Origin of the sequence: Pseudomonas sp. ok266 (assembly GCF_900110195.1) — a bacterium.
GTDB classification, from domain to species: domain Bacteria; phylum Pseudomonadota; class Gammaproteobacteria; order Pseudomonadales; family Pseudomonadaceae; genus Aquipseudomonas; species Aquipseudomonas neuropathica.
In genome coordinates this window covers 1-57,671 of record NZ_FOCU01000021.1, presented here as the reverse complement: position 1 = coordinate 57,671, position 57,671 = coordinate 1, and the positions used below count along the sequence as shown (strand labels likewise).

The following is a 57,671-nucleotide window of genomic DNA, read 5'->3' as shown; positions in this document are numbered from 1 at the left end:
GATCCGGTGATGCCGGGCTGCCTGGGTCTGGATGCCATGTGGCAACTGGTCGGTTTCTTCCTGGGCTGGCAAGGCCTGCCGGGCCGTGGCCGTGCGCTGGGTTCAGGCGAAGTGAAGTTCTTCGGTCAGGTGCTGCCGACCGCCAAGAAAGTCACCTACAACATTCATATCAAACGCGTCCTCAAGGGCAAGCTGAACCTGGCCATCGCCGATGGTTCGGTGACTGTCGACGGTCGCGAAATCTACACCGCCGAAGGCCTTCGCGTCGGCGTGTTCACCTCCACTGACAACTTCTAAGGGTTATTCGCATGCGCCGCGTCGTTATCACTGGTCTGGGCATCGTTTCGTGCCTGGGCAATGACAAAGAGACCGTCTCCGCTAACCTGCGTGCAAGCCGCCCTGGCATCCGGTTCAACCCGGAATATGCTGAAATGGGTCTGCGTAGCCAGGTTTCCGGCTCCATCGACCTCAACCTTGAAGAACTGATCGATCGCAAGATCTATCGCTTCGTCGGCCACGCAGCCGCGTACGCCTACCTGGCCATGAAAGACGCCATCACTGACTCTGGCCTGACCGAAGAGCAAGTGTCCAACCCGCGTACCGGCCTGATCGCTGGTTCCGGTGGTGCTTCCACGCTGAACCAGATGGAAGCGCTGGACATCCTGCGCGAGAAAGGCGTCAAGCGCGTTGGCCCGTACCGTGTAACGCGGACCATGAGCAGCACCGTTTCCGCTTGCCTGGCCACGCCATTCAAGATCAAAGGCCTGAACTACTCCATCGCATCTGCCTGCGCCACCAGTGCTCACTGCATCGGTACCGCCATGGAACAGATCCAGATGGGCAAGCAGGACATCGTTTTCGCCGGTGGCGGTGAAGAAGAGCACTGGAGCCAGTCGTTCCTGTTCGACGCGATGGGCGCTCTGTCCAGCAAGCGTAACGACACCCCAGAACAAGCTTCCCGTGCCTACGACGCCGACCGTGACGGTTTCGTCATCGCTGGCGGTGGCGGGATGGTCGTGGTTGAAGAGCTGGAACACGCTCTGGCCCGTGGCGCGAAAATCTACGCCGAAATCGTTGGCTACGGCGCAACGTCCGACGGCTACGACATGGTTGCCCCAAGTGGCGAAGGCGCGATCCGCTGCATGCAGATGGCGATGTCCACCGTTGATACGCCGATCGACTACCTGAACACCCACGGCACCTCGACTCCGGTCGGCGACGTCGCGGAAATGAAAGGTGTGCGTGAAGTGTTCGGCGACAAGGCACCAGCGATCAGCTCGACCAAGAGCCTGTCCGGTCACTCCCTGGGCGCCGCCGGCGTTCACGAAGCGATCTACTGCATGCTGATGATGGAAGGCAACTTCATTGCCGGTTCCGCCAACATCGACGAGCTGGACCCTGAAGTGGCCGACCTGCCGGTGCTGACCAAGACCCGCGAAAACGCCACCATCAACACTGTGATGAGCAACAGCTTCGGCTTCGGCGGCACCAACGCCACGCTGGTACTGAAGCGCTGGGAAGGCAAGTAATTCCCCCCGCTTGAGCCACACATGAAAACGCCCCGACTGGTTCGGGGCGTTTTTTTTGCCCGAAGAAAATAGCAGGTACACCGCAAAACCCTGTGGGAGCGAGCCTGCTCGCGAATGCGATATTCCAGTCATCCTATCGTCGTCTGCCCCACTGAATTTGCGAGCAGGCTCGCTCCCACAATGGATTTCGGCGCTTCTGAAAATGAAACTTCTGTCATGAAACTTTGCCCCCTGCGACCGAATGTCGCGGATTACGCGGGCTGCAGCACTGTTGCAAAAAACGCAATAACACCTTGCGCAAATCAAGCGTTTACTTAGCAAGCTAACAAATCATATAAAAGAGTCCTGCACACGCCTTGCTGCAGATAACTTGAGATTTGGAGCTAGCAGATGACTGTAAAAGTAACTGAACGCGACGATTCACACATGTCCCACGAAGGCGTAGCCGCCGGTATCCGCATCTGGGACGTGCATCAACAAGACTTGCTGGTCGGCATGTTCCACAACGAGATCGATGCCCACAACTACAAGGCCGAACTCGAAGTGCAAGAGCAACAACGCGAAACCCGCTCCTCCTGATTCAACCACAGCATTGAAAACGACAAACCCCGCCATGAGCGGGGTTTGTCGTTGTTACAGCTTTATCGATTTACCACATCAGGTCATCAGGGATCTGATACGCCGCGTACGGATCGTCCTCGGTGCTGACCTCTTCGGTCTGCACGTTGAGCTGGACGATGCGCTGTGGATCGCGCTCCTGGATCTTCAGGGCCGCTTCACGCGGGATCACTTCGTAGCCGCCGGCATGGTGCACGATCGCCAGCGAACCGCTGCTGAGCTTGTTGCGCATCAGTGTGTTGACCGAGATACGCTTGACCTTCTTGTCATCGACGAAGTTGTAGTAGTCCTCGGTGGTCAGCTTCGGCAGACGCGAGACTTCGATCAATTGCTTGACCTGTGCTGCACGCGCCTTGGCTTCGGCTTTCTCTTTCTGCTGACGGTTCAGCTCCTGGTCACGCTTGACCTTCTCGGCCATGGCTTCCTGGGCGGCACGCTGCTGCGAGTCATCCAGTTCGATCTGACCTTTGTGCGCCAGACGTTGCTGCTTTTGCTTGTCCTTGCTGACCTGCTTGGCCTGCTTTTGGTTGACCAGGCCTGCTTTGAGCAACTGGTCGCGAAGGGAAATACTCATGGTGCTTACTCACTTGGGCAGTGGCTCAGCCGCAGCCGGGCAAATTCTTTTCCTGACGTTTGGCTTCACCCCACAGGGCGTCCAACTCTTCGAGGGTGCAATCTTCTATGGGACGGTGGGTGTCGCGCAATGCCTGTTCGATAAATCGGAAACGTCTTTCGAACTTGCCGTTGGCGCCACGCAGCGCAGTTTCCGGGTCGACCTTCAGATGCCGGGCCAGGTTGACCACGGAAAACAGCAGATCGCCGATCTCGTCCGCTACGGCGACGGCATCGTTTTCCGACATGGCTTCGAGGACTTCATCAAGTTCTTCGCGCACCTTGTCGAGCACCGGCAAGGCGTCCGGCCAGTCGAAACCGACCTGGCCTGCGCGCTTCTGCAACTTGGCCGAACGCGACAATGCCGGCAACGTTGCCGGCACGTCATCGAGCAGTGACAGTTGCTCGGGCGCGGCAGATTTCTCCGCGCGCTCTTCAGCCTTGATCTCTTCCCAGCGCTGCTTGACCTGTTCTTCGCTCAAGCGCGGCACATCCAGCGGCGCGTAGAGATCACCGGTGGGAAACACGTGCGGGTGACGACGGATCAGCTTGCGGGTGATGCTGTCGATCACCCCGGCAAATTCAAAGCGCCCTTCTTCCTTGGCCAACTGGCTGTAATAGACGACCTGAAACAGCAGATCGCCGAGCTCACCCTGCAAATGATCGAAGTCGCCACGCTCGATGGCGTCGGCCACTTCGTAGGCTTCTTCGAGGGTGTGCGGAACGATGGTCGCGTAGGTTTGCTTGATATCCCACGGGCAACCGTACTGCGGATCGCGCAGCCGGCTCATGAGGTGGAGCAGGTCTTCAAGGCTGTACATCATTTCACTCACTACATAGATCCCTGTGGGAGCGAGCTTGCTCGCGAAGGCGGACTTTCAATCACATCAATGCTGGATGCGATACCGTCTTCGCGAGCAAGCTCGCTCCCACATTGGATCGGCGTTCACATTCGAAATCGTCGATGTTCAAGGCGTACGGTTACGCCGCGTTTCGATGATGTTCGGCAACTGCGAAATCCGCCCGAGCAACCGCCCCAGCGCATCCAGCCCCGGGATCTCGATCGTCAGGGACATCAGCGCGGTGTTGTCTTCCTTGTTCGAGCGGGTGTTGACCGCCAGCACGTTGATGCGCTCGTTGAGCAATACCTGCGAGACGTCACGCAGCAGACCGGAACGGTCGTAGGCGCGGATAACGATGTCCACCGGATAGGTGAGCACCGGCACAGGGCCCCAACTGACCTGGATGATCCGCTCCGGCTCGCGCCCACCCAGTTGCAGCACCGAGGCGCAGTCCTGACGGTGAATGCTCACGCCACGACCCTGGGTGATGTAACCGACGATCGCATCGCCCGGCAGCGGCTGGCAGCAACCGGCCATCTGCGTCATCAGGTTGCCGACGCCCTGAATCTGAATGTCGCCGCGCTTGCCCGGTTTGTAACCGGTGGCTTTGCGTGGAATCAGTTCCAGCTGCTCGTTGCCGCGCTCCGGTTCGACCAGTTGCTGCGCTAGGTTGACCAGTTGCGCCAGACGCAGGTCGCCGGCACCGAGGGCGGCAAACATGTCTTCGGCGGTTTTCATGTTGGCCTTGTCGGCCAGCTTGTCGAAGTCCACCGCAGGCAGACCGAGGCGCGTCAGTTCGCGCTCGATCAGGGTTTTACCGGCGGCAACGTTCTGATCGCGCGCCTGCAATTTGAACCAGTGAACGATCTTCGCCCGCGCCCGCGAGGTGGTGACGTAACCGAGGTTCGAGTTCAGCCAGTCGCGGCTCGGCGTACCGTGCTTGCTGGTGATGATCTCGACCTGCTCACCGGTCTGCAGGCTGTAGTTGAGCGGCACGATGCGCCCGTTGATCTTCGCGCCACGGCAGTTGTGGCCGATCTCGGTGTGCACGCGATAAGCGAAGTCCAGCGGCGTCGCGCCTTTCGGCAAGTCGATGGCGTGGCCATCGGGAGTGAAGATGTAGACCCGATCCGGCTCGATATCGACGCGCAGTTGTTCGGCCAGACCACCGATATCGCCCAGCTCTTCGTGCCACTCGAGGACCTGTCGCAGCCAGGAGATTTTCTCTTCGTAGTGGTTCGAGCCGGATTTGACGTCGGTGCCCTTGTAGCGCCAGTGCGCGCAGACACCGAGCTCAGCCTCTTCATGCATCGAGTGCGTACGGATCTGCACCTCGAGCACTTTACCCTCAGGGCCGATCACCGCCGTGTGCAGCGAGCGGTAGCCGTTCTCTTTCGGGTTGGCGATGTAGTCGTCGAATTCTTTCGGGATGTGCCGCCACAAGGTGTGGACGATACCCAGCGCGGTGTAGCAGTCGCGCATTTCCGGGACCAGCACGCGCACCGCACGCACGTCGTAGATCTGGCTGAATTCCAGACCCTTGCGCTGCATTTTGCGCCAGATCGAATAGATGTGTTTGGCCCGGCCGCTGATGTCGGCATCGACGCCGGTGGCCTGCAATTCATCCTTGAGCTGGGTCATCACATCGGCGATGAAACGCTCACGGTCCAGCCGTCGCTCGTGGAGCAACTTGGCAATCTGCTTGTATTGATCCGGCTCGAGATAACGGAAGGACAAATCCTCCAGTTCCCATTTGATATGACCGATGCCGAGGCGGTGCGCGAGCGGCGCATAAATGTCGAAGACTTCGCGGGCGACGCGGTTACGCTTTTCGTCGTCGGCGGTTTTCACCGCACGAATGGCGCAGGTGCGTTCGGCGAGTTTGATCAGGGCAACGCGAACGTCATCGACCATCGCCACCAGCATCTTGCGCAGGTTTTCCACCTGCCCTTGCGTGCCCATGACCATCGACTGACGCGGGCTGAGGCTGGCACTGATGGCGGCCATGCGCTGCACGCCGTCGATCAGCTTGGCCACCACCGGACCGAAGCGCTGGCCGACAGCCGCGAGTTCGATCTGGCCTTCGCGCACGCCGCGATACAAAACCGCTGCGACCAGCGAATCCTGATCGAGCTTGAGGTCGGCGAGAATCTCGGCGATTTCCAGGCCCGTACTGAAACTGCCGGAGCCTTCGGCCCACAGATTCTTCCTGGCATTGGACTGTTGTTCGGCCTCGCGAGCGAACTCGCAGGCTTCTTTCAAGGCTTCGCGATCCAGTGCCAGATCGACACTGACCGCGTGATCGAGCCAAGCCTCGAGATTGATACTGCCGTCAGTGTTGATCGGCTGGTGTGCTCTCACCTGTACCATCTTGCTTTACCTTCCCTACGACGCAGATTCAATGCGTCAAATCGCTGACCCTTGTTGCCCGTTTGCGCTCGCGGGGCTAAAGCGAGCGCTGCACGGACAGATCAGGCGGATTCAGACGAGCCATCCTGGCTCGCTTCAAATAACGCCATGGCCTCGACATGTGCCGTCTGAGGAAACATATCGAGAATCCCGGCACGTTTTAACCGGTAGCCCTGCTTGATCAATTCGACCGTATCGCGCGCCAGAGTTGCAGGGTTGCACGACACATACACCAACCGTTTGGCACCCAGGGTCGCAAGCTTGCGAACCACCTCGAAAGCACCGTCACGCGGTGGGTCCAAGAGTACCGCAGAAAAGCCGTTTCCGATCCACTGGGCATCGGTCAAAGGCTGGGATAAATCGGCTTGAAAAAACTTTGTGTTATGCAAATTGTTACTAGCGGCGTTGGCTTCAGCGCGATCAACCATGGTCTGCACGCCTTCGACCGCCACCACTTCCCGAACGGTTTTGGCCAGCGGCAAGGCAAAGTTGCCCAGGCCGCAGAACAGATCCAGCACGCGCTCGTCGCTACCGGGTTTCAGCCAGTCCAGCGCTTGCGCAACCATGGCTTCGTTGACACCGGCGTTGACCTGGATGAAGTCACCCGGGCGGTACGCCAGATCCAGATCCCACTGTTCCAGGCGATAGCCCAGCGCCTGGGTCGCATCGACCGGTTGCGGCTCGCCTTCGCCATGCAGCCATAATTGCGCTTCATGGAACTGGCAAAATTCCTTGAGAATGGTCAGATCCGCTTCCGACAACGGCGCCATGTGCCGCAGCAGCACCGCCAGTGACGAGCCACTGAACAACTCGACATGGCCCAATGCTTGCGGTTTGCTCAAACGACGGAGCATCTCCGGCAAACGGGTCATGATCGGTTGCAAGGGCTGTACCAGCACCGGGCATTCGTTGATCGCGACGATGTCCTGGCTGCCGGCGGCACGGAAACCGACTTCGAGTTTCTTCGCCTTCATGTCCCAACGCACCGCGATGCGGGCACGACGGCGATAGCCAAATTCGGGACCGGTCAGCGGCGCTGCCCACGCGTCAGGTTCGACACCGGCGACACGCGACAATTGCTCGGCGAGCATGCGCTGTTTCAGGGCAAGCTGTTCGCTGTGGGGCAAGTGCTGGACGCTGCAACCGCCGCAACGACCGGCGTGCTGACACGGTGCCGGGCGACGCAGTTCGCTGGCCTTGAACACGCGCTCGGTGCGCGCCTCGACCACTTTGCCGTGGGCGCCGAGCACCCGCGCTTCGACCTCTTCGCCGGCGAGGGCGCCGAGGACGAACCAGGTTTTACCTTCGAAAAACGCAATACCGCGACCATCATTGGCCAGGCGCTCAATGGTCAAGCGCTGCTTTTTGCCGGTCGGAATTTGCGCGGCCTTGCTCCCGCCCGTGGGCTGGAAGCGCAGGCCTCTCTCGTGCTTGGCCATCAGTTAGGCGCGTCGAAAATGCCGGTCGACAGGTAACGGTCGCCACGGTCGCAGATGATCGCGACGATCACCGCGTTTTCAACTTCTTGGGACAGGCGCAGCATCGCTGCCACCGCACCGCCCGAGGACACACCGCAGAAGATACCTTCTTCGCGGGCCAGACGACGGGTGACGTCCTCGGCCTCGCTTTGCGCCATGTCGACGATACGGTCGACGCGGTCGGCCTGGTAAATCTTCGGCAGGTATTCCTGCGGCCAGCGGCGGATGCCGGGAATGGCCGAGCCTTCCATCGGTTGCAGACCGACGATCTGCACGCTGTCGCTCTGCTCTTTCAAGTAGCGCGACACGCCCATGATGGTGCCGGTGGTGCCCATCGAACTGACGAAATGGGTAATGGTGCCCTGGGTCTGACGCCAGATTTCCGGACCTGTGGTGGTGTAGTGCGCCTCAGGATTGTCGCCATTGGCGAACTGATCGAGCACCTTGCCACGGCCTTCGGCTTCCATCCGCTGGGCGAGGTCGCGGGCGCCTTCCATGCCTTCTTCCTGGCTGACCAGAATCAGCTCGGCACCGTACGCGGTCATCGCCGCTTTACGCTCGGCGCTGGAGTTGTCCGGCATGATCAGGATCATCTTGTAACCCTTGATCGCAGCGGCCATGGCCAGCGCGATCCCGGTGTTACCCGAGGTCGCTTCGATCAGCGTATCGCCGGCGTGGATCTGCCCGCGCAATTCGGCGCGAGTGATCATCGACAACGCCGGACGGTCCTTGACCGAACCTGCCGGGTTATTCCCTTCGAGCTTGAGCAATAGGGTGTTGCTGGTAGCACCGGGCAGGCGCTGCAAACGCACCAGCGGCGTGTTGCCGACGCAATCGGCGATGGTTGGGTACTGCAAGGTCATGGCGTATTCGCAATCCAGACGTGCGGGGGCGCCTATCATACCGGCAAACCCGCGCAGGCCATATCACGCAAAGTGCGGTGCTTATGGTTTATGGGAATAAGGGATTGAAAGTCGCACCAGTGGTGCGACTTTTGCGGTGGGTCATCTTAATTGGCGGTGATGCGTATGGCCTCTTCGCGAGCAGGCTCGCTCCCACAGGGAGTAGTGTCAGCAGTGATGACACTATTAACTGTTGATCACACAATCTGCGGCGAACCGAGTTCCAATGTGGGAGCGAGCCTGCTCGCGAAGGCGTCAGTCGGCGCAACACCGTCATCCGCCAGCAACCGCAAATTCAACCGCAACCCTGCCACGCTATTTTCCGCCCAAATACTCCCGCCCTGACGCTGCACGGCATTGCGCGCGATGCTCAGCCCCAAGCCAAAACCACCGTCCCCGGGCCGCGAGCCATCCAGTCGGGTGAACGGTGAGAAGATCCGTTCCAGATCCCCTTCCGCTACGCCGCCGCCCTGATCTTCCAGCCACAGGTGCCAGAAATCGCCATCGCGCCGTCCATCCAGTCGCACGATCCCACCCGGCGGCGAATGCCGAATGGCGTTGCGCAAAATGTTCTCCAAAGCCTGCGCCAGCGTATTCAGGTTGCCACGCACCCAGCACGACGCTTCGACCGAACACTGCAGCTGCAGACTCGGCCAGCCGCTTTCATAACAGGCGTTGTCCGTGAGCATTTCCCACAGGGCCTGAATTTGAATGGCTTCATCCGGCAGCGGCGTGCGGTCGGTATCGAGCCAAGCCAGTTGCAAGGTGTCTTCGACCAGTCTTTGCATACCGTCAACTTCACGACCGATGCGCTCGCGCAGTTGCATCAGTCCCTGTTCGCTTTCACTCGCGACACGCAAACGGCTCAGCGGCGTGCGCAACTCGTGGGACAGATCACGCAGCAATTGCTGTTGCAGAGCGACGGTGGATTGCAGGCGCTCGGACATCGAGTCGAACGCTCGCGCCAGCTCGCCGAGTTCATCTGGGCGCTGGGTGATACCGCTCGACAGCCGCACATTCAATTGATCGGCGCGCCAGGCGTTGGCCTGTTCGCGCAGGTTGTTCAGGGGCACGACCAGCAAGCGGTACAGACCGACACACAGCAATAACGTGAACAACCCGGGAATCACGCCGTTGGTGATGACGCGCCAGAACACCCGGTACTTGCCCGGAACAAATCGTTCGGGCAATTCGATCACCAGGCTGCCGGCAGACGGCTCTTTGGGGAAAGGAATGCGCAACCACGGCCGGCCTTTCTTGTGGATCGGCCAGTCGAGCCCGCGCAAGAAGGTCAGGTGCTGAACTTCCTGATCATTCAGCGGATCATTGCTCAGCGACTGTAAGTTGCCACCGATCACACCGACCCAACTGGCTTCACGCAACTCCATGCTCTGCAACCAGTCATCGACCCCGCTGCGGCCGCCGTGCTGCCAAGCCTGTTCCGCTTGCGCGGCGTAACGCGTCAGAGTGCCGCGCGCGTCGTCGGAGAGGAACTGGTTGCGCTCCTCCATATAACGTCCCCACGACCAGCTCAGCCAGATCATCAGCAGACAAAATGCGACCAGCAGAAACGCCAGTTTCCAGAACAGCGAATGCCGCCCCGGCAGTTCAGAGCGTTTCATCGGCGGCGCTCAGAACGTAACCCTTGCCCCAGACCGTACGCACTTCCCGCTCGGTGTAACCGATGGCTTTGAGCTTGCGGCGGATCTGGCTGATGTGCATGTCGAGGCTGCGATCGTGGGCCGCGTAGCCGCGCTGCAAAACGTGCTGATAAAGGAAGGCTTTGCTCAGTACTTCCTCTTCGTTGCGATTGAGGGTTTCGAGCAAACGGAATTCGCTGCGCGTCAGCCCGGCGGGTTGTTCGCGGAAAAACACATCGCACTGTTGGTCATCGAATCGCAGCGTACCGACCGCCACTGGCGCCGCCAGCGCTGCCGGGCGCCGATCCAGCGCGACCCGGCGCAGGATCGCTTCGATGCGCACATGCAACTCGGCCATGCTGAACGGCTTGGGCAAATAGTCATCGGCGCCCAGACGGAAACCGCTGATGCGATCCGCCTCGGCGCCGAGGGCCGACATCAGCAGTACCGGTGTCGAATGGCTCTGGCGCAATTGCGTTAACACCTGCAAACCGTCCAGGCCCGGCAAGAGGATATCCATCAGCACCACGTCGAACGGCTGGCGCGTGGCGATGTTCAGGCCTTCCTGACCGTTCTGGCACCACGTCACCTGAAAGCCGCTGCGGCCCAGATGTTCGTGAACATAGGCGCCGAGTACCGGATCGTCTTCGATGGAGAGAATGCGTGGCTGGCCAGCGGAAACAGGAGTCATGAGTATCTGCAAGTAATTCTCAGTTGAGACTGATTATTCAAGATTGCCGGGCATCGGGCAACTCAAGGTTGACCGAGCTGACCAACGAGCAGCGATGTCCTGCCCCGACGCGCGCGCATTTTTCCGGAGATTGCCCGCGAGCAAATCGCTACACTGCGCCAATGTCGCGTGCCGGATGCACGCATGAGTCAACAGATCAGCGGGATGCAGGAGATAGGCGTGCTCAAGAAACTGGGAATCAAAGGTCGCGTGTTATTGCTGACCTTGTTGCCGACCAGCCTGATGGCGCTGGTGCTGGGTGGTTATTTCACCTGGACGCAGCAGGCCGACTTGCAGACCCAATTGATGCAGCGCGGCGAAATGATTGCCGAGCAACTGGCGCCGCTGGTGGCACCCGCCATGGGCCATGGCAACAGCGAATTGCTGGAGCGCATCGCCACGCAATCCCTTGAACAGCCGGACGTGCGCGCGGTGACCTTCCTCGCCCCGGACCGCTCGCCGCTTGCCCATGCCGGCCCGACCATGCTCAATCAGGCACCCAGCGGCGACAGCGCGCATTTGCAACGGCGCAGCGGCAATGACGCGACGCGTTACCTGATGCCGGTGTTCGGCAAACATCGCAACCTCGCCGGCGAACTGATCCCGGAAGAATCCGAGCGACTGCTTGGCTGGGTCGAATTGGAGCTGTCGCACAACGGTATGTTGCTGCGCGGTTATCGCAGCCTGTTTGCCAGCCTGCTGCTGATTGCCGCGGGTCTGGCGGGCGCCGCCCTGCTGGCGTTGCGCATGGGCCGCACCATCAACCGGCCGCTGAGCCAGATCAAACAAGCCGTCGCGCAACTCAAGGACGGCCATCTGGAAACGCGTTTGCCACCGCTCGGCAGTCAGGAGCTGGATGAACTGGCCTCCGGGATCAACCGCATGGCCGGCACCCTGCAGAACGCCCGCGAAGAACTGCAACACAGTGTCGATCAGGCCACCGAAGACGTGCGCCAGAACCTTGAAACCATCGAGATCCAGAACATCGAACTGGACCTGGCGCGCAAAGAAGCGCTGGAGGCGAGCCGGATCAAATCCGAATTCCTCGCCAACATGAGCCACGAAATCCGCACGCCGCTCAACGGCATTCTCGGCTTCACGCATCTGTTGCAGAAAAGCGAACTGACCCCGCGCCAGCTCGATTATCTGGGCACCATCGAAAAGTCTGCCGACAGCCTGCTGGGGATCATCAACGAGATCCTCGACTTCTCGAAAATCGAGGCGGGCAAACTGGTGCTCGACCATATTCCGTTCAACCTGCGCGACCTGTTGCAGGACACCCTGACCATCCTCGCCCCCGCCGCACACGCCAAGCAATTGGAGCTGGTCAGTCTGGTCTACCGCGACACGCCGCTGTCGCTGGTCGGTGACCCGTTACGCCTGAAGCAGATCCTCACCAACCTGGTCAGCAACGCGATCAAGTTCACCCGCGAAGGCACCATCGTTGCCCGCGCGATGCTTGAAGATGAGCACGAGGACAGCGTGCAGTTGCGCATCAGCATTCAGGACACCGGCATCGGCCTGTCGAATCAGGACGTGCGCGCGTTGTTCCAGGCCTTCAGTCAGGCCGACAACTCGCTGTCGCGGCAACCGGGCGGCACCGGCCTGGGGCTGGTGATTTCCAAGCGTCTGATTGAGCAGATGGGTGGTGAAATCGGCGTCGACAGCACACCGGGCGAAGGCTCGGAATTCTGGATCAGCCTGAGCCTGCCGAAAACCCGTGACGACGCCGAAGACTTGCCGGCCGCGCCGCTACTCGGGCGCCGCGTGGCGGTACTGGAAAGTCATGAACTGGCGCGTCAGGCCTTGCAACATCAACTGGAAGATTGCGGCCTCGATGTCACGCCGTTCAATACATTGGAAACCTTGACCAATGGCGTCACCGGCGCGCACCAGACCGATCAGGCGATTGATCTGGCGGTCATTGGCATCACCAGCAACGACATGCTGCCCGAGCGTTTGAATCAGCACATCTGGGACCTCGAACATCTGGGCTGCAAAGTGCTGGTGCTGTGCCCGACCACCGAACAGACGCTGTTCCATCTGTCGGTGCCGAACCCGCACAGTCAGTTGCAAGCCAAGCCGGCCTGCACGCGCAAACTGCGTCGCGCGCTGGCCGATCTGGTCAACCCGCGCCAGCCGCGCAATGAGCCGGGGGAACCGCTGTCGAGCCGCGCGCCGAAAGTGCTCTGTGTCGACGACAACCCGGCCAACCTGCTGCTGGTGCAAACCCTGCTCGAAGACATGGGCGCCAAGGTGCTCGCGGTGGAAAGCGGCTACGCGGCGGTCAAAGCCGTACAAAGCGAGTCCTTCGATCTGGTGTTGATGGACGTGCAGATGCCGGGCATGGACGGCCGTCAGAGCACCGAAACCATTCGCCAGTGGGAAAGCGAGCGGCACTGCACGCCGCTGCCGATCGTCGCCCTCACCGCCCACGCCATGGCCAACGAAAAACGCGCGTTGCTGCAAAGCGGCATGGATGACTACCTGACCAAACCGATCAGTGAGCGGCAACTGGCGCAGGTGGTGCTGAAGTGGACCGGCCTGGCCTTACGCAATCAAGGGCCGGAGCGGATCAGCGACAGCGCGGCGGGCAATAATGAACTGCCGGTGCTCGATCACGAGGAAGGTTTGCGCCTGGCCGCCGGCAAGGCTGATCTGGCGGCAGACATGCTGGCCATGTTGCTCGCCTCACTGGAAGCCGACCGCGAGGCCATCCGCGCGGCGTGCGAAAACCGCGACCAGAATGCATTGATCGAACGCGTCCATCGCCTGCACGGTGCCACCCGTTATTGCGGCGTACCGCAATTGCGCGCGGCCTGCCAGCGCAGCGAAACCCTGCTCAAGCAGGACGACCCCAAGGCCGTGGCAGCGCTGGAAGAACTGGAGCGCGCGATCAACCGGCTCGCGGCACAAGCGAAGATCAGCGCCTGATCCACGGCAATGCCGGCCAACACCGGCAGCGCTAAAGTGGGTTCGGGTGATTCAATCCGTGTCGATGTTCCAGGAGGATTTCATGCGCACGCTCGTTTTCAGTAGCCAGACCTATGACCGCGACAGCTTTCTCGCCGCCGCTTGCCCGACAGGTATCGAGCTGCATTTTCAAGCGGCCCGGCTCAGCCTCGATACGGCAGCGCTGGCCGATAAACATGAAGTGGTCTGTGCGTTCATCAATGATGATCTCAGCGCTCCCGTGCTGGAGCGCCTGGCTGCGGGCGGCACGCGTCTGATTGCCCTGCGCTCGGCGGGCTACAACCATGTCGATCTGGGCGCAGCGAAACGTCTCGGACTGGCCGTGGTGCGCGTGCCGGCCTACTCGCCGCATGCGGTGGCCGAACACGCCGTGGCGCTGATCCTGGCCCTCAACCGTCGCCTGCACCGTGCCTATAACCGCACCCGTGAAGGCGATTTCAGCCTGCATGGCCTGACCGGTTTCGACCTGGTCGGCAAAACCGTGGGGATTGTCGGCACCGGACAGATCGGCGCCACATTCGCGAAAATCATGCACGGCTTCGGCTGTGAGTTGCTGGCCTACGATCCATTCCCGAATGCGGATGTGCTGGCGTTGGGCGCACGCTATCTGAGCCTGCCGGAACTGCTCGCGCAGTCGCGGATCATCAGCCTGCACTGCCCGCTCAACGAGCAAAGCAAACACCTGATCAACCGCGACTCACTGGCGCACATGCAGGCGGGCGCCATGCTGATCAATACCGGCCGTGGTGGGCTGGTCGACACACCGGCACTGATCGATGCCTTGAAGGACGGCCAACTCGGCTATCTGGGGCTGGATGTCTATGAGGAAGAGGCACAACTGTTTTTCGAGGATCGCTCCGACCTGCCTTTGCAGGACGATGTGCTGGCGCGATTGCTGACCTTTCCCAACGTGATCATCACCGCGCATCAGGCCTTTCTGACCCGCGAAGCACTGGGCGCCATTGCCGCAACCACCCTGCACAACATCGCGACCTGGGCGGCGGGAACGCCACAGAACCAGGTCGAGGGCTGAGATTTTTTGCGCTTATTTCGGTGAAAGCGAAGACGCCAGAATCAGCAGCGCCAGCCAGCCGAAACCAAAAAAGCGCTGTTTCATCGAGTGGCCGTAGCGCAGCAGGAACCAGACGAAAACCATCGGCAGCAGGAAGATCATGATTTTCAGCCAGCCTTCCACTGGACGACTGCCATCGGCATTGGCCTGCTCAGTGGCCGGTTGCTCGGTTGGCTGCTGGCGCCGACGCCGCGCGGCGGCCGGCATGACTTTCGGTAAAGGTTGCGGTTCAGGCGCTGGAGCAGTGACTTCGGGCACAGCCTTGTTACGCGGCAGACTGCCAAAAGAAATCGTCGAAGGCTGAGCCGGGGCCGCAGCTGCCTGCGCCTGGGCGTGAGCGGTTTGCTCCGCTATCGGAGCTCCACAATGAATGCAGGCCGAGGCTTCGGAGCTGATGCTCTTTTTGCATTCATAACATTCGATCAGCGCCATGTTCCGTTCCTTCAGATTCGAGGCCGGCAGTTTGCCATGAGTGTCGCTGTATTTGAACCGGATCGAAGGTCGCACGCGCGCATCATTCTGCAATCAACCCCGTGCTAGCATGTCGCGCATATTTGGAGGACCCATGGTCGAACACGATTTCCGCTACACCCTGATGAACCCGCAACACACCCTCACCGAATGTCGCGCCCTCGTTCCGGGCCGCTATCAGGTCACCGGCAATGGTGGCTCGATTCGCATCGGTGACGCGCTGTTGGTCACCCTCAAAGGCAGCAAGGACTTGTCCATGCGCCTGACCGTTGAAACCGTCCGCCATCTGATCAACCCGCCGGGCCAATGGACCGCGATGACCACTGGCCCGGTGTTCGGCGAACTGGCGATCCACACCTGGCAGGTCAATTGCGACAGCTGCGCCAAAGAGCTGAGCTTCGAATTTGCCGTGGACGCCAAACTCGGTAAGGCCGCCGAGAAACCGGCGGCCACCGCGCGCATCGCCGAGCTGGGCTGGAAAGCCGTTGGCGACAAGCACCTGTGCCCGAAATGCCAGGAGCCTGCGTGATGAAACGGCTTGCCCTGACCGCTATGGTCGGTGTGGGTCTGGTGGGTTGCGCGGCAGAGCCTGTGCAACTGCAACAGAACCGCAGCTACATTCTGGAGTGGATCGGCGAGCGCCCGCTGATGGATTACAGCCATCTGACCGTGACCCTGGGCGATGATGGCCGCGCCTACGGCAACGGCGGCTGCAACCATTGGTTTGCGCCGTATACGCTGGACGGCGACAAGCTGACCTTCGGCAAGATCGGCAAGACCCGCAAACTCTGTGCACCGGCGTTGATGGAGCAGGAACAACGCTTCCTGCAGGCGCTGGAACACGTCGAGCGCTGGGACATCTCGCCGATTGAGCAGATGCGCTTCTGGCCGGCTGAAGGTAAGCCTTTGCGTTGGTGGCTGGAAGAAGGCTAAAAAGCCCTCACCCTAGCCCTCTCCCAGGGGGAGAGGGGACTGATTGGGGGATATTGGAGAGCTACGCCGACCTGAAAGGCCTATGCCGAATCCATAATCGACCGGATTTTGCTTTGGCGACCCCATAATCGACCTGATCTTGCCTTGGCGAATCTACAATCGACTCGATCTCTCAGGTCGATGTACCTGGCCAGACACCTCGGTCGGCTCCCTCTCCCTCTGGGAGAGGGCTGGGGTGAGGGTTGCTCTTTAGCGGCAACTCACTTGGTTGCCTGCAACGCCTCCAGCTTCGCCATCACCCCCGCCGCCGTCTGCTCGCCCATCAACTGCTCACGCACCTTGCCTTTGTTGTCGATGATGTACGTCACCGGCAGCGCCTCACTGCGCGGCAACTCAAACAACTCCGCCGGATCCTGCGCCAGCACGGTGAACTTGATGCCCAGTTTTTCACTGGCGTCTTTCAGCTCCACACCTTGCACATTGTCAAAGTTGACCCCGAACACGCCGACGTTCTTGCTCTTCAGCTCGTCAGCCAGATGGTTGAGCTCCGGGATCTCGGTGCGGCACGGGCCGCACCATTCGGCCCAGTAGTTGAGCACCACCCATTGCTTGTCGAGACGTTCGGACGCGACCTTCTGACCGTTCTGGTCGATCCCGTAATCATTACCGCAGCCCCCCAGCATCAACGCCCCGATTATCGTCAATGCCGCTGCCAATCGCCGTGTCATGTCGTGTTCCTTGTGAAAATTTGAAGGCGCCTGCGACCCATTGCCTCCGAAGGTTCTGGATTGCGCGCTGCACAGTTAGAATAGCCGCCACTTTACGCCAGAAGCGACCCGCCATGACCGATCTGACGCTTTATCACAATCCGCGCTGCTCGAAATCCCGCGGCGCGCTGGAACTTCTTGAAGCCCGCGGCCTGACCCCGAACGTCGTGCGGTACCTCGAAACCCCGCTGAATGCAGCGCAAATCAAGGCCCTGCTCGGCAAGCTCGGGATCAGCGCACGTCAGTTGCTGCGCACCGGGGAAGATGAATACAAAATGCTTCAACTGGCTGACGAAAGCCTCAGCGAAGCGCAATTGATCGACGCTATTGCCCAGCATCCAAAACTGATGGAGCGACCGATTCTCGAGGTTGGCGACAAAGCGGTGATCGGTCGCCCACCCGAGAATATCCTGGAGTTGCTGCCGTGAGCGCGCCGTACATTCTGGTGCTGTATTACAGCCGCAACGGCTCGACCAACGAGATGGCCCGGCAGATTGCCCGCGGCGTCGAGCAGGCTGGCCTCGAAGCGCGCCTGCGCACCGTGCCGGCAATCTCCACCGAGTGCGAAGCCGTGGCCCCGGCCATCCCGGACGAAGGCGCGCTGTACGCAACGCTGGATGATTTGAAGAACTGCGCCGGTCTCGCCCTCGGTAGCCCGACGCGTTTCGGCAACATGGCTGCGCCACTGAAGTACTTCCTCGACGGCACCAGCAACCTGTGGCTGACCGGCGCCCTCGTCGGCAAACCGGCTGGCGTGTTCACCTCCACCGCCAGCCTGCACGGCGGTCAGGAAACCACCCTGCTGTCGATGATGTTGCCGCTGCTGCACCACGGCATGCTCATCACCGGCTTGCCGTACAGCGAGTCGGCGCTGCTGGAAACCCAGGGTGGCGGCACGCCTTACGGTGCCAGTCATCACGCCGGAGCGGACGGCAAAAAAGGCCTTGATCAACACGAAGTGGCGCTGTGCCGTGCGTTGGGTCTGCGGCTGGCCAAAACCGCTCAGAAACTGGTGGGCTGAGATGGCGAAGAAGCCGAAGATTCTGCCGAGTGTCGAGTGGCTTGAGCCACGGGTGAAGGCAATGCGGGTGCTCAGCCTGCTGAGCTTTTTCGCCCTCGCCGGTCTGCTCGCGGCCTACTATCTGCTGTTCGCCGACCTGCACGGCGCGCGGCCATGGGTGATTCTGCTGGTCGAGCTGATCCCGTGGATCGTCCTCGCCCCGGCGATGATCATGGGCAGCGCCCGTGGGCATTCGTGGATGTGCTTCGTGGTGAATCTGTATTTCATCAAAGGCGCACTGGCGGCGTATGACCCGAGCCGACATTGGTTTGGGGTGCTGGAGATGATCGCGAGCCTGGCGGTGTTCTGCTCGGCGCTGTTGTATGTGCGGTGGCGGTATCAGTTGAATCGTAAACTGGCTGGCGAGGGCGAGATCAGCGTCGCCTGACGAATAGCTATCGCGAGCAGGCTCACTCCTACAGGGGATCTGTGGCGTTCACAAATCCCTGTAGGAGTGAGCCTGTTCGCGAATGGGGCGACGCGGTCTTAATGGTTGACGGTGTACGCGAGCATCATCGAAATCTGGCTCATGGCCCGCCCGCCACTCTGTTCGTGCCACTGGTTGAACACATCCTGCACGATCGCCAGATCGCGCAGACTGGTCGGCACCTTGTCGACGATCTTCTGTGCATTCAGCGCCGCAACCACGTCGTAGCTCGGCACGAACGTATCCTTGCCGACCATGCGCAAAAAGCGTGGCGCCGACAGCCCGCCCAATTGATGGCCGTGCTTTTTCAGGTACGTCCACAGGCCGACGATATCGGTCACCGGCCAGTCGGCAATCAACGCGCCAAAACTGCCCTTGTCTTTCTCGACATCGAGAATGAACTGCGCATTGCGCGGCACGCTCTTGAGTTTGCCCAGGTGACGGATAATCCGCGCATCCTGCATCAGGCGTTCAAGGTGTTCGGCGCTCATCAGCACGACTTTTTCCGGGTCGAACTTGAAGAACACTTCTTCGAAGGCCGGCCACTTGGCGTCGACCAGACTGTGCTTGAGGCCGGCACGGAACACGCGCAGGGCCATGGTCGAGAGGTAACGGTCGTCGCTGATCTTGCGCAATTGCGCAGGGGTCTTGGGAACGGGCAGATGGGCTTCCAGTTCAGCCGCCGAACCGAAGCGGTTCAGACAGTATTCGTGCAGCCACTTGTAATCGCGCATGCCCTCTCCTGGGAATTGAAAATGAAATTCTACCTTTGAACACAAAACACTGTGGGAGCGAGCTTGCTCGCGAAAGCGGCATGTCATTCAACATTGATGCCGGCTGACACGACGCCTTCGCGAGCAAGCTCGCTCCCACAGGGAATGGGTTTACAGGTTAACGACGTTGACGAAGCGCGAAGCCGCGGTCTCGTCGATCTTCAGGCTGGTGAAGTCGAACAGGTTGCGGTCGGCCAGTTGCGACGGAATCACGTTCTGCAGGCTGCGGAAGATGCTTTCGGTACGGCCCGGGGTCTTGCGTTCCCAGTCCTGAAGCATTTCCTTGACTACCTGACGCTGCAGGTTTTCCTGCGAACCGCAGAGGTTGCACGGGATGATCGGGAATTCCTTGAAGTCCGAGTACGCCTGAATGTCTTTCTCGTTGCAGTAGGCCAGCGGACGAATCACCACGTTGCGGCCGTCATCGGCGCGCAGCTTCGGCGGCATGGCCTTGAGGCTGCCGTTGAAGAACATGTTGAGGAAGAACGTCTCGACGATGTCGTCACGGTGGTGACCGAGAGCCATTTTCGTCGCGCCGATCTCATCGGCAAAGGTGTACAGCGTGCCGCGACGCAGGCGCGAGCACAGCGAGCAAGTGGTCTTGCCTTCCGGGATCAGTTCCTTGACCACCGAGTAGGTGTCTTTCTCGACGATGTGGTACTCGACGCCCAGCTCTTTCAGATAGGCCGGCAGCACATGCTCGGGGAAGCCCGGCTGCTTCTGGTCCATGTTCACCGCAACGATCTCGAACTTGATCGGGGCAACCTTTTGCAGGTGCAGCAGCACGTCGAGCATGGTGTAGCTGTCTTTGCCGCCGGACAGGCAGACCATGACCTTGTCGCCATCTTCAATCATGTTGAAATCGGCGACCGCTTCGCCGGCCAGACGGCGCAGGCGCTTTTGCAGTTTGTTCTGGTTGACCGTAAGAGTGCCCATGACGCGAAATCCGTGAGGTGTGACGAAAGGCCGGCATTTTACGCAAAAACCCCGGGGTTGTGGGCACAGGTTGTCGCGGCCAGCCGACGGCGCGTTAACAGACCCCGAGGCGATTACCCGCCCTGTTTACAGCGCGATTTGCTCTAAGCCCCTAATACCTGTGCGGGTAAGACCTTTCTATACTGCGACATAAGGTCGCACACATCTGAAGACCTGAATTTGCTCGGCCACCTTGGCCCGTAGGCGCTCCGTTGGGGGGCGATGGCAATAACAAGAGGAGTGACTGGCATGATCCATCACGTAGTGGGACTTTTTACCCACCCCGATCAGGAATGGAAGGAAATCCGTGGCGACCAAGAGGAAAGCATCAGCCACATGTACCTCACTCACACGCTGATTCTGGCGGCGATCCCCGCTGTCTCGGCGTTTATCGGTACTACACAAGTCGGCTGGGTGATCGGCAACCGCGCGCCGGTGATGCTCACCGTCGAAAGCGCGATCTGGATGACGGTCATGTCGTATCTGGCCATGCTCGGTGGGGTCGCGGTCATGGGTGCTTTTGTGCACTGGATGGCCCGCACCTATGACGCCAATCCGAGCCTGGCCCGTTGCGTGGCATTTGCCACCTACACCGCAACACCGTTGTTTGTCGGCGGGCTGGCGGCGCTGTATCCGCATATGTGGCTGGGGATGATCGTCGGCACGGCGGCCATCTGCTACACGGTTTACCTGTTGTATGTGGGGCTGCCGACGTTCATGAACATTCCGTCGGACGAAGGTTTTCTGTTCTCGAGCTCGGTGCTGGCGGTGGGTCTGGTGGTACTGGTCGCCATCATGGCGTTTACCGTGATTGTCTGGGGGCTGGGCGTTGGTCCCGTCTATACGAACTGACTCGATAAGCCAATCGGAGGCCGCCGCAAGGCGGCCTTGTCGTTTGCGCGATGACCATTCGGCAGCTTGGCGATTCGCAAGTGCACAGGGTTGCGGCATACTCGACGCCTCTGGAGATCCATCAAGCATGCCCGAGCAACTCAATACCCGCGTCGAAGACTGTTACCAACTCGCTGAATCCTTTTTCAAACGCTCTTTCCCACGCCCTGTCGTCAGCCTCAAGCTGCGCGGGCAAAAAGCCGGTGTCGCGCATCTGCACGAGAACCTGCTGCGCTTCAATCCTCAGCTGTACCGGGAAAACACCGAACATTTCCTCAAGCAGACCGTGGCCCACGAAGTCGCGCACCTGATCGCCCATCAGTTGTTTGGCGAGCGTATCCAGCCGCATGGCGAGGAATGGCAACTGATCATGCGCGGCGTTTACGAACTGCCGCCGGATCGCTGCCACACCTATGCAATCAAGCGCCGCAGCGTGACCCGCTATATCTACAAATGCCCGTGCGCAGAAAGCGATTTTCCGTTTTCGGCACAGCGCCATAGTCTGGTGCGGCAGGGGCGGCGATATTTGTGTCGCCGATGCCGCAACACCTTGGTGTTCAGTGGTGAGATGCGCGTCGAATAGTCAGTTTTTTATTGCCTGTTCTGGCCTCTTCGCGAGCAAGCTCGCTCCCACCGTGGAATGCATTCTCCTGTGGGAGCGAGCTTGCTCGCGAAAGGGTCGGTACAGGCACTAAAGAATCACTTTGGATGAACGCAATTCGGCAATCCGCTCAGCACTAAACCCCAACTCGCCCAACACCTGATCCGTATGCTGCCCCAACGCCGCGCCAACATGCCGCGGCGCCGGCAACGCCTCGGAAAATTTCAACGGGCAGGCCATCTGCGCCTGCGTCGAGCCATCCCCACGCGGCACCTGCGTCACCAGTTTCCGCGCCTGCAATTGTGGGTGGCGCACCGCCTCACCCAGACTCAACACCGGCTCGACACACGCATCGATCCCGGCAAACATCTCGCACAACTCGGCAAAGTCATGTTTTTCAAACTCGACCGTCAGCGCGTATTTCAACGCCCGCTGTTGTTCAGGCTTGGGCGACAGGCCCTGCGCGGCCAACTCCGGCCGCCCCAGCGCCGCACACAATTGCTGCATGAACCCCGGTTCCAGACTGCCCACCGACATCCAGCGTCCATCGCGAGAACGGTAATAATCGTAGAAGCTGCCGCCGTTGAGCATCTGCTCTTCCCACTCGGGCTCTTCGCCGCAAGCCAGATAGCCGGCACCGGCCATGGCATTCAGGCTGAACGCGCAGTCAGTCATGCTCACATCCAGGTGCGTGCCCTGCCCCGATTGCTGACGGGCAATCACTGCCGCGAGCAAGCCGATCACCCCGTGCAGCGAACCACCCGCCACGTCCGCCACTTGCATGCCCAGCGGCAACGGCCCGCTATCGGCACGGCCGGTGTAACTGGCAAGGCCGGCCAGCGCCAGGTAGTTAATGTCATGCCCGGCGCGATCCTTGTACGGCCCGGTCTGGCCGTAACCGGTGATCGACACGTAAATCAGCTTCGGGTTGATCGCCTTCAGCGCCTCATAACCCAGGCCCAGGCGCTCCATCACACCGGGGCGAAACTGCTCAAGGACGATGTCGTAATCGCTCAGCAGCTGCTTGATCACTTCCAGCGCCTCGGGTTGTTTCAGATCCAGGGCCAGGCTGCGCTTGTTGCGATTGAGGTAGGCGTGACTGGCCGATACTCCGCCATCATGCGGCGGCAATACCCGCAGCAGATCCAGGCGCGTCGGCGACTCGATGCGCAGCACTTCAGCGCCCATGTCCGCCAGCAACAGCGAGGCGAACGGCCCCGGCAGCAATGTCGAGAAATCGAGGATCTTCAGTGAGGCCAGCGGTGCGGACATGGGCGAACTCCTTGAGCGATGCACTCAGCCTAGGCAGCGATGCCGTGTACGGCAATCACCGGAAATGTCAGCGGGTGTGACCGTTACGCTCAAACAGCAGGCAAGAAAAAACCCGCCGAAGCGGGTTTTTCCAGGCAAGCAGTGCTTATTTCACATTGCTTGGGGTTGGGCCTTCAGCCACACCCAGGTCATCTTCAGGACGGGTATCAGCGATACCACGACCGCCCGAGGCCAACTCGGTTTGCAGCGTGTCGGTGTCCAGCTCTTTCACCCACTTGGCAACCACGATGGTCGCAACAGCGTTACCCACCAGGTTGGTCAATGCGCGAGCTTCGGACATGAAGCGGTCGATACCGAGGATCAGCGCCAGACCGGCTACCGGCAGGTGACCGACCGCCGACAGGGTGGCAGCCAGCACGATGAAGCCCGAACCGGTCACGCCAGCCGCACCTTTGGAGGACAGCAGCAACACCACCAGCAGGGTGATCTGATGGGTGATGTCCATGTGCGTGTCGGTGGCCTGGGCAATGAACACGGCAGCCATGGTCAGGTAGATCGCGGTGCCGTCGAGGTTGAACGAGTAACCGGTCGGGATCACCAGACCCACTACCGATTTCTTCGCGCCCAGACGCTCCATCTTGATCAGCATGCGTGGCAGTACCGATTCCGACGAGGAAGTGCCGAGGACGATCAGCAGCTCTTCACGGATGTAACGAATCATCTTCAGCACGCTGAAACCGTGCATGCGGGCGATACCGCCGAGGACGATGAGGATGAACGCCAGGCAGGTGATGTAGAAGCAGATCATCAGTTGACCCAGCTGCACCAGCGAGCCGACACCGTAGGCACCGATGGTGAAGGCCATCGCACCGAAGGCACCAATCGGCGCAAGCTTCATGATCATGTTGATGATGTTGAACATCACGTGGGCGAAGCGATCGATGAAGTCGAGGATCGGCTTGCCGTAGGCACCCAGGCGATGCAGGGCGAAACCGAAGATCACCGAGAACATCAGCACTTGCAGGATGTCACCGGTGGCGAACGCGCCGACGATGGTGGTCGGGATCACGTTGAGCAGGAAGCCGACAACGCTTTGGTCAGCACCTTGGGCTACGTAGGTGGCGACTTTCGAAGCGTCGAGGGTGGCGACGTCAATGTGCATGCCGGCGCCCGGTTGCACGACGTTGACCACGACCAGACCAACCAGCAAAGCGATGGTCGAAACGATTTCGAAGTACAGGAGTGCGTAACCGCCGGTCTTGCCGACCGATTTCATGTTCTGCATGCCAGCGATACCGCTGACCACGGTGCAGAAGATGATCGGGGCGATGATCATTTTGATCAGCTTGATGAACCCGTCACCCAGCGGCTTTACCGCGACACCGAACTGCGGGTAGTAGTGACCGAGCGCAATACCGATGATGATTGCGATGATCACCTGGAAATACAGGGATTTGTACAGTGGCTGACGAGTCGTCATTGCAAGTGTCCTCAAGCGTCCCGCGTGGCAACATCCATCTGTTGGCCGCGAAACCTGAATTGCGAACCCTCCTGCACTGGAGGGATTTGTTGTTCGAGCGGCGCCTCTCCGGGCGGGATAGATGCACGCTTCTGTCGCTGTTATCGCAAACCTCGTGCCACTTTGGTGCAATTGCCTGCAAGCCTTTTGATATCAGGTATTACAGGTGCATGGATGTCACCGTCCCGTTACTCAAGTGTGGCGGATTTCCGCCAACTCGCCGCTTCTCGTCCTACAATTTGGCGGAAATCCGCCTTGTAGGCGCGCCCAGCCGCCGGCTACCATCCGGCGCCTGAGAAAGGATCTGCCGCTTATGCGCGAACGCACCATCGCCAGCCATTTCGCCCGTGCCGCCCTCGGTGGCGCGCGTCGCCAGGGGTTCGATTACTTGGGCCTGCTGCTGCAACTGGGCATCAGCCCGGAACTGCTCGACGAGCCGCGCGCGCGCATCGCTCCGGAACAATTCACCCGGTTGATTCAGGGCCTGTGGCTGGCGCTGGACGACGAATACCTGGGTTTCGGCAATGCGCCGAGCAAACCCGGCAGTTTCGCCATGATGTGCCACGCCTCGATCCACTGCCGCAATCTGGAGAAAGCGCTGCAACGGGGTTTATTGTTTTATAGCCTATTCCCCGAAGCCCCGCGCCTGAGCCTGACGCGCGAAGACGAATGGGTACGTTTGAGCCTCGATGATTCGCAAATGTGGGACCCGGATCACTTTCTCACCGAGAGTTTGCTGGTGATCTGGCATCGTCTGGGCAGTTGGCTGATTGGCCAGCGGATTCGCCTCGAACAGGCGACTTTCAGCTATCCCCGGCCCGAACACGGCGCTGAATATGACTTGTTGTTCCCCTGCCCGCTGACTTTCGGCACCGAGCAAAGCAGCCTTTTATTCCACAGCCGTTATCTGTCTATGCCGCTGTTGCAGGACGAACGCACGCTCAAACATTTTCTCGAACGCTCCCCCGCCGACCTGCTCTCACGCCCGGACGACGGCGACAGCCTGAGTAGCCGTCTGCGCCGTTTGCTCAGTCGCGACACGGCACGCTGGCCGGATCTTGAGGCAGTGGCGGCGCATCTGCACATCAGCCCGCAGACGCTACGCCGGCACTTGCGCGAGGAAGGCAGCAGTTTTCAGGAGTTGAAGGATCAGTTGCGGCGGGATATCGCCATTTATCATTTGGGCCGTGCGGATCTGTCGTTGCAGCAGATTGCCGAGCAGTTGGGGTTTTCCGAACCGTCGGCGTTTCATCGGGCGTTCAAGAAGTGGACCGGGCTGACGCCGGGGGCTTATCGGGCGCAGGAGCAGTGAGGCACAAAAATCAAAAGCCCCTCACCCTAACCCTCCCGAAACGTCGGACCGCCCGGAGGGAGAGGGGACTGATTGGGGGATGCTCAAGAAGTACGCCGACCTGAAACTTCGCGTTTGAATCCATAATCGACTGGCTATTTCAGGTCGATGTATAACGCCAGACACCTCGGTCGGCCCCCTCTCCCTCTGGGCGGTCCGACGTTTCGGGAGGGCTGGGGTGAGGGCAACTCCCGATCACACCGCCGGAAAATGAATCCTGAACGCCGCCCCACCCATCGGCGAATCCCCCAGGGCCAATTTGGCGTTGTAGCTTTCGATGATGTCCTTGACCACCGCCAACCCGATCCCCTGCCCCGGATGCTGAGCATCCAGTCGTTCACCACGCTCGAGAATCCGCGCGCGCTGATCGGGCGGCACACCGGGGCCGTCGTCTTCCACACACAACTCCACCCCGGCCAGCGTCTCGCGCACACTGATCCGCACCTCGCCCAGACACAGGCGATAAGCGTTTTCCAGCAAGTTGCCCATCATCTCCAGCAAGGCACCCTGCTCGATCGGCACATAGCAATGCTCGGGTAAATCAAACGCCACCCGCACGTGCTTATCGCGGTAAACCTTGTCCAGCGTGTCGCAGAGGCTTTTGAGCACCGGTTGCAGGCGCACCTGGTGCCGCACCAGTCCGCTTTTGCGCAAACTGGCCCGTTGCAGTTGATAGCTGATCTGCTGGCTCATGCGTTCGATCTGGCTTTGCAGCACCCAGGCCTGATCGCGTTCTTCGGGACGTTGAGCCATGTCCTCGCTAACGCCCTGCAACACTGCCAACGGGGTTTTCAGGCTGTGCGCCAAGTCATCGAGAGAGTCGCGATAACGACTGCGCTGTTGGCGTTCACTGTGCAGCAAACGGTTGAGCGAGCCGGTCAGGCGCAGCAATTCGCGCGGATGTTGTTCAGTGAGACTTTCCCGGGTGCCGCCTTCGATTTCGTCGAGTTCCTGGCTGAGCCGGCGCAAGGCTTTGAGGCCCCAGGTCAAGCCGATCCACAACAGCGCCAGCAACACGAGTAACGCAGCGCCGAAGCCCAGATAGAGATTTTCACGCAGGCCTTCAAGGGTGGTTTCGTACTCGCGCACCGGTTGCAGGGCGACGATGCTGAACGCCGCGCTTTTGCCGCCGAGCAATTTCACTTCAACGTCGTAGACGAAGAATTCCTGGCCGTTGGTTTCACGAATCCGCGCGAACTCGTTACCGAGGCCGTCGTAACGCGGTTTGTAGTTGATCTGCTCTTCCTGGGTGGCTTTCGAGCGCCACACCAGATGCCCTTCGCGGTCGTAGATGTAGCCGAGCAAACGGAAGTCGGTGAGATTGAAGCGCTCATCCGGCAGTTGCGTCGGCATCACTAGCCGACCGTTTTCAATGCGCGCGGCCGAGATCAGCGTGGTCACGTCCGAAGCCAGCCGCTGCTCAATGGAATCCTGCAAGGCGAGGCTGAACGCGCCTTGCATCGCCGGCAGCAAGGCAAGCATGAACAATACCGCCAACGTGGTGGCGGCGAGCATCAAGCGAACGCGAAGGGAACGAATCAAGTGCAGCGCTCATTGAACAGGTAGCCGAGGCCGCGCACGGTGTCGATCGGCTTGAACCCGGCCGGGCCTTCGAGTTTGCGCCGCAGACGACCGACCAGCACTTCGATGACATTCGGATCGCGCTCGTCGTCGTCCGGGTAGAGCTGCTCCATCAAGCGATCCTTGGGCACCACTTGCTGGTGATGGCGCATGAGGTATTCGAGGATGCGGTACTCGTAGGCGGTCAGCGCCAGCGGTTGCTCGTCGAGGCTCGCCTGTTTGCGATTGAGGTCGAGCAGCAGCGGCCCGGCGACGATGGTCGACTGGGTGAAACCGCTGGAGCGGCGCAGCAAGGCGTTCAGGCGCGCGTCGAGTTCTTCGAACTGGAACGGCTTGACCACGTAATCGTCGGCGCCGGCGGCGAGGCCTTCGACCTTGTCCTGCCAGTTGCCGCGCGCGGTGAGGATCAGGATCGGGAAGGTCTTGCCCGCCGCGCGCAATTGGCGAATCAGGTCGAGACCGCCCATACCCGGCAAGCCGAGATCGATCACCGCCAGGTCAAAGTTGAACTGTCCGGTCTGGTACAGCGCCTCTTCGGCATTGGCCACGGACTCGACCACGTGACCACTTTCTGTCAGGCGGGTTTGCAGGTGATGGCGCAACAGCGCTTCATCTTCGACGACCAACAGTTTCATGCCCTTCTCCTAATCACTTGAAATCTCCACAACCACCTGTGGGAGCGAGCTTGCTTGCGAAGGCGGTTATTCAGTCAACGATGATGTTGAATGAAACATCGCTTTCGCGAGCAAGCTCGCTCCCACAGGGTTCCAAGGCGATTCGCTCCTTAGAAATTGTAGTTAGCCGACAGGTAAGTCTGCGCGCTGCTGGTCAAATCCAGCGAACCTTGCTTGCTGCCACCGCGTTCGCTCATCTCGGTGCTGGCATTGCTGCGCAGGTAACGGTAACCGAGTTCGACCGAAGTGTTTTGCGATACTTGTTGCAACACACCGAGCTGACCGCCCACGGCGTAACCGATATCACTGTCGCGGCTAAAGCCTGGCGATTCCTGAGTCAGCTTGGTCAAACCCGCCGTCGCGCCACCGAACAACTGGGTGCTGCCGCCTACCGGGTAGAACAGATCGTAGCTGCCCAGCAGGTTTTCCTGACGCAGTTTAATGCCATTGTGCGAGCCCGACACGTTGTCGTAGGTGGCGTAGTAGCGACCCTGGCTGTTTTGCTGACCGAGGCGTACGCCGTAGGTGTTGTTACCGTCGATGGCGCCGGTGGCGTTCGGGTGGTCGAGGTTGTTGTTCAGTGCGTGGGACTTGTCAATCTTGTCGCTGGTCTGGCCAAAGGACAGGCCGGCGAAGTTCGAAGTGGTGTCAGCCTGGGCCGCGATACTGGCGCTCATTACGGTCAATGCCAGCAACAGTTTGTTAAAAGTCATGGGTATTTCCTCTTTCACAGTGCTGTTTGGGTATGGCGCAAGGTTACTGACCGCCCCCTGTACCGCCCCTGAACCGTCTCTGAACCTGACCTGAACCAAATGAACTAGGCTGTTTTGACCCTTTATTGTCAGGAGACCCGACCATGCGCCTGTTCCTCGCCCTTACTTTGCTGGCTGTCAGCAGCCTCACTCACGCTGCGATCAAGACTGAAGAAATTCCCTATCAGAGCGCCGACGGCACGAAACTGATCGGCTACTACGCCTACGACGACGCCATCAAAGGCAAACGCCCGGGTGTCGTCGTGGTGCACGAATGGTGGGGCCTGAACGATTACGCCAAACGCCGCGCACGCGATCTCGCCGCACTTGGCTACAGCGCGTTGGCGATCGACATGTACGGCGAAGGCAAGAACACCGAGCACCCGAAAGACGCGATGGCGTTCATGCAGGCGGCGACTCAGGATGCGGCGGCTTCCAGCAAGCGCTTTGAGGCCGGGCTGAATTTGCTGAAGAAGCAGCCGCAGACCGACGTCAACAAAATCGCCGCCATCGGTTACTGCTTCGGCGGCGGCGTGGTGCTCAACGCCGCGCGACAAGGAGAGCCGCTGGCAGGGGTGGTGAGTTTCCACGGTGCGCTGGCGACCAAGACCCCGGCGACACCCGGCAGTGTGAAGGCGAAGATTCTGGTCGAACACGGTGCGCTGGATAGCATGGTCACTGCCGACAACGTCACTGCCTTCAAGTCAGAAATGGACAATGCCGGGGCTGACTACAAGTTTGTCAGCCTGAAGGGTGCCAAGCATGGTTTCACCAATCCGGATGCCGATCGCCTGAGCCATGGCGAGCACGGTGGCCCGGACATCGGGTACAACAAAGCAGCAGACGAAATATCCTGGGCGGACATGAAAGCGTTCTTGCAGAAAATCTTCAGCTGATCAAAGACACCGCGCCGCGGCCTTCGCGAGCAGGCTCGCTCCCACACCGGATCTATGCCGCCCAGAAGATCCCCTGTGGGAGCGAGCCTGCTCGCGATAGCTTCACCGCTATCTCGACCTCGGCCCGACTAACCGGCAAAATGCCCGCCATGAATCTCACCCCCGCCCTCCCCGCCTGCTGCACCGCGCTCAACAGCCACTGGCCGTTGCCGACGGTGTTGCCTGATACCGTGCTGCTCAGCACCCATTTCGATCCGGCACAACTGCTCGGCGATGATTTCCAGCGCAGCGCCGTCGTTGCACCGCCAAGCATTCAACGTTCAGTGGCCAAACGTCAGGCGGAATTTCTCGCCGGACGGATTTGCGCCCGCGCGGCGTTGCAGCAATTGGAAGGCAGCAGCGTTGTGCCTGCGATTGGCGAGGATCGCGCACCGGTGTGGCCGGCACATATCTGCGGCTCGATCACCCACAGCACCGGTCGTGCCGCGGCGATAGTCGCCAACAAACAGCACTGGCGCGGTTTGGGCATGGACCTGGAAAACCTGCTCGACACCGAACGTGCCGAGCGGCTGGCTGGGGAGATTCTGACGCCACCTGAAATGCAGCGCATGACGGCCGCCTCGCGGGATCAGTTGGCGCTGTGGGTGACGCTGACGTTTTCGGTGAAAGAAAGCCTGTTCAAAGCGCTGTACCCGATTGTGCAGAAGCGCTTTTATTTCGAGCATGCAGAAGTGCTGGAATGGACGGAGGCGGGTCAGGTGCATTTGCGCTTGTTGACAGACTTGTCTGCTGAATGGCGCAACGGTACTGAACTGGAGGCGCAGTTCGGGGTGCAGGATGGGCAGTTGCTGAGTCTGGTCAGCATCAAGGCCTGAAATCTTTCGGTGCCTGCAAGGGCCTCTTCGCGAGCAAGCTCGCTCCCACAGGAAACCGCATTTCAAATGTGGGAGCGAGCTTGCTCGCGAAGGCGGCATCGCGGCCACCACAAGAATTACCGGCGTTCCTGATTGCGCGGCCAACTCAGGCTAAAGCAAGCCCCACCCAGACTCTTGCTCTTGCCAATAATCGCCCGGCCGTCATGCCAGTGAATGATCCGTCGCACAATCGACAAGCCCAGGCCATGCCCGCCCGACGCCCGCGTACGGCTGTCATCCAGGCGTAGAAACGGCGTGAAAATCCGCTCCCACGCTACTTCCGGCACGCCCGGGCCGTCATCTTCGACATCCACGCGACAGCGCAATTGCCCGACCTGATAACTCACCGTCACCTTCGAGCGTGCATGGCGCATGGCGTTGCTCACCAGGTTCTGTAGCGCCCGATGCAGATAACGCGGCTCGGCTTCGACCCAGGCATCATCGTTATCCGCCGCAGACAGGCACAAACCACGTTGCACCGTGACCTCGGCACGCAGCGGCGCCAGCTCCTCAATCACCTGATTGACCAGCGCATCCAGATCGATGCGCTGGAACGTCAGCGCTGGCGAACCCTGCTCCAGTCGCGCATAGGTGAGCATTTCATCGACCAGTTTATCGAGGTCTTCGATGTCGTGATCCATGCCTTCGCGGTATTTCTCCAGCGCTTGCGGGGTGGTCGCCGAGCCGATCATTTCCAGACCGAAACGCAGACGCGCCACCGGCGTGCGAAGTTCATGAGAGACCGCACGCACCAGTTCGCGCTGGATTGCCAGTAGCTGCTGCAAGTGCTCGGCCATGCCGTTGAACGCCGCCGCCAGACGCCCGACCGAGTCGGCACCGCGCGCCGGCACACGGGTTTCCAGGCTGCCCTTGGCAATCCGCGTGGCCGCTGCTTCGAGGCCGCGTAAACGGCGTTCGAGCTGGCGCACCAACAGATAAACAATGAGGCCGATCAGGCTCAGGCCGAGTGCCGCAATCAGCACCAGCCATTCCGGCGGATACGGGTTCATCTGATACAGCGGCCCGATTTCCAGCACCCACGGCGTGCCGACCATGCCGGCAAACACGCGGATCGAATCGCCGCCCTTGCCCAGCGCCATCACCGTGTCGCCTTCGGCCACGCGGCGGCTCTGGTCTTCGTCCATGTCGGCGTCATTCACCGTGACCAGGCGCAGATCGAAACCGAAGCCCTTCTCGTCCTTTATCTGTGCGAGGCGCTTGGGTTGCTCGGCGACCGGCACGCGCACCAGTTCATCGGCCAGCAGGTAAATGGTTGCGCGGGCCAGTTGCTCGCTGATCTGCTGAACTTCACCCACCAGTACGAGCTGTTCCTTGTCGCTGACCATCCGGTAAACCTTCGCCGCGTGCGGACCGGTCTGCTCGACCAACGCCTGCCCCCGTTGCACGCGGGTGCGCTGGGTCAGATCGAGATCGGTCTCGGCGAACTTCTTGAGCGCCAGCGGGATCCCCAGCAAACGCTCCCACACCAGCAACGCGCGATGGCGCTCGGTTTCATTCATCGGTTGCAGGTTGTCGGCCATCAGCGAGAACGTACCGTGGGCCAGCCGCTCGCGATACTGCTCGCTGCGCACCTGATTGAGCAGATTCAGCGCCAGCACGCCGAGCACCGCCACCAGAATCAGCGCTGCGCACATGCCGCCGTAGATGCGCAGGAAAATCGAGTTCACAGCGGCAGGTCTACGCAGGCTTCAGGAACGAACAGATAACCTTTGCTGCGAATGGTCTTGATCAGGCGTGGATGGTCGGGGTCGTCGCCGATTTTCGGGCGGATGCGCGAGATGCGCACATCAATCGAACGGTCCTGACCGTCATAGCCGATGCCGCGCAGTGCGGTGAAGATTTCTTCGCGGGACAGAATCCGCCCGGCGTTGGACACCAACAGCCAGAGCAGATCGAACTCGGCGCTGGTCAGCTCGATGCCGCTGTCGCTCAGCCACGCTTCACGCAAGGCGTTATCGACCACCAGCGGGCCGAATTGCAGACGGCGGGATTTTTCGGCGAGCGGTTCAGGTGTGTCGCTACGGCGCAGCAACGCCTGGATTCGTGCCAGCAACAGACGTGGGCGCACCGGTTTGCACACGTAATCGTCGGCACCGAGATCGAGCCCGTGGATCTGATCGGCATCGTCGGTGCGCGCGGTGAGCATCAGAATTGGCCCGTCATACTGATTGCGCACCTTGCGACAGATGCTCAGGCCATCCTCGCCCGGCAGCATCAGATCAAGGATCACCAGATCCGGCTGCTCCTGGATGATCCGCGCAGCCGCCAGCGCCCCGTTGCCTTCGATATCCACGCGCAGTCCATTGGCTTGCAGGTAGTCGCGCGTCAATTCGGCCAGCCGCTGGTCATCCTCGACGATCAATACCTCAAAGGCTTGTTGCTCCACCGCTGACCTCTGCTTTCTATTGTTATTAATAAAGGAGGAACGTCTGCCTCAACACAATTCCCTGTGGGAGCGAGCCTGCTCGCGAAGGCGTCGTATCAGCCAACATCTGAGTCAGCTGACATAGCGCATTCGCGAGCAGGCTCGCTCCCACAGCTTCAGATCCTCCCGACCTTTTGTCATGTTTAAGGAGGATAAGAATGCCTGCGCATGGGCCGATTGTATAAACGGCGTACAGCCAGAACACAAGTCGGTAAATGCGTTCGGACAAGGCCGTTTTTTGTGATAGGGTTCGCGCCCTTAAAAATCCGCTGAAGCGTTTTTCCCGGTGAAAAAACAGTGACAGACGGTCTAGCTCAGCAGGTTCGCGGCCTACACGCGAATTCCGGATTTCTTACACAATTTACGCACAGGTTTATCCACAGTTAGTACGTTGCAAGCACCCGTGAAACGCATTATCTTGTAGCACGGCGCAGGGAGAGACCCTACATATAGGGTTTTCCGCTTAAACGCCCAACCACATTTCAGACCTGAAACTCAAGCGATTTATTGCCTGTTTCCGGTTGAACCAAGCAAGTTTTTCAAAGCCCAAACCGCACTTGCGGATGGCACCGTTTTTTAGCTCGCAGCGGCGAGAACGGTACGGGTGTTGCAGTCATTACTGTCACCCGGGAAGGAATCCGGCTCGAGCCCTGGCTCGTAGCCAAAAACTTCGGCAAGGATGCGGCTTCATCAGCCTTTTTTCCTACTGTCCCGAAGTTGTTATACCCGACGCCCGTCGGCTGTAGTGCTTCTGGACAGAACGGTGGGCACCATGATGGTGCCCAAACAAACATAGAGAATGTGGAGACCACCCCCCATGCAAACCGACACAACTCGCGAGAACCCGCAGGGCACCTTGCCGCAGGCCGCTGATTCGAATTCGGATCTGGCAGCCACCGCGCCTGGTCAACTGCGCGTGATCAAGCGCAATGGCACTGTCGTTCCTTACACCGATGACAAGATCACCGTCGCTATCACCAAAGCGTTCCTCGCAGTTGAAGGCGGCACCGCTGCCGCTTCGTCGCGAATCCATGACACCGTTGCCCGTCTGACCGAACAGGTCACCGCGACCTTCAAGCGTCGCATGCCGTCGGGTGGCACCATCCACATCGAAGAAATCCAGGACCAGGTCGAACTGGCCCTGATGCGTGCCGGTGAGCAGAAAGTCGCTCGCGACTACGTGATCTACCGTGACGGTCGTTCGAAAGAACGCGCTGCCCACGCGCCGGCCGAAGAAGCGGTCAACGCTCACCCGTCGATCCGCATCACCCGTACCGACGGCAGCCTGGCGCCGCTCGACATGGGCCGCCTGAACACCATCGTCACCGAGGCCTGCGAAGGTCTGGAAGAAGTCGACGGCGACCTGATCCAGCGCGAAACCCTGAAAAACCTGTACGACGGCGTGGCCCTGACCGACGTCAACACCGCCCTGGTGATGACCGCCCGTACCCTGGTCGAGCGTGAGCCGAACTACTCGTTCGTGACCGCCCGCCTGCTGATGGACACCCTGCGTGCCGAAGGTCTGGGTTTCCTCGGTGTGGCCGAAAGCGCCACTCACCACGAAATGGCCGACCTGTACGCCAAGGCACTGCCGGCTTACATCGCCAAAGGTATCGAGTTCGAACTGCTGAACCCTGTGCTGGCTTCCTTCGACCTGGAAAAACTGGGCAAGGCGATCAACCACGAGCGTGATCAGCAATTCACCTACCTGGGCCTGCAGACCCTGTACGACCGTTACTTCATCCACAAGGATGGCGTGCGTTTCGAACTGCCGCAGATCTTCTTCATGCGCGTGGCCATGGGCCTGGCGATCGAAGAGAAGCAGAAAGAAGACCGTGCGATCGAGTTCTACAACCTGCTGTCGTCCTTCGACTACATGTCGTCGACCCCGACCCTGTTCAACGCCGGTACCCTGCGTCCACAGCTGTCGAGCTGCTACCTGACCACCGTGCCGGATGACCTGTCGGGCATCTACCACGCGATCCACGACAACGCCATGTTGTCGAAATTCGCCGGCGGCCTGGGCAACGACTGGACGCCTGTTCGCGCTCTGGGTTCGTACATCAAGGGCACCAACGGCAAGTCGCAAGGCGTTGTGCCGTTCCTCAAAGTGGTGAACGACACTGCTGTAGCCGTTAACCAGGGTGGCAAGCGCAAAGGCGCTGTCTGTGCCTACCTGGAAACCTGGCACATGGACATCGAAGAGTTCATCGAACTGCGCAAGAACACCGGTGATGATCGTCGTCGTACCCACGACATGAACACCGCCAACTGGATCCCTGACCTGTTCATGAAGCGTGTCTTCGATGACGGCAAGTGGACCCTGTTCTCGCCATCCGAAGTACCGGACCTGCACGACCTGACCGGCAAAGCCTTCGAAGAGCGCTACGAGTACTACGAAGCCCTGACCGAATACCCAGGCAAGGTCAAACTGTTCAAGACCATCCAGGCCAAAGACCTGTGGCGCAAAATGCTCTCCATGCTGTTTGAAACCGGCCACCCATGGCTGACCTTCAAAGACCCGTGCAACCTGCGCAGCCCGCAGCAGCACGTCGGCGTGGTTCACAGCTCGAACCTGTGCACCGAGATCACCTTGAACACCAACAAGGACGAGATCGCTGTTTGCAACCTGGGCTCGATCAACCTGCCGAACCACATTGTGGATGGCAAGCTGGACACCGCCAAGCTGGAACGTACCGTGAACACCGCTGTACGCATGCTCGATAACGTGATCGACATCAACTACTACTCGGTGCCACAAGCGAAGAACTCCAACTTCAAGCACCGTCCGGTCGGTCTGGGCATCATGGGCTTCCAGGACGCGCTGTACCTGCAGCACATCCCTTACGGTTCCGACGCTGCCGTCGAGTTCGCCGACAAGTCGATGGAAGCGGTCAGCTACTACGCGATCCAGGCGTCCTGCGACCTGGCTGACGAGCGTGGCGCGTACGAGACGTTCCAGGGTTCGCTGTGGTCCAAAGGCATCCTGCCGCTGGATTCGCAACAGATCCTGATCGAAGCCCGTGGCCAGAAGTACATCGATGTCGACCTGAACGAAACCCTCGACTGGGCACCGGTTCGCGCCCGTGTACAGAAAGGCATTCGTAACTCCAACATCATGGCCATCGCACCGACCGCGACCATCGCCAACATCACCGGCGTATCGCAGTCGATCGAACCGACCTACCAGAACCTGTATGTGAAATCGAACCTGTCGGGCGAATTCACCGTGATCAACCCGTACCTGGTTCGCGACCTCAAGGCTCGCGGTCTGTGGGACTCGGTCATGATCAACGACCTGAAGTACTACGACGGTTCGGTTCAGCAGATCGAGCGCATCCCGCAAGAACTCAAAGAGCTTTATGCGACCGCGTTCGAAGTGGACACCAAGTGGATCGTTGACGCCGCCAGCCGTCGTCAGAAGTGGATCGACCAGGCCCAGTCGCTGAACCTGTACATCGCTGGCGCATCGGGCAAGAAGCTCGACGTGACCTACCGCATGGCCTGGTACCGTGGTCTGAAAACCACTTACTACCTCCGTGCCCTGGCCGCGACCAGCACCGAGAAGTCGACCATCAACACCGGCAAGCTGAACGCTGTTTCCAGCGGCGGCAACCACGGCGACGATTCGGTTCTGGCAGCTCCTGCCGGTCCTGCGCCAGTGCCAAAGGCTTGCGCGATTGACGAGCCGGATTGCGAAGCTTGCCAATAAGCTGAGCTGAGTCAGGCGTTGCGAGACGTCTGATTCTTCCAGGCAAAAGAAACCCCCGACAGACTTCTGGTGTGTCGGGGGTTTTCTTTTGGCTGGAGTAAATATTGAAGCAAAAAAACGGCGAAACCCGGTTACAGGTTTCGCCGCTCATTGTGCTTTCAGTACCTCATCAGACCATAAAGGACTCGGCCATCGCCTGCCCCACTACTGGAATGGTGAACGTATCACCATTGGCAGTAGCGAAGGTTTCGATGGTGTTCGAGCCTGCATACCAGTCCGCAAGAATCACCGCGTTGCTCTGCTTACCGGCATTCCACTCCACAGCATTGAAGATGTAGGCATTGGTGCCGTCGGTCTTGATGATCACATCGGCATACGACTTGATATTCTGCAGCTCGACTCTATCGCCGCCTTGAAGACCATCGTCCTTGATCATCACATTGGTCGACGAATACACCTTGTAGGTATCGCTGCCCTCACCGCCGTAGGCATACCCACCGCCGAACATGATCAAGGTGTCGGAACCCGCGCCGCCAAACAGCTGATATTCAGGCCCATTGCCCACCAGCGAGTCACTGCCGTCATCACCATAGGCAATACCGGCGTAAACGTTAATATCGTCGTTACCGGCATCACCGTGCAGGATGCTGCCGACATCGTTGTTGGCGCTGAACATGCTGTCGTTGCCATTGCCGCCAAACAGCTGATCCGCCTCGGCCGGACCGCTGCGATCCGGACCGTTGATCGCGTAAGGCTCGTAGTTGCCGCCATAAATCGAGTCGTTGCCGTCCCCGCCGTAGATCAGGTCATTCCCTGCTCCACCATAGAGGGTGTTCCAGGCAGCGTTCCCGGTCAGGGTGTCGTTGAATGACGAGCCGTGCAGCCCCTCAATATTGACCAGTACATCGCCGCTCGCATCACCGCCGGTGACTGTATTGGCCAGCAAGTCGATTTGCACCGCAGCCGAGCTGCCGATGTACCAGGCTTCATCGGAAACACCTGCACCGCCATCGATAAAGTCAGCGCCCTTGCCACCAATAAACGTCTCGGCGCCGGCACCACCGATCAACGTGTCATTGAATGCAGTGCCTTCCCAGTTTTCGATGTTGGTGTAGGTGTCGCCTGCTGCGGCACCGGTCAATGGCTGAGTGAGGTCAAGCGTGATGGCTGAGCTTTCAAAGGCGAAGCTCACCGTGTCGCGCCCGAAAGCACCGTCAAAATTGTTGATTTGATCATTACCGATGAAGGTGTCGTCGCGTCCCGAGCCGACGAACTTCTCGATGCTCTGGAAGGTATCGCCCTTGGCTATAGCGGTGTGCTCGCCAGTTTTGAGATTGATGACCACGCCTACCGGCCCGACGTCGTTATAGCTGACCGTATCGAAACCATCGCCACCGATAAACGTGTCGCCGCCATCGCCCCCCATCAAAATGTCGTCCCCGGCCCCGCCCGTGATGACGTTATCGAGCGCATTGCCTCGCGCCTGGAACATCCCGGTACCGGTATAGGTCAAGCGCTCGATCCCGGCATTCATGAGGTAGTAAGACTGATTGGTGCGCACTTCATCATTACCGCCGCCAGCCAGTTCGATGATAGCGCCATAGTTTGCGTTGTTGAGGACGTAAACATCGTCGCCCAAACCACCTTGCACAGTGAAACCGGTCGAGTTGGCATTGGCGATAAAGACGTCGTTGTAAGCCGAGCCGATGATGGATTCGATACCGTAAAAACTGTCTCCCTCGGCATCGCCACCCGTGCCCGTGCCAGAGCCGACACCGGCAGCACCCAATGTCAGCGTCACGCCCTGAGTGGATTGCGAGTAATCCGCCACATCAATGCCCGTAGCACCGTCGAACTTGTCGGCACCCGCGCCGGCGATAAATGTATCGGCGTACTGCGTGCCGCGAATCAGTTCGATATCGGTGAAGGTGTCACCTGCGGCGATGCCGCTGTATACGCCCGTCTTGAAATTGAGCGTCACCGCCACCGTGCTGTCGTCATAACTGACGGTGTCCGTACCGGCACCACCGATAAAGCTGTCGGCACCCGCTCCGCCCAGCAAGGTATCGTTGCCAGCGCCACCGGTGATGATGTTGTCGCTGGCATTACCGCGACCGGTGAAGTTGCCCGTGCCGGTGTAAGTCAGGCGCTCGACGTTATTGTGCAGCCCCATGCTGAGCTGGTTGGTACGCACTTCGTCGTCGCCGCCGCCCTGCGCTTCGACGATCACCGCCGAGGCACCGGCGTTGACGATGTAGACGTCGTTGCCCGCACCACCCTGTAGGGTGAAGGAGCCGGACGTGGAAGTGGTGAACACATCGTCATACCCCGAACCGATCACCTTTTCGATTCCAGAGAACGAATCGCCCTCGGCATCACCACCGGTCCCGGTGCCAGTTCCGGAAACCAACGTCAGGTTGATGGCCGCGCCAGACTGCGAATAGTCGATGACGTCCATGTTGTCCGGGCCGGCCGTACCGCCGTCGAACTTGTCGGCAGCGGCGCCGGCCATGAACGTGTCACTGTATTTGGAGCCGCGAATGACTTCGATACCCTCAAAGGTATCGCCAGCAGCAATGCCCGTGTGAATACCGGTTTTCTGGTTGATCGTCACGCCTACGGTGGAGTCGTCGTAGGAGACGGTATCGAGGCCCGCGCCACCGATGAAGAGGTCCGCACCCGCCCCCCCCATTAGTACGTCGTTGCCAACGCCACCGGTGATGATGTTGTTGCCCGCATTGCCTGTACCGGTGAAGTTACCGGTGCCGGTATAGGTCAGGCGTTCGACTTCAGGACTCAAGGTCATGCTGCTCAGCGAGGTGCGTATTTCGTCGTCACCTCCACCCGCCAATTCAATGACCGACTGATTGGGCGAGCCGTTGATGATGTACAGATCGTTACCCGCCCCGCCCTGGAACAGGGAGGCTGCGGAGCCGCTGACAAACACATCGTCGAAGTCCGAACCGACGACTTTCTCGATATTGGTAAAGGTATCGCCCTGCGCGTCGCCGCCCTGACCACTGCCGGCGCCGAGCGTGGTAAGCGTGATGTTCACGGCCTGCGCCGACAACGAGTAATCGACGGTATCGACGCCACCCGCGGTGCCGCCATCAAAAATGTTGGCCTGCGCGTCACCGAAGAACGTGTCACCGTTCTTGCTGCCACGAATGATTTCGATACCGGAGAAAGTATCGCCTGCAGCGAAGCCTGTGTGTACACCGGTTTTCAGGTTGACCGTGACACCCGCAGCAAGGCTGTCCTCATAGCTGGCAACGTCGATACCGGCGCCGCCAATCAATTTGTCGGCACCTGCACCGCCGAGGAGCACATCGTTGCCAGCGCCGCCGGTGATGATGTTGTCGCCAGCGTTGCCAGTACCGGTGAAGTTACCCGTCCCGGTATAGGTCAAGCGCTCGACTTCGCCGCTCATGCCCATACTGGTCTGGTTGGTACGGATTTCATCATCACCACCACCGGCGGCTTCACCGATGCCACCTGTCCAAGGACCATTGATGATGTAGACATCGTTGCCGGCGCCACCACCGACGCTCGCGCTGCCGGAGTTCAGGGTAAAGACGTCATCGAACGCCGTGCCGATAACCGCTTCCATGTTGCTGAAGGTATCACCCTGCGCATCGCCGCCCAGACCGGTGCCGTTGACGCCGGTCAACGTCAGGTTGATCGCCTGCTCGGAGCTGGCGTAGCTCAAGGTGTCATAACCGCCCGCACCATCAAACGAGGTGGCCGTGGCGTCGGCGACAAAATTGTCGGTGTAACTGGTACCACGAAATGCCTCGATACCGTTGAACGTATCACCCGCCGCCAGACTGGTGTGAATCCCGGTTTTCAGGTTGATCGTCACGCCGACACCCTGGTTGGCGTCTTCGTAGCTGGCCGTGTCAAAACCCGCGCCGCCAATCAACTGGTCGGCACCCGCACCACCGATCAACACGTCGTTGCCAACGCCGCCGGTGATGATGTTGTTGCCTGTACTGCCGATGCCAGTGAAGTTACCGGTGCCGGTATACGTCAGGCGCTCGATGTCGCCACTCATGCCCATTTTGAGCTGGTTGGTACGAATCTCATCATCGCCGCCACCGGCGCCTTCACCTATCCCGCCCGCCCAGGGACCATTGATGATATAGACGTCGTTACCGGCGCCACCACTGACGCTTGTGCTACCAGAGTTAAGGGTAAAAACATCATCGAATGCAGTGCCGACAACTGCTTCCAGGTTGCTGAAACTATCACCCTGCGCATCACCGCCCAGACCGGTGCCATTGACGCCGGTCAGCGTCAGGTTGATCGCCTGCTCGGAGGTGGCATAGCTCAAGGTGTCGTAGCCGCCCGCACCATCAAAAGAGGTGGCCGTGGCGTCGGCGACAAAATTGTCGGTGTAACTGGTGCCGCGAAACGCCTCGATACCGTTGAACGTATCACCCGCAGCCAGACTGGTGTGAACCCCGGTTTTCAGGTTGATCGTCACACCGATACCCTGGTTGGCGTCTTCGTAGCTGGCCGTGTCGAAACCTGCGCCGCCAATCAACTGGTCGGCACCCGCACCACCGATCAGCACATCGTTGCCGACACCGCCGGTGATGACGTTGTTGCCTGCACTGCCTATACCGGTGAAGTTGCCGGTGCCGGTATACGTCAGGCGCTCGATTTCGCCACTCATGCTTATTTTGATCTGATTGGTACGAATCTCATCATCGCCGCCACCGGCGCCTTCACCGATGCCACCAGTCCAGGGACCATTGATGATGTAGACGTCGTTACCGGCGCCACCATAGACGCTCGTGCTGCCAGAGTTCAGGGTAAAGACGTCATCGAACGCGGTACCGATAACCACGTCCATGTTACTGAAGGCATCACCCTGCGCATCGCCGCCCAGACCGGTACCATTGACGCCGGTCAACGTCAGGTTGATCGCCTGCTCGGAGGTGGCGTAGCTCAAGGTGTCGTAGCCGATCACACCATCAAACGTGTTGGCCGAAGCGTCGGCGACAAAGTTGTCGGTGTAACTGGTACCGCGAAACGCCTCAATACCGTTGAACGTATCGCCCGCCGCAAGACCGGAGTTAACGCCGGTTTTCAGGTTGATCGTCACGCCGACTCCCTGATTGGCGTCTTCGTAGCTGGCGGTGTCGAAACCTGCGCCACCAATGAGCTGATCAGCCCCTTCGCCACCAATGAGAAGGTCGTTGCCATCCCCACCATTCAAAACGTCATCGCCCGCCAAACCACGTATTTGATCATCGCCGATGGTACCTACCAGCGAATCTGCACCATTGGACCCATAAATTACCGCCATTACATCTTCCTTGTGTGAGTGTGCTTGTGTTGGAAACTGCGTCAAATCGCCTGGCGCTGAGGACTCACCCTCTCTGATGCACGTAAGGCTTGATTGCAAAAAGGCTTGAGCATTTTGAAAAATCCGACCGCTTTGGGCTGGGGGCGGTGATGCTCGACACGATCAGAAAAATCACCGCGCACGACATCGGCCGCGCAGACGTTGCTGTGTGAACCCGACAACAGGAGAATTGATTTCAATCGGTTTGGATGAGGGGGCACTGACAGGGCAACCGGCAATGCCCGGGCAGTGCGGGCATATACGGCCCGGCCGGAGGCCGTCGAGCGCTGGCACCGCAATCGGCGCACTGACGTAATCATGACTGTTCAAAGTGTCGCATCCCTGGTGACTACTGATGGCTTCCAAGCCACCGGACCTTAGGCCCGGCTTGCAAACAGGCGGAGTGAATGAAAGTTTGACGCGCACCGCCACCGCTTCCCGAGAGTGCAAGTTCCACACCACAGCGACCGACAAACGGTAGATAGCTGAACACACGTCCCAAATACTACGCCAAAAAAAACCGACGCATTGGCGCGTCGGTTTTCAGTGCAGCTCTCAGATCACATCAGGTCATCTGAATGATGGTCTGCATGATGGTGCTCTGAGTGGAAATGGTCTTGGCGTTCGCCTGATAGTTGCTCTGGCCCTTGATCAGGTCTACCAGTTCGTTGGTCAGGTTAACGTTCGACTCTTCCAGCGAGTTGGAAGCGATCGAACCCAAGGTACCGGTTTCCGGTGCATCGTAGCCCGGGATACCCGAAGCAAACGTCTCTTTCCAGCTGGTGCCACCGATAGCCTGCAGGCCTTGTTCGTTGGTGAAGCTGGCCAGCGCAACCTGGCCGATGGCCTTGCTCTGGTTGTTGCTGAAGTTGGCGAACAAAGTACCGGTGCCGTCGATGGTCAGGTTGGTGATCTGGCCAGTGGCGTAACCGTCCTGAGTCGGAATCGAACGCGCGGTGTCAGCGTTGTACTGAGTGGTCTTGGACATGGAGATGGTCACGCCAGCCGTGTTGGCTGCTGCGCCGTTAGGTACAAAGTTACCGTTGACCACGTTGCCCGGCTTCCAATTGGCCAGCTTCAAGTCGCTGCTGATGATCGGATTGGCCGGATCCGCCGGATTAGGTGTGCTGACCTGAGTCAGATTGCCCGAACTGTCAAACGTCAGTGTCGAAGCAGTTGGAGGCGTCGTGAGTGGATTGCTACCGGTTGCATCCGGATTACGCCCGTCCACCAGGGTGTAAACCTTCCAAGTGTTTTGGCCGGTTTTCACCATGTACTGATCCATGACGTGCGAGTTGCCCTGCGAGTCGTAGATCGGAGTGCTGAAGCTCTTCGTGTACGTCTCAAGCTTGCTCGGATCAAACTTGCCGGCCGCCACTGTGTCGTTGATCACCGGCGCAGTCGAGTTCAAGTTGATGCTCGACGTCACCAGGGAAGTCGATTTCGGCGCCAGGTTCGAGGTATCGATCTTCAGGTCGGTCAACACACCGTTGATGATCTTGCCATTGGCGTCCACGCCGTAACCCTGCAGGCGCGAGGTGTAGTCGGTGTTGGTGATGTAACCGGCGTTGTCGACCTTGAACGTACCGGCACGGGTGTAGGACACCGAGCCGTTGTTGCTCATGGTGAAGAAGCCCGAACCGTTGATGCCCATGTCCAGCACGTTACCGGTGTTGTTGATGTCACCCTGGGTGAACTGCTGGGAAACATTGGCCAGGCGCACACCGTTGCCGATCACTTTGCTGCCGCTACCCAGGCGAGTGGCCGAGTAGACGTCTTCGAATTCTGCACGGGACGATTTGAAACCGGCGGTCGCGACGTTGGCGATGTTGTTGCCGGTCACGTCCAGTTGCTTGTTGGCTGCATAGAGACCGCTAAGGCCGATATTGAAAGACATATTCCACTCCTTTGTGCCGGTTAGTCGGCTCTATATACCAATGGTTTGTACTTTGGACAGGGCAACGGTGCCCTTGCCGGACAGGTTGAGCATCAGCTCGCCGCCGGTCTGGCTGATCGTCACGCTGGTGACAGTGGCCGGCAGGTACGTCGCCATGTCGGTCGAGGTGCCATTGATCGATGCGTTGGCCTTGACGGTATAGGTACCGGTCTTGACCACATTGCCGTCCTTGTCCTTGCCGTCCCAGGTGAAGCTCGCGCTGCCTGCGGCGCGGCTGCCCAGATCGATGGTGCGAACCACCGTGCCGCTGCTGTCGGTGATGCTGACGGTGCCGCCGGCAATCGACGACGGAACGCTGACCGAGCCGGTCATGCCTTTGCTCGGATCGTCGAGCTGAACCGAGTTGGTCTGCACGATCACATTGCGGCCCACCAGCGACGAAGCCTGCAACGCCTGCGAGGAGTTGTAGTTGCCAGCCAGCGAGCTGACAGTGCTGTTGAGGGTGGTGATCCCCTCAAGACTGCTGAACTGTGCCAACTGCGCAACGAAGGCACTGTTGTCCTGCGGATCAAGCGGGTTCTGGTTTTTCAGCTGGGTGACCAGCAATTGCAGGAACGCATCCTTGCCCAGTGCCTGGCCGCCGGTGGCGCTGTTGGTCGCCGAAGCAATGCCACCGGTGGTCGAACTGGTCTTTTTCGACGAGTTCGCCAGGATGTCATTCATGCTCAGGCTGCTGGTGGTATCGGAAACACTCATGGCAGTCGCCCCTTATTACTGACCGAGGGTCAGTACCTTCTGCATCATGGTTTTGGCGGTGTTCATCATTTCGGCGTTGGTCTGGAACGAGCGGCTCGCGGAAATCATGTCAGCCATTTCTTCCACCACGTTGACGTTCGGGTAGTAGACGTAGCCTTTGGCGTCGGCCGCCGGATGGTTCGGCTCGTAACGCGCTTCGAGGTTGCTCTGGTCTTCGACTACACCGAGCACCTGTACGCCCTGACCGGCCGCGTCCTGGCTCTGGAACAGCGAGTTGCTGCCGCTGTTCTGGCCGCCCTGGAACATGGTGGCGAATACCGGGTGACGGGCGCGATAGGTCTGGTCGATGCTCGACGAGACGGTTTCGGCGTTGGCGATGTTCGACGCCACGGTGTTCAGACGCGTGGTTTGTGCGCTCATGCCGCTGCCGGCAATGTTGAAAACGCTGGACAGGGACATGGATTACTCTCCGCGCAGGGCTGACACCAGCCCTTTGAATTTGCTGTTGAGCAGGGTGAAGCTGGCCTGGAAGCCGACGGCGTTTTCCGCGTAGTTCGACTGTTCCAGTTGAGCGTCCACGGTGTTCTGGTCGATCGACGGTTGCATCGGCGTGCGATACATCAGCGATTCGTCGCCATTGCCCAGGCCTTCAGCTTCGATGTGACGGCTGTTGGTCATGTTCAGGGCGATGGTGCCGTTCGCATTTTTCTGGGTCTGTGCTTCAAGCACTTTGGAGAAGTCCAGATCCCGCGCCTTGTAGTTCGGGGTGTCGGCGTTGGCGATGTTGTTGGCCAGCACTTCGGCACGCTGGGCGCGGAAGCCCAATGCCTTTTCGTGAATGCCGAGCGCTTTATCGAAGCTGATGCTCATGTCGGGAACCTTCAGGTGACCGGTTTTTCGTAACTGAGCTTTAGCAAGCGCCGTGCCAAACCACAAAAGCCGCATAAACCGGGGCTTTGCAGGGAGTCGGCAAAGCGGCAATGCCAGAAAAGCGGCAACCGGTTTCCGCCGGATGCCGCTTTTCTGCCGCTTGCCGTCCATCTCATACACACCACGATCCCCTGTAGGAGTGAGCCTGCTCGCGATAGCGGTGTGTCAGGTACCGATGCTGCTGAATGTGCTACCGCTATCGCGAGCAGGCTCACTCCTACAGGGGGTTTATGGTGTCAGGGAGAATTTCTTTGGGCATAAAAAACGGCAGGTCTTTTTGGGACCTGCCGTTTTTTGGTGTTGCCGATACGGTTATTTCGCCTGGTAAATAATCCCCGGGCTGCACTGCACCATCTGGTAATGGTCCGGCAAACCGTTCAGCGCTTCGGAAGCGCCAAGGAACAGATAACCGCCCGGCTTCAACGTGCTGTGAATGCGCAACAGGATGTCTTTCTTCACTTCGGCAGAGAAGTAGATCAACACGTTGCGGCAGAACACGATGTCGAACTTGCCCAGCGCGGCATAGCTGTCGAGCAGGTTGAACGAACGGAACTCTACCCGGTTCTTGATCGGCGCCTTGATCACCCAGCGGCCCGGCCCTTTCGGGTCGAAGTAACGCTGCAGGCGTTCCGGCGACAAACCACGACCGATGGCCAGGCTGTCGTACTCGCCGGTCTTGCAGTTGGTCAGCATAAGACCGGACAGATCGGTGGCAACAATCTGCACGCCCATCTTCAGTTGACCAAGGTTGGTCCGCTCGAACTCGTCGATCGACATCGACAGCGAGTACGGTTCCTGGCCCGACGAGCAGGCGGCCGACCAGATCCGCAGACGCTGATTGGGGCTGGCCTTGATCGCTTCAGGCAGCACCTTGTTCTTCAAGACTTCAAACGGATAGGTGTCACGAAACCACAGGGTTTCGTTGGTCGTCATGGCATCGACCACCTGCTCGCGCAAACCGCTGCGCGGCTGGGTCTGGATGCGCTGAACCAGCTCACCCAGGGATTTGATGCCTTGCTGCTCCATCAGTTTGTTGAGACGGCTCGAGACCAGGTACTGCTTGTTTTCACCGAGCAGAATGCCACAGGCTTTTTCCAGGAAGACCCGGAACTGTTCGAAATCCAAATTACCCGTAGACAATGATGCCGCCTCTTAAATCGTGTTGACCGCCAGGAGCAAAACGCCCCTAGCTGATATCTGCTGCTTTGATCCGGTCGACTACCCGGGATGCGAGGTCATCAGGACGGAACTTGGCCAAAAAGTCATCGGCACCGACTTTCTTGACCATCGCCTGATTGAATACCCCCGACAACGAAGTATGCAGGATGATATGAAGCTTTTGCATGCGTGCGTCGCCGCGGATTTCCGCCGTCAGGGTGTACCCGTCCATCTCCGGCATCTCGATGTCGGAAATCATCATCAGGAACTCTTCTTCCGGCTTCTTGCCCTCATCGACCAGCTTGCGCAGGTAATCCAGCGCCTGTTTGCCGTCGTTCAGCGCCACCACTTCGACCCCGATTGTCTGCAGACAACGCGTGACCTGCTTGCGCGCCACCGACGAGTCATCGACCGTCAAGACACGCAATGACAGTGCCTTGGTCTGGGTCTCGACATCGACCACGCCCACCGAAATCGCTTCCGGTGTCGGCGCAACTTCCGCCAGCACTTTCTCGACGTCGATGATTTCGACTAACTGATTGTCCACCCGAGTCACAGCGGTCAGGTAGTGATCGCGACCCGTGCCCTTGGGCGGTGGATGAATCTCTTCCCAGTTCATGTTGACGATGCGCTCCACCGAGCGGACCAGGAAACCCTGGGTCTTGGTGTTGTACTCCGTGATGATCACGAACGGGTTGTTCTTGTCCTTCAACGCTCCGGAACCGGTGGCCATTGCCAGATCAAGGATCGGAATGGTCGCCCCCCGGATATTTGCCACCCCGCACACGACAGGACTGGACTTGGGCATCAACGTCAGCGACGGGCACTGCAACACTTCCCGCACCTTGAACACGTTGATTCCGTAGAGCTGCTGACCGTCGAGACGGAACAACAACAGCTCCAGGCGATTCTGCCCCACCAGTTGCGTGCGCTGGTTCACCGAATCCATTACACCAGCCATGCCCAGACTCCTACACCAACGCCAAGTGTTGTTGCGACGCACATTCATTGCTAAACGGCACGGCGCTTGCTTTTTAACTCGTATGAACGCTCAAACGACATTTTTCCGACACCTGACCTCCCGCGCTCGCAAAAGCCTTTGCGCGATGTCCGCCGTCTGCTGCTTTTTCGCTGGCAGCCCTGCCATTGCTGATGCGGTTACCTTGCCTGACATGCTTATCGGCGTCACTCAGGGCTTTCTTGAGTTCACCGTAGAAGACTATCTGGCCACCAGTCAAACGGAAGGCCGCTACGAGATCGAAGTAAACCAGCTCGACCCCCGTATGCGCATGCCTATGTGCGACAAGGAATTGACAGCGACTTTGGAGAGTCCGGCACGTCCGCTGGGCCGGGTTACCGTGAAGGTCCGCTGTGAGGGCGCCTCGCCCTGGACTGTGTTCGTACCCGCTCAAGTCCGCCTGTTTCGCGAGATTGTGACAACCACCCGACCGCTGAAACGTGCAGGGATCATCGAACCACAGGACGTGACCCTGCGTGAACGCGACGTGAGCACGATCAACCAAGGCTTTCTGACCTCGGTAGACGAAGCGATCGGGCAGAAATTAACCCGACCAACGGTAGCCGATCAGGTCATTACCCTGGTCCATCTGGAACAGGCGGAAGTCATTCGCAAGGGTGATCAAGTGGTCATTACTGCGCGCAGCGGCACGCTCGCCGTGCGCATGCCCGGGGAAGCGCTGGCCAATGGTGGTTTGAAAGAACAGATCCGGGTGAAAAACCTCAACTCGCAACGGGTCATCAAGGCGCAAGTCACCGCGCCGGGCCAAGTGGAAGTGGCGATGTAGAAAACTGGCGCTGGCCCCGGCTGTTCCCTAAACTGTGCCGCAGCAGGACACGCGCCGGCGCATGCAAGGCTCATTGTAAATGTGCCTAAAGTTTTCCAGGGGATGGCCGAAAACATGGCAAGCGTCCAAATTCCCAGAGGTTTTTATCATGGTCATCGATTTCAGCCGTTTGAACAGCTCCTCGTCACTTACGGGCAGTACACGTACCAGCAACGCCAAGGAAACCGCCGAAACCGGCACCTCCGCGCCGCTGAATACCCAGGCCGAACCGGCCAGTACCGCAAAAAGCGGGGAATCGGTACACCTCAGCAATGAGGCTCAACAGTTGCAGAAGGTCACTGACAAGCTGCGCGATCAGCCTGCTGTCGACAAAGCCCGTGTGGCCGAGTTGAAAGCCGCGATTGCCGATGGCAGCTATAAAGTCGACAGCAACCGTGTAGCCAGCAAACTGCTCAACTTCGAAGCCCAGCGCTAGGCTTTTGCCGGCGCCAGGCTTTTGGACGCTTAAAACCCAAGGCCAGCCATGCACGACACTAATTTATTGCAATTGATCAACGACGACTTTGCTCCAGCTCAACAATTGCTGGAGCTGCTGCAAACCGAATCCCTCGCGTTGCACGGTCGCGACATGCCCTTGCTGGAAAACATTCTGGCGCATAAACAGGCATTGATCATTCTGCTTGAACAGCATGGCCGCAAGCGCAGTGAAATCCTCGCCAGCCTCAACTTGCCGACAGACCGCAGCGGTCTGGAGCAACTGGCTGGCCAGTCGAGCATTGGCGACCAGTTGCTGAGCCAGGGCGATGCCCTGACCGATCTGATCGCTCAATGCCAGGCCGCCAACCTCAAGAACGGCCAGTCGATCCAGATCCAGCAGGCCGCCACGGCCAATCAGCTGAAGATCCTCACCGGCGGTGAAGCGCCGGCGCTGTATAACGCCAGCGGTACATTTGCCAAACCCGCCACACCGCGTCCGCTCAGCCAGGCATGAGCCGTTGATGCGCCAGCTCTATCAACCCGCGAAACATGCTGGCAAAATGCTGGCTAGTCGTCATATTTTGTCTGGAGATTGATAAACCGTGTCCAACGCCCTCAGCGCGGATGATGCTCCGCAGCCCCCTAAGGTGCTTACCACGCCACTGGAAATCTCCAGCAACCTGCGCCAGCTGCAAGAAAGCCACGATCCGCTGATCATCACCTTTCATGAGCGCAGCCAGCGCTTCCAGAGCTATCTGATCAAAGTCGACCGCGACAGCGCTACGATCGCACTGGACGAGATGATTCCGCGTGATGGCGAACGTTTCCTGCAGGCCGGTGAGCCATTCAAGGTTGAAGGTTTTCATGAAGGCGTGCGCATCGCCTGGGAATGCACCGGCACGCTGAATATCGAAGAATCCGAGGGTGATCGTTTCTACACCGGCGCACTGCCGACTGAAGTGGTTTACCACCAGCGCCGCAATGCCTTCCGCGCGGCACTGAAACTGACCGACCTGGTCAGCGTTGAACTGGGCGGCGAAAAACTCAAGGCGCCAATCAACGGCAAACTGCTGGATATCTCCGCGACCGGCTGCAAGCTGCGTTTCGAAGGTGATATCACCGACCGCCTGCAATTGGGCCAGGTTTATGACCGCTTGATCGCCCCGCCACTGTTCGGCAACCAGCCGATCTCCGTCGAATTGCGCTATCTGCATTTCGAAGAAAAACTCAACATTACCTTTGCCGGTCTGCGCTTCCACAACATCAGTGGCCAGGCTGCGCGCAACGTTGAGCGTTTCGTGTATCAGTTGCAACGTGAAGCACGCCGTTTCGACAAAGACGATCTCTGATTCGTTGCGGCCAATAAAAAGGGCAGTCCTTGGCGGGACTGCCCTTTTTTATGCGCGATGTTTTTTGTTCAGTTCAGGGTCTACCGCCGCTGAGATCAGGCGCGGGTTTATCGGTATCCGATTCGACTTCTGCCGCAGGCTCTGACGGAGTATCAGCTTCAGGCTCGGGACTTGCCGGCGCCTGCACAGGGTCTTGCACCATCTGCTCCTGCACCACCTGCTCGTCTACCCGAGGATCGAGGGCCGCCACCAGCGGTGAGCTGGACATGCTGTCCGGCATGGCCACGTGATGCAGCGGCGCGTCGTCGACCTGATGCAGATTGGTCACCGCTTTCGGCCGGATCCGCCACACCAGCACCAACGCGAAGAAGCTGAAGAACGCATACAGGCTCTGGCTGCCAAACAGCTTCATCAACACGCCCGCAAGCAACGGCCCGATGCTCGCACCGACACCATAAGTCACCAGCAGCATCGCCGTCAGCGACACGCGACGATCGCCTTCGACGTGGTCGTTGGAGAATGCCACTGCCAGTGGGTACAGACAGAACTGCACCAGTGAACACAGGAAACCAACCCCGAACAGGACCTCCAGCGGAACCTGCGGCAGCACGGCCAACGGCAACGCCGCCACCGCCAGAAACCCGGCAAAGCAGCGAATCAGCAGCGCCCGGTCATAACGATCGGACAACCAGCCCAACGGCCACTGCACCAGTAAACCGGCAAAGATGCAGCTACCCATGAACAGACCAACCTGCTCGGTCGATAGCCCTTGTTGCGAGGCGTACAGCGGTGCCAGACCGTAAAACGAGCCGATGATCAAACCGGCACCCAGCACCGTACTCAACGACTGCGGTACGCGCTTGATAAAGAAGCGTGGCTCCATCGGCGCCGGATGCAGTGGCGCCGGGTGAATCCGCCGCGTTAATGCCACGGGCACCAGACACAGGGCGAAACACAGCGCGACCAGCATCAGCAGTTCCAGCCCCAGGCCCGGGTGCATGACCAGAATCAGTTGGCCGAGGACCAGGCCCAGGTACGAAGCGATCATGTAGCCGCTGAACACCAGGCCACGCTGATTGGCGTCCGCCTGTTCGTTGAGCCAGCTCTCGATCACCATGTACTGGCACATCATGCCCAGACCGACGATGGTCCGCAGCACCAGCCACGCCGGCAGCCAATCGACCAGACCGTGGCCAAGCACAGCCGCCCCAACGATCCCGGCACAGGCCGAATAAGCACGGATGTGCCCGACCCGGGCAATCAGTCGGTGACCGATCTTGCCGCCCAGCACCAGACCGAAATAGTTGGCCGCCATCAACGCGCCGACCCAGAGGCCGTCGACATTGTCAGCGGCCAGTCGCAATGCCAGATAAGTGGATAGAAGGCCCGAGCCGATCAACATCATCAGCGAGGCGAAATACAGTGCTCGAAAGGATTTCCAGATTTGGCGCATCGGCGTTCCGAGCGGCTCCTTGCAGTTAATATCGGGCTACCAGAACGATAGCCCGATGGCGGCGGTACGTCAGGCCTGGGCTGCTAGAACACGTCGTTCCCAGGGAGTGATTTCATCAAAGAAGCTGGTCAACTCCATGGTCTTCGAAGCGATGTAGCCTTCGATGAACTCCTGTCCGAACAGTTCCCTCGCCAATTGGCTACGTTTCAGACGTTCGAGCGCGGCGTGCAAGGTACACGGCAGCGCAAGATTGTCCGGCACCGCGAACTCGCCCTGAATCGCTTCGCTCGGTTCCAGCTCATTCTCGATCCCGTGCAAACCGGCAGCCAGACTGGCGGCGATCGCCAGATACGGATTCGCATCGGCGCCCGGCAAACGGTTTTCCACCCGACGGGCAACCGGCGAGCTGGCCGGAATTCGCAGGCCGGCCGCCCGGTTGTCGTGCGACCAGCAGGCGTTGTTCGGTGATGCGTACGGATGGCACAGGCGCTGATAGGAATTCACATTAGGTGCAAACAGTGCGGTGAAATCAGCCATGCCCGCCTGCTGGCCACCGATGAAGTGACGGAACATCGCGGTTGGCTCGCCGTGCGCATCACTGAAGACATTCTTGCCGCTAGCGGTCTCGACGATGCTCTGATGAATGTGCATCGAACTGCCTGGCGTGTGTGCCAGCGGCTTGGCCATGCACACCACGGTCAAGCCGTGCTTAAGCGCGACTTCCTTGAGCAGGTGCTTGAACAGGAACGTCTGATCGGCCAGCAGCAGTGGATCACCGTGCAGCAGATTGATCTCGAACTGGCTGACGCCCATCTCGTGCATGAAGGTATCGCGCGGCAGACCGAGTGCCGCCATGCACTTATAGACTTCGTTGAAGAACGGCCGCAGACCGTTATTGGAACTGACGCTGAACGCCGATTGGCCATCCTCGCGACGCCCGTCAAGGCCTACTGGCGGACGGAACGGCTGGGTCGGATCGGTATTCGGCGCGAAGACAAAGAATTCCAGCTCGGTCGCCACCACCGGCGCCAGGCCGCGCGCGGCATAACGGGCAATGACTTTCTTGAGCTGACCGCGAGTCGACAGGTTGGAGCTTTCGCCGCTCAACTCATCGGCATCGCAAATCGCCAGGGCACGCGGGTCGTCACTCCATGGCAAACGATGGATCTGGGTCGGGTCAGCAATCAGGGCGAGATCGCCGTCGTCGCTGCCGTAAAACCGTGCTGCCGGGTAACCGCCCATGATGCATTGCAACAGCACGCCACGGGCCAGTTGCAGACGCCGCCCTTCGAGGAAACCCTCAGCGGTCATCACTTTGCCGCGCGGCACGCCATTCAGATCCGGCGTAACACATTCAATCTCATCAATGCCGGTCAATCGCTGCGCGAGTGAACCCTGGCCATCGGTTGTCATGACGCAATCCTTGTTATTGTGCGAGCCGCGAACGGCGACCCGCACAAAATAGGCTCCGGCTGTTCGGAATATCAAGCAGCGTCAAACAAAAACCTGTGTCACGGCAGATAAAGGCTGAACACCCCGCCGCCAAGCGGTCCACCGTTGCGGATTTCGGTGCGCCCTTCGACACCATTGCGCTGATGCAGCGCCGCGATACGATTGGCGAAATACAAACCGAGCCCGGTGCTGCCACTGCTGTGATTGATGCCCTGTACATAATCGGCCTGGCGCTCGAGCATCTCGGCCGGATAACCGTCGCCGTCGTCGTTGATACTCAGCACCAGTTGCCCGGCCTCGTCACTGACGGTGATCAGCAGCGATTCGCGGGCGTAACGAATGGCGTTATTGATGCAGTTGCCCAGCACCGAGGCAATCAGCTCACGGTCGAAGAAACCCAACGGACTCAGCGGATCGACTTCATAGGTGGCGATGATCCCGCGACTGGCAAACACTTCCTGATGCGCCGCCAGTTGCGCCTCGATAAAGTCATCGAGTTCGTGATACGCCGGTTGCAGCGGCATCTGGTTGACGCCGAGCTTGTACAGCCCGAGCAGTTGCACCAGCATGCCGTTGAGATGGGCAAACTCGAAGTCGATCACACCCTGCTCCGCGCCTAGCCGTTGCGCCTCAGGCAACCGCGCCAGCCATTGGCTGTGGGCCTGCATGAGCATGGCCAGCGAGTTCTTCATGTCGTGGACGGTGGAGGCGATCACCGTAGAAAAATCCAGAGCTTGCTCGTCGTGGTTCATTCGCCAAACGCCTTGCTTTTCAGCTTCTGATAACGCGCAAAACGCGCGTCGGTGTCGGGCATCAGGCCAACCATTTTCAGGCAGGCCCGACATTCTTCCAGTTCCGCCGACGGCACACTGGTGTCGGTGCCGTGGAGCAGCGACTGGGCCATGTTCAGCGCGATACTGATGTTCTTCGGTTGCATCTTCAGCGCCTTGCGGAACACCTCACGGGCCTCCACCAGGTTGCCGGTCTTGTACACGCGCACGCCCTGACGGTTGAGGTCAGCGGCAGCGTTGCTGGAACTGAGGATGGTCGGGTCATCAGTGAGCTTGGCGATGTCTTTCATTACTGCCGGATCGTCACCGTAGATCTCTGCGCAGCTCTTGAGCATCGAGGTGCCCGCCTCGGCCTGTCCGAGCATCTGCAATTGCTTGGCGACCAACAGCGCAGCTTCCGGACTCATGAACTGCTCCATGCCGTCGAGGCGCATAAGCGCTTGCTCGGTGAGCTTGTCAGCGGTCTCGGCATCGTTGAGCAGCAGGCTGGTGGCTTTCATCAGACGCGCGCGAATCTGCAGGCCGGGGTCGCTCGGGTTTTCTTTGGCCACCGCACTGAGCGTGGTGTTGATCTCCAGGCGTGTGCGCGTGTCGAGACCGCGCTCACTGCCTTTGCTGATCAGCGCGTGAGCCAGGCCGAGATTACTTTCCGGATCCTTGAAGCGCGACTGCGCGCCTTGCGCTACGGCCTGACGATAGGCGCGGGACGCGGTGTCGAAGTCTTCGTTGGCCATCGCCAGTTTGCCCAGCAACGCCTGCCGACGCACCGCCAAGGGAGACAGGCGAATCGCCTCCTCCAGCACCCGTTGCGCACCTTTGCTATCGCCTTCGGCGACCAGTACATCGGCCATGCCGTCGTACAGCGCCGGCATCATCGGGAACACCTTCAGGGCCTTTTCATAAACGCCCTTGGCTTGCGCCACCTGGCCACGCTTGAACAGCAATTTGCCAAGTCCGGCAAATGCCCATGGCAACGGCCGGTCAGCAATGATGCTGTCATAGAGACGTTCCAGCGCTTCGTTCTGATTCATCTCGCGCAGCGCATCGGCGCGATAACGCAGGCACAGCGGTGAATAGCGAATGTCCTGCTTGCACAGGGCGATGCAGGCATTAAGCACCTCGACCGGTTTGCCACGATCGAGGGCTTGTAGAATCGGCTTGAGCAACGTCTTGCGCTGTTCCAGACGCTCCAGGCGCTGGGCCAGGCCGGAGCGGTTGAACGGCTTGGTCAGGTACGCATCCGGTTCGTGCTCCAGAGCACTGAGCACCATCGCCTGACTGGTCTCGGCCGTCACCATGACAAACACCGCTTCATGGCTGATAAGCTTTTCCGACATCAGATCTTCGAGCACCTGCTGGCCGTTCTTCTTGCCATCGCCGAGATGGAAATCCTGCAGGATGAAATCGTAGGACTTCTGCGCGCACATCTTCAGCGCCTGCTCACCGGTGTCGGCCGTGTCGACGTCCTTGACCCCGAGCTCACGCAGCATCGAACGCACGGAACTGCGGAAATCCGAGAAATCATCGACGATCAGAAAACTTTTTTGGTGATACGACAGCATCGAAGATTTCCAGGCAATTGAAGTGAGGGCAATTTCAGGCGCGCAGATGATAGCTGGCGGCAAAATGCTATCAAGCGATTTCGCGCCACTTTTAAGTCACCGAATGGGTTATCGGCCAGAAGTGCGGTTCCCTGAAGCCAGTGCTTCAAGATTCCTCTGCGAGCATTTACCCTGCGCGCCAGGACAACTACCCACTACAAGGCTTACATCGTGGACATCAAAGGACGCTACATCGTGTCCGCCTGCGCTCTGCTGTTTGTTCAGCAGGCAATGGCGGCTGGAATGGATTGCACAAAAGCGGCGAATGCCGTCGAAAACACTGTTTGCGCGAACAAGTCGCTGTATGAACTGGATGCGCAGATGGAGGTGGTTTATCGGGATTTATTCAAGGTTTCTGCTCCCGCACAACCTGAGCTCAGGCGCACTCAACGACTGTGGCTGAAAGCCCGCAACGAATGCGCCGAAGACATTTCGTGCCTGGATCAGCACTATCGCGAGCGCCTGCAAGTGCTGCTGGCACAGTGGCAGGCAGCCGTTGCCTATCAACCGGATGACCTCGATGAACAGGCGCTGGACGACCTGCAAAAGAGCATTCAAGCCGCCAGTAAAGATGATCCCGAATTTGCGCTGGACCGAGCACTCGCCGCGCTCGCCGTGAAAACAACTGCCGGCGGTTTTCACGGCGATGCCAGTGAAGAGGATTCGTCGATAACGCACTTTCCGACTGCACAACCCAAAGGCGTTACTGCAAATGAATGGCGAGCCTTGACCGCTTCGCGGATCACTGACGCTGCCGAAACCGGCCTGACCTCTTACACTTTGCAGGATCTGGATGGCGACGGGCAGCGCGATCTGATTGTGAATACCTACGCCGGGGGCACAGGTCTGTTCACCTATGTGGAAACCTGGCGTCGCGACGGAGAACGGTTCGTCAAACGCTCTGTTGAGCCCGAAAGTTCGCTGTTCTACACCAACGATCGCGGTGCCAATCAGTCGGTAGACTGGATAAACCTGCGTGGCAAAACTTACGCGGCTTATCGAAACAGCGAGTACGGCGTTGATCGGATCTACTTGCTCAACCCGCTGCAAATCAACGTCCAGGTGCCTACGGTGACGATCCGTTATCACTACGACCTCAACGTGCCCGTTCTTCAACACAAAGATGACGGCAACAGCACGTTTGAACTCGAACCCGATCTGCACCGAGCGCTCAATCTGGCAGTGGCGAAAGTAAATGAAACCGCTGCTATCCCTTCAAAAGAACCGCTCTGCCCTATTCCGGCTACAGGCGCTGGTGAAAACGATTACTACAGCTTTGGCCCGGCGCATTACAGCATTGAAAAAGTAGCCGACCTGCCAGTCTTCATTGGCAATGATTGTTACATCGGCGCCTTGATCGACTGGTTCGGCAGTTACAGCGAAAAGAATGGTTTGTTCGCGCAACTGGCATTGCGTAAACCGGACAGCGATGACGGCAGCCGCACATACGAAGTCTACGGTCGCCGACACATAACCGAAGTCAGTACCTCAATGGGTAAAATTGAGCTGAACGAGGGTTAACCGCGTATCCAGTCTGATGTTGAAGATCAACGACGCAGTCGCGGCACGTTGTGGCAATTCGTCGGCTGACGGTAAAACAAAAGCCCCGTCGCAATTTCGATTGCGACGGGGCTTTTGTATTTGAACTTGATAGTCTTCCCGAACTTTTTATCCCTGATAAACTTTCCTGCGGGCAAAACAAAACCCCAACTGCTTTCGCAATTGGGGTTTCGGAATTTAATCTTGACGATGACCTACTCTCACATGGGGAAACCCCACACTACCATCGGCGATGCATCGTTTCACTGCTGAGTTCGGGATGGGATCAG

The 57,671-nt window shown here is 59.3% G+C and carries 50 protein-coding genes and 1 rRNA gene (1 of these 51 running past the window's edge); 21 read left to right on the top strand and 30 right to left on the bottom strand.

Annotation, left to right across the window (positions count from 1 at the left end; translation table 11 throughout):
- The 3 genes from fabA to BMY54_RS28970 all read left to right on the top strand — a co-directional run.
- A protein-coding gene (gene fabA, locus BMY54_RS28980) for a 3-hydroxyacyl-[acyl-carrier-protein] dehydratase FabA (protein ID WP_003227150.1) crosses the window boundary here: on the top strand, positions 1-297 show its 3' portion. Its footprint begins 219 nt before the window's first position; only the last 297 of its 516 coding nucleotides appear in the window; its start codon lies beyond the left edge, outside the window; it ends in the stop codon at positions 295-297.
- A gap of 11 nt (positions 298-308) precedes the next feature.
- Positions 309-1,529, top strand: a complete 1,221-nt coding sequence (fabB, locus tag BMY54_RS28975) for a beta-ketoacyl-ACP synthase I (protein WP_007968959.1) — start codon at positions 309-311, stop codon at positions 1,527-1,529.
- Between the two features lie 390 nt (positions 1,530-1,919).
- Positions 1,920-2,108, top strand: a complete 189-nt coding sequence (locus BMY54_RS28970) for a hypothetical protein (protein WP_077574113.1) — start codon at positions 1,920-1,922, stop codon at positions 2,106-2,108.
- A gap of 70 nt (positions 2,109-2,178) precedes the next feature.
- On the opposite strand, the gene BMY54_RS28965 is transcribed toward BMY54_RS28970, so the two are convergent.
- The 7 genes from BMY54_RS28965 to BMY54_RS28935 form a co-directional block, all read right to left on the bottom strand.
- Positions 2,179-2,721 (bottom strand): DUF2058 domain-containing protein, encoded by a 543-nt coding sequence (locus BMY54_RS28965; RefSeq protein ID WP_016987455.1) that lies wholly within the window; start codon positions 2,719-2,721, stop codon positions 2,179-2,181.
- A 25-nt stretch (positions 2,722-2,746) separates the two neighbouring features.
- On the bottom strand, positions 2,747-3,580 hold the full coding sequence (gene mazG / locus BMY54_RS28960) for a nucleoside triphosphate pyrophosphohydrolase (protein WP_093442225.1): 834 nt from the start codon (positions 3,578-3,580) through the stop codon (positions 2,747-2,749).
- Between the two features lie 147 nt (positions 3,581-3,727).
- Complete coding sequence (gene relA, locus BMY54_RS28955) at positions 3,728-5,971, bottom strand: GTP diphosphokinase (protein WP_077574114.1); 2,244 nt, start codon at positions 5,969-5,971, stop codon at positions 3,728-3,730.
- Positions 5,972-6,072: 101 nt separating this feature from the next.
- On the bottom strand, positions 6,073-7,449 hold the full coding sequence (rlmD, locus tag BMY54_RS28950; protein WP_093442221.1) for a 23S rRNA (uracil(1939)-C(5))-methyltransferase RlmD: 1,377 nt from the start codon (positions 7,447-7,449) through the stop codon (positions 6,073-6,075).
- Positions 7,449-8,351, bottom strand: coding sequence for a cysteine synthase CysM (gene cysM, locus BMY54_RS28945; RefSeq protein ID WP_175559687.1), 903 nt, complete (start codon positions 8,349-8,351; stop codon positions 7,449-7,451). Before cysM ends, rlmD begins: the two co-directional genes overlap by 1 nt.
- A gap of 236 nt (positions 8,352-8,587) precedes the next feature.
- On the bottom strand, positions 8,588-10,012 hold the full coding sequence (locus tag BMY54_RS28940; protein ID WP_093442213.1) for a sensor histidine kinase: 1,425 nt from the start codon (positions 10,010-10,012) through the stop codon (positions 8,588-8,590).
- Positions 9,999-10,721 carry a response regulator transcription factor gene (locus BMY54_RS28935; RefSeq protein ID WP_093442208.1) on the bottom strand — a complete coding sequence of 241 codons (723 nt, stop codon included), beginning with the start codon at positions 10,719-10,721 and terminating at the stop codon, positions 9,999-10,001. Before BMY54_RS28935 ends, BMY54_RS28940 begins: the two co-directional genes overlap by 14 nt.
- 219 nt (positions 10,722-10,940) lie before the next feature.
- On the opposite strand from BMY54_RS28935, the gene BMY54_RS28930 reads away from it, so the two are divergent.
- Positions 10,941-13,694 carry a response regulator gene (locus BMY54_RS28930; RefSeq protein WP_093442290.1) on the top strand — a complete coding sequence of 918 codons (2,754 nt, stop codon included), beginning with the start codon at positions 10,941-10,943 and terminating at the stop codon, positions 13,692-13,694.
- A gap of 82 nt (positions 13,695-13,776) precedes the next feature.
- Positions 13,777-14,766, top strand: a complete 990-nt coding sequence (locus tag BMY54_RS28925; protein WP_093442203.1) for a 2-hydroxyacid dehydrogenase — start codon at positions 13,777-13,779, stop codon at positions 14,764-14,766.
- Between the two features lie 12 nt (positions 14,767-14,778).
- Here the strand turns inward: BMY54_RS28925 and BMY54_RS28920 are convergent, their stop codons facing one another.
- Positions 14,779-15,237 carry a hypothetical protein gene (locus BMY54_RS28920; protein WP_093442285.1) on the bottom strand — a complete coding sequence of 153 codons (459 nt, stop codon included), beginning with the start codon at positions 15,235-15,237 and terminating at the stop codon, positions 14,779-14,781.
- Positions 15,238-15,370: 133 nt separating this feature from the next.
- Here BMY54_RS28920 and BMY54_RS28915 point away from each other — a divergent pair, with 133 nt between their 5' ends.
- Positions 15,371-15,805 carry a hypothetical protein gene (locus tag BMY54_RS28915; RefSeq protein ID WP_093442198.1) on the top strand — a complete coding sequence of 145 codons (435 nt, stop codon included), beginning with the start codon at positions 15,371-15,373 and terminating at the stop codon, positions 15,803-15,805.
- Complete coding sequence (locus BMY54_RS28910; protein WP_093442194.1) at positions 15,805-16,209, top strand: META domain-containing protein; 405 nt, start codon at positions 15,805-15,807, stop codon at positions 16,207-16,209. Before BMY54_RS28915 ends, BMY54_RS28910 begins: the two co-directional genes overlap by 1 nt.
- 260 nt (positions 16,210-16,469) lie before the next feature.
- Here the strand turns inward: BMY54_RS28910 and BMY54_RS28905 are convergent, their stop codons facing one another.
- Positions 16,470-16,937 (bottom strand): TlpA disulfide reductase family protein, encoded by a 468-nt coding sequence (locus tag BMY54_RS28905; protein WP_007917494.1) that lies wholly within the window; start codon positions 16,935-16,937, stop codon positions 16,470-16,472.
- Between the two features lie 113 nt (positions 16,938-17,050).
- On the opposite strand from BMY54_RS28905, the gene arsC reads away from it, so the two are divergent.
- From arsC to BMY54_RS28890, 3 genes are read left to right on the top strand one after another with little or no spacing between them, the layout of a single operon-like run.
- Positions 17,051-17,404, top strand: a complete 354-nt coding sequence (gene arsC, locus BMY54_RS28900; RefSeq protein ID WP_093442189.1) for an arsenate reductase (glutaredoxin) — start codon at positions 17,051-17,053, stop codon at positions 17,402-17,404.
- The gene (wrbA, locus tag BMY54_RS28895; RefSeq protein ID WP_093442184.1) at positions 17,401-17,997 is read left to right on the top strand and encodes an NAD(P)H:quinone oxidoreductase; all 597 of its coding nucleotides are present in this window, start codon (positions 17,401-17,403) and stop codon (positions 17,995-17,997) included. The genes arsC and wrbA overlap by 4 nt, the downstream gene beginning before the upstream one ends.
- A 1-nt stretch (position 17,998) precedes the next feature.
- A complete protein-coding gene (locus tag BMY54_RS28890) occupies positions 17,999-18,424 on the top strand; it encodes a DUF2069 domain-containing protein (protein WP_093442178.1) in 426 nt (141 codons plus the stop codon).
- Positions 18,425-18,522: 98 nt separating this feature from the next.
- Here BMY54_RS28890 and BMY54_RS28885 read toward each other — a convergent pair whose 3' ends face one another.
- Both BMY54_RS28885 and ttcA read right to left on the bottom strand, forming a co-directional pair.
- Positions 18,523-19,197, bottom strand: a complete 675-nt coding sequence (locus BMY54_RS28885; protein ID WP_093442173.1) for a DNA-3-methyladenine glycosylase I — start codon at positions 19,195-19,197, stop codon at positions 18,523-18,525.
- Positions 19,198-19,347: 150 nt separating this feature from the next.
- On the bottom strand, positions 19,348-20,172 hold the full coding sequence (gene ttcA / locus BMY54_RS28880) for a tRNA 2-thiocytidine(32) synthetase TtcA (protein ID WP_093442168.1): 825 nt from the start codon (positions 20,170-20,172) through the stop codon (positions 19,348-19,350).
- A 288-nt stretch (positions 20,173-20,460) separates the two neighbouring features.
- Here ttcA and BMY54_RS28875 point away from each other — a divergent pair, with 288 nt between their 5' ends.
- Both BMY54_RS28875 and BMY54_RS28870 read left to right on the top strand, forming a co-directional pair.
- Entirely contained in the window at positions 20,461-21,063 is a 603-nt protein-coding gene (locus BMY54_RS28875) for a Yip1 family protein (RefSeq protein WP_007917515.1), read from the top strand.
- A gap of 127 nt (positions 21,064-21,190) precedes the next feature.
- Positions 21,191-21,685, top strand: coding sequence for a SprT family zinc-dependent metalloprotease (locus BMY54_RS28870; RefSeq protein ID WP_093442163.1), 495 nt, complete (start codon positions 21,191-21,193; stop codon positions 21,683-21,685).
- 108 nt (positions 21,686-21,793) lie between these two features.
- On the opposite strand, the gene BMY54_RS28865 is transcribed toward BMY54_RS28870, so the two are convergent.
- On the bottom strand, positions 21,794-22,975 hold the full coding sequence (locus BMY54_RS28865; protein WP_093442159.1) for a CaiB/BaiF CoA transferase family protein: 1,182 nt from the start codon (positions 22,973-22,975) through the stop codon (positions 21,794-21,796).
- 145 nt (positions 22,976-23,120) lie between these two features.
- Positions 23,121-24,455, bottom strand: a complete 1,335-nt coding sequence (locus BMY54_RS28860) for a dicarboxylate/amino acid:cation symporter (RefSeq protein ID WP_016987435.1) — start codon at positions 24,453-24,455, stop codon at positions 23,121-23,123.
- A 352-nt stretch (positions 24,456-24,807) separates the two neighbouring features.
- On the opposite strand from BMY54_RS28860, the gene BMY54_RS28855 reads away from it, so the two are divergent.
- Positions 24,808-25,806 carry an AraC family transcriptional regulator gene (locus BMY54_RS28855; protein ID WP_093442154.1) on the top strand — a complete coding sequence of 333 codons (999 nt, stop codon included), beginning with the start codon at positions 24,808-24,810 and terminating at the stop codon, positions 25,804-25,806.
- Between the two features lie 234 nt (positions 25,807-26,040).
- On the opposite strand, the gene BMY54_RS28850 is transcribed toward BMY54_RS28855, so the two are convergent.
- The 3 genes from BMY54_RS28850 to BMY54_RS28840 all read right to left on the bottom strand — a co-directional run bounded on the left by BMY54_RS28850 (position 26,041) and on the right by BMY54_RS28840 (position 28,813).
- Positions 26,041-27,387 (bottom strand): ATP-binding protein, encoded by a 1,347-nt coding sequence (locus BMY54_RS28850; RefSeq protein ID WP_093442150.1) that lies wholly within the window; start codon positions 27,385-27,387, stop codon positions 26,041-26,043.
- Positions 27,384-28,061, bottom strand: coding sequence for a response regulator transcription factor (locus tag BMY54_RS28845; RefSeq protein WP_093442145.1), 678 nt, complete (start codon positions 28,059-28,061; stop codon positions 27,384-27,386). Before BMY54_RS28845 ends, BMY54_RS28850 begins: the two co-directional genes overlap by 4 nt.
- Before the next feature lie 149 nt (positions 28,062-28,210).
- Positions 28,211-28,813, bottom strand: a complete 603-nt coding sequence (locus BMY54_RS28840; protein WP_093442140.1) for a porin family protein — start codon at positions 28,811-28,813, stop codon at positions 28,211-28,213.
- Positions 28,814-28,956: 143 nt separating this feature from the next.
- On the opposite strand from BMY54_RS28840, the gene BMY54_RS28835 reads away from it, so the two are divergent.
- Together BMY54_RS28835 and BMY54_RS28830 are read left to right on the top strand one after the other, a co-directional pair.
- Complete coding sequence (locus BMY54_RS28835; protein WP_093442135.1) at positions 28,957-29,748, top strand: dienelactone hydrolase family protein; 792 nt, start codon at positions 28,957-28,959, stop codon at positions 29,746-29,748.
- A 149-nt stretch (positions 29,749-29,897) separates the two neighbouring features.
- A complete protein-coding gene (locus BMY54_RS28830) occupies positions 29,898-30,623 on the top strand; it encodes a 4'-phosphopantetheinyl transferase family protein (protein ID WP_093442130.1) in 726 nt (241 codons plus the stop codon).
- A 116-nt stretch (positions 30,624-30,739) separates the two neighbouring features.
- On the opposite strand, the gene BMY54_RS28825 is transcribed toward BMY54_RS28830, so the two are convergent.
- Together BMY54_RS28825 and BMY54_RS28820 are read right to left on the bottom strand one after the other, a co-directional pair.
- Entirely contained in the window at positions 30,740-32,350 is a 1,611-nt protein-coding gene (locus tag BMY54_RS28825; RefSeq protein WP_093442125.1) for an ATP-binding protein, read from the bottom strand.
- Positions 32,347-33,069: a response regulator gene (locus BMY54_RS28820; protein ID WP_093442121.1), complete on the bottom strand. Its 723-nt coding sequence runs from the start codon at positions 33,067-33,069 to the stop codon at positions 32,347-32,349. The genes BMY54_RS28825 and BMY54_RS28820 overlap by 4 nt, the downstream gene beginning before the upstream one ends.
- A gap of 856 nt (positions 33,070-33,925) precedes the next feature.
- On the opposite strand from BMY54_RS28820, the gene BMY54_RS28815 reads away from it, so the two are divergent.
- The gene (locus tag BMY54_RS28815; RefSeq protein ID WP_093442118.1) at positions 33,926-36,820 is read left to right on the top strand and encodes a ribonucleoside-diphosphate reductase subunit alpha; all 2,895 of its coding nucleotides are present in this window, start codon (positions 33,926-33,928) and stop codon (positions 36,818-36,820) included.
- Positions 36,821-36,989: 169 nt separating this feature from the next.
- On the opposite strand, the gene BMY54_RS30485 is transcribed toward BMY54_RS28815, so the two are convergent.
- From BMY54_RS30485 to BMY54_RS28780, 7 genes are all read right to left on the bottom strand, one after another.
- Positions 36,990-42,134 (bottom strand): beta strand repeat-containing protein, encoded by a 5,145-nt coding sequence (locus BMY54_RS30485; protein WP_139213453.1) that lies wholly within the window; start codon positions 42,132-42,134, stop codon positions 36,990-36,992.
- A 604-nt stretch (positions 42,135-42,738) separates the two neighbouring features.
- Positions 42,739-44,070 carry a flagellar hook protein FlgE gene (gene flgE / locus BMY54_RS28805; protein WP_093442114.1) on the bottom strand — a complete coding sequence of 444 codons (1,332 nt, stop codon included), beginning with the start codon at positions 44,068-44,070 and terminating at the stop codon, positions 42,739-42,741.
- A gap of 30 nt (positions 44,071-44,100) precedes the next feature.
- Positions 44,101-44,826, bottom strand: a complete 726-nt coding sequence (gene flgD, locus BMY54_RS28800) for a flagellar hook assembly protein FlgD (RefSeq protein WP_093442110.1) — start codon at positions 44,824-44,826, stop codon at positions 44,101-44,103.
- Positions 44,827-44,841: 15 nt separating this feature from the next.
- Entirely contained in the window at positions 44,842-45,285 is a 444-nt protein-coding gene (gene flgC, locus BMY54_RS28795; protein ID WP_003227217.1) for a flagellar basal body rod protein FlgC, read from the bottom strand.
- 3 nt (positions 45,286-45,288) lie between these two features.
- Positions 45,289-45,696 carry a flagellar basal body rod protein FlgB gene (gene flgB, locus BMY54_RS28790; protein WP_007917581.1) on the bottom strand — a complete coding sequence of 136 codons (408 nt, stop codon included), beginning with the start codon at positions 45,694-45,696 and terminating at the stop codon, positions 45,289-45,291.
- Between the two features lie 372 nt (positions 45,697-46,068).
- Complete coding sequence (cheR, locus tag BMY54_RS28785; protein WP_016983976.1) at positions 46,069-46,896, bottom strand: protein-glutamate O-methyltransferase CheR; 828 nt, start codon at positions 46,894-46,896, stop codon at positions 46,069-46,071.
- A 46-nt stretch (positions 46,897-46,942) separates the two neighbouring features.
- On the bottom strand, positions 46,943-47,875 hold the full coding sequence (locus tag BMY54_RS28780; protein WP_007917585.1) for a chemotaxis protein CheV: 933 nt from the start codon (positions 47,873-47,875) through the stop codon (positions 46,943-46,945).
- Positions 47,876-47,957: 82 nt separating this feature from the next.
- On the opposite strand from BMY54_RS28780, the gene flgA reads away from it, so the two are divergent.
- From flgA to BMY54_RS28760, 4 genes are all read left to right on the top strand, one after another.
- Entirely contained in the window at positions 47,958-48,719 is a 762-nt protein-coding gene (flgA, locus tag BMY54_RS28775; protein WP_026000512.1) for a flagellar basal body P-ring formation chaperone FlgA, read from the top strand.
- 148 nt (positions 48,720-48,867) lie between these two features.
- A complete protein-coding gene (gene flgM, locus BMY54_RS28770; RefSeq protein WP_077574151.1) occupies positions 48,868-49,194 on the top strand; it encodes a flagellar biosynthesis anti-sigma factor FlgM in 327 nt (108 codons plus the stop codon).
- Between the two features lie 48 nt (positions 49,195-49,242).
- Entirely contained in the window at positions 49,243-49,710 is a 468-nt protein-coding gene (locus BMY54_RS28765) for a flagella synthesis protein FlgN (protein ID WP_093442106.1), read from the top strand.
- Positions 49,711-49,798: 88 nt separating this feature from the next.
- Positions 49,799-50,545, top strand: a complete 747-nt coding sequence (locus tag BMY54_RS28760; RefSeq protein WP_093442101.1) for a flagellar brake protein — start codon at positions 49,799-49,801, stop codon at positions 50,543-50,545.
- 73 nt (positions 50,546-50,618) lie between these two features.
- Here the strand turns inward: BMY54_RS28760 and BMY54_RS28755 are convergent, their stop codons facing one another.
- The 4 genes from BMY54_RS28755 to BMY54_RS28740 all read right to left on the bottom strand — a co-directional run bounded on the left by BMY54_RS28755 (position 50,619) and on the right by BMY54_RS28740 (position 55,803).
- The gene (locus BMY54_RS28755; RefSeq protein WP_093442096.1) at positions 50,619-51,998 is read right to left on the bottom strand and encodes an MFS transporter; all 1,380 of its coding nucleotides are present in this window, start codon (positions 51,996-51,998) and stop codon (positions 50,619-50,621) included.
- 69 nt (positions 51,999-52,067) lie between these two features.
- Positions 52,068-53,309 carry a glutamine synthetase family protein gene (locus BMY54_RS28750; protein WP_175559686.1) on the bottom strand — a complete coding sequence of 414 codons (1,242 nt, stop codon included), beginning with the start codon at positions 53,307-53,309 and terminating at the stop codon, positions 52,068-52,070.
- Between the two features lie 200 nt (positions 53,310-53,509).
- A complete protein-coding gene (locus tag BMY54_RS28745) occupies positions 53,510-54,202 on the bottom strand; it encodes a sensor histidine kinase (RefSeq protein WP_093442086.1) in 693 nt (230 codons plus the stop codon).
- A complete protein-coding gene (locus BMY54_RS28740; protein ID WP_093442081.1) occupies positions 54,199-55,803 on the bottom strand; it encodes a tetratricopeptide repeat-containing response regulator in 1,605 nt (534 codons plus the stop codon). The genes BMY54_RS28745 and BMY54_RS28740 overlap by 4 nt, the downstream gene beginning before the upstream one ends.
- A gap of 210 nt (positions 55,804-56,013) precedes the next feature.
- On the opposite strand from BMY54_RS28740, the gene BMY54_RS28735 reads away from it, so the two are divergent.
- Positions 56,014-57,363 carry a lysozyme inhibitor LprI family protein gene (locus BMY54_RS28735; protein ID WP_093442077.1) on the top strand — a complete coding sequence of 450 codons (1,350 nt, stop codon included), beginning with the start codon at positions 56,014-56,016 and terminating at the stop codon, positions 57,361-57,363.
- A gap of 220 nt (positions 57,364-57,583) precedes the next feature.
- Here BMY54_RS28735 and rrf read toward each other — a convergent pair.
- A 5S ribosomal RNA gene (rrf, locus tag BMY54_RS28730) occupies positions 57,584-57,671 on the bottom strand; the annotation flags it as partial.

What these genes read in the sequence shown, in the direction of transcription:
- flgM (WP_077574151.1), top strand. Translation starts at nt 48,868, where the DNA reads ATGGTCATCGATTTCAGCCGTTTGAACAGCTCCTCGTCACTTACGGGC.
- BMY54_RS28830 (WP_093442130.1), top strand. Translation starts at nt 29,898, where the DNA reads ATGAATCTCACCCCCGCCCTCCCCGCCTGCTGCACCGCGCTCAACAGC.
- BMY54_RS30485 (WP_139213453.1), bottom strand. Translation starts at nt 42,134, where the DNA reads ATGGCGGTAATTTATGGGTCCAATGGTGCAGATTCGCTGGTAGGTACC.
- flgB (WP_007917581.1), bottom strand. Translation starts at nt 45,696, where the DNA reads ATGAGCATCAGCTTCGATAAAGCGCTCGGCATTCACGAAAAGGCATTG.
- BMY54_RS28875 (WP_007917515.1), top strand. Translation starts at nt 20,461, where the DNA reads ATGATCCATCACGTAGTGGGACTTTTTACCCACCCCGATCAGGAATGG.
- BMY54_RS28780 (WP_007917585.1), bottom strand. Translation starts at nt 47,875, where the DNA reads ATGGCTGGTGTAATGGATTCGGTGAACCAGCGCACGCAACTGGTGGGG.
- BMY54_RS28915 (WP_093442198.1), top strand. Translation starts at nt 15,371, where the DNA reads ATGGTCGAACACGATTTCCGCTACACCCTGATGAACCCGCAACACACC.
- flgA (WP_026000512.1), top strand. Translation starts at nt 47,958, where the DNA reads ATGAACGCTCAAACGACATTTTTCCGACACCTGACCTCCCGCGCTCGC.
- cysM (WP_175559687.1), bottom strand. Translation starts at nt 8,351, where the DNA reads ATGACCTTGCAGTACCCAACCATCGCCGATTGCGTCGGCAACACGCCG.
- BMY54_RS28860 (WP_016987435.1), bottom strand. Translation starts at nt 24,455, where the DNA reads ATGACGACTCGTCAGCCACTGTACAAATCCCTGTATTTCCAGGTGATC.
- flgC (WP_003227217.1), bottom strand. Translation starts at nt 45,285, where the DNA reads ATGTCCCTGTCCAGCGTTTTCAACATTGCCGGCAGCGGCATGAGCGCA.
- BMY54_RS28845 (WP_093442145.1), bottom strand. Translation starts at nt 28,061, where the DNA reads ATGAAACTGTTGGTCGTCGAAGATGAAGCGCTGTTGCGCCATCACCTG.
- mazG (WP_093442225.1), bottom strand. Translation starts at nt 3,580, where the DNA reads ATGTACAGCCTTGAAGACCTGCTCCACCTCATGAGCCGGCTGCGCGAT.
- BMY54_RS28935 (WP_093442208.1), bottom strand. Translation starts at nt 10,721, where the DNA reads ATGACTCCTGTTTCCGCTGGCCAGCCACGCATTCTCTCCATCGAAGAC.
- BMY54_RS28910 (WP_093442194.1), top strand. Translation starts at nt 15,805, where the DNA reads ATGAAACGGCTTGCCCTGACCGCTATGGTCGGTGTGGGTCTGGTGGGT.
- BMY54_RS28870 (WP_093442163.1), top strand. Translation starts at nt 21,191, where the DNA reads ATGCCCGAGCAACTCAATACCCGCGTCGAAGACTGTTACCAACTCGCT.
- BMY54_RS28905 (WP_007917494.1), bottom strand. Translation starts at nt 16,937, where the DNA reads ATGACACGGCGATTGGCAGCGGCATTGACGATAATCGGGGCGTTGATG.
- BMY54_RS28815 (WP_093442118.1), top strand. Translation starts at nt 33,926, where the DNA reads ATGCAAACCGACACAACTCGCGAGAACCCGCAGGGCACCTTGCCGCAG.
- BMY54_RS28765 (WP_093442106.1), top strand. Translation starts at nt 49,243, where the DNA reads ATGCACGACACTAATTTATTGCAATTGATCAACGACGACTTTGCTCCA.
- BMY54_RS28840 (WP_093442140.1), bottom strand. Translation starts at nt 28,813, where the DNA reads ATGACTTTTAACAAACTGTTGCTGGCATTGACCGTAATGAGCGCCAGT.
- fabB (WP_007968959.1), top strand. Translation starts at nt 309, where the DNA reads ATGCGCCGCGTCGTTATCACTGGTCTGGGCATCGTTTCGTGCCTGGGC.
- BMY54_RS28855 (WP_093442154.1), top strand. Translation starts at nt 24,808, where the DNA reads ATGCGCGAACGCACCATCGCCAGCCATTTCGCCCGTGCCGCCCTCGGT.
- rlmD (WP_093442221.1), bottom strand. Translation starts at nt 7,449, where the DNA reads ATGGCCAAGCACGAGAGAGGCCTGCGCTTCCAGCCCACGGGCGGGAGC.
- BMY54_RS28925 (WP_093442203.1), top strand. Translation starts at nt 13,777, where the DNA reads ATGCGCACGCTCGTTTTCAGTAGCCAGACCTATGACCGCGACAGCTTT.
- arsC (WP_093442189.1), top strand. Translation starts at nt 17,051, where the DNA reads ATGACCGATCTGACGCTTTATCACAATCCGCGCTGCTCGAAATCCCGC.
- BMY54_RS28740 (WP_093442081.1), bottom strand. Translation starts at nt 55,803, where the DNA reads ATGCTGTCGTATCACCAAAAAAGTTTTCTGATCGTCGATGATTTCTCG.
- BMY54_RS28865 (WP_093442159.1), bottom strand. Translation starts at nt 22,975, where the DNA reads ATGTCCGCACCGCTGGCCTCACTGAAGATCCTCGATTTCTCGACATTG.
- BMY54_RS28920 (WP_093442285.1), bottom strand. Translation starts at nt 15,237, where the DNA reads ATGGCGCTGATCGAATGTTATGAATGCAAAAAGAGCATCAGCTCCGAA.
- BMY54_RS28940 (WP_093442213.1), bottom strand. Translation starts at nt 10,012, where the DNA reads ATGAAACGCTCTGAACTGCCGGGGCGGCATTCGCTGTTCTGGAAACTG.
- BMY54_RS28745 (WP_093442086.1), bottom strand. Translation starts at nt 54,202, where the DNA reads ATGAACCACGACGAGCAAGCTCTGGATTTTTCTACGGTGATCGCCTCC.
- BMY54_RS28890 (WP_093442178.1), top strand. Translation starts at nt 17,999, where the DNA reads ATGGCGAAGAAGCCGAAGATTCTGCCGAGTGTCGAGTGGCTTGAGCCA.
- BMY54_RS28885 (WP_093442173.1), bottom strand. Translation starts at nt 19,197, where the DNA reads ATGCGCGATTACAAGTGGCTGCACGAATACTGTCTGAACCGCTTCGGT.
- relA (WP_077574114.1), bottom strand. Translation starts at nt 5,971, where the DNA reads ATGGTACAGGTGAGAGCACACCAGCCGATCAACACTGACGGCAGTATC.
- ttcA (WP_093442168.1), bottom strand. Translation starts at nt 20,172, where the DNA reads ATGGGCACTCTTACGGTCAACCAGAACAAACTGCAAAAGCGCCTGCGC.
- BMY54_RS28835 (WP_093442135.1), top strand. Translation starts at nt 28,957, where the DNA reads ATGCGCCTGTTCCTCGCCCTTACTTTGCTGGCTGTCAGCAGCCTCACT.
- BMY54_RS28970 (WP_077574113.1), top strand. Translation starts at nt 1,920, where the DNA reads ATGACTGTAAAAGTAACTGAACGCGACGATTCACACATGTCCCACGAA.
- flgD (WP_093442110.1), bottom strand. Translation starts at nt 44,826, where the DNA reads ATGAGTGTTTCCGATACCACCAGCAGCCTGAGCATGAATGACATCCTG.
- BMY54_RS28965 (WP_016987455.1), bottom strand. Translation starts at nt 2,721, where the DNA reads ATGAGTATTTCCCTTCGCGACCAGTTGCTCAAAGCAGGCCTGGTCAAC.
- BMY54_RS28750 (WP_175559686.1), bottom strand. Translation starts at nt 53,309, where the DNA reads ATGACCGCTGAGGGTTTCCTCGAAGGGCGGCGTCTGCAACTGGCCCGT.
- BMY54_RS28755 (WP_093442096.1), bottom strand. Translation starts at nt 51,998, where the DNA reads ATGCGCCAAATCTGGAAATCCTTTCGAGCACTGTATTTCGCCTCGCTG.
- flgE (WP_093442114.1), bottom strand. Translation starts at nt 44,070, where the DNA reads ATGTCTTTCAATATCGGCCTTAGCGGTCTCTATGCAGCCAACAAGCAA.